The organism is Lactobacillus gigeriorum DSM 23908 = CRBIP 24.85, assembly GCF_000296855.1.
Lineage (GTDB): Bacteria > Bacillota > Bacilli > Lactobacillales > Lactobacillaceae > Lactobacillus > Lactobacillus gigeriorum.
The window spans coordinates 57,672-115,342 of record NZ_CAKC01000093.1; the positions used below are offsets into that span (position 1 = coordinate 57,672).

Consider the following 57,671-nt stretch of genomic DNA (forward strand, 5'->3'; position numbering starts at 1 on the left):
AATGCTTGATCTCGAATTCTGATTGCATCATCACTGGCAGTATCAGATAAATTAGTAATATTAATTACCATGTTAATTTTGTGCCGTCTAATTCGGTTCAAAATTTTATATGAATCCTGATGGATTTTTTCTACAACACCTGTGGTTATACCTGCTTCTGCTAAGACATTCGCTGTTCCTTCTGTGGCAATTAATTTAAATCCTAAACGATCAAACCGTCTTGCAAGTGAAATAATTTTATTTTTGTCTTCATCTCGAACAGAAATAAAAATAGTTCCGTAACTTGGAATATGAAGGTCACTTGCCTCATATCCTTTGTAAAGAGCTTTAGCTAATTGAGTATCTCTACCCATTACTGATCCAGATGACTTCATTTTAGAATCAAAGGTATTTTCACTATGATAATTGATAAATGAGAAGACCGGCATTTTAACATGGATATAGTCATTAGTTGGCCATAATTCTTCTTTGCAATTAAGTTCGGTTAATGATTTGCCAATAAGGACTTCAACAGTATAAGCAGTCAGATCATTTTTTAATGCTTTGGATAAAAAAGCTACGTTGTGTCCTGCATAAGGCTTAATTTGCAAAAGAAAGATTTTGTTTTCTACTTTTAAAAAGTGCAAATTGAAAATGCCTCTGGTATGAAGTTTTTTGATAAAAGTAATTGCACTGTTAGCTAACCGGTTTTGCCCTGTAATAGAAAGATTCTGTGGTCTGAAGACTGCGATTGAATCTGAAGCATGAGATCCTGTTTGTTCCAAGTGTTCAATAATTCCTGGGATAGTTACATTGGTACCATCAGAAATTGCAGTTACCTCATATTTTTGGCCTTCAATAAATCTAGATATGGTAATTTTCTCTGGATTATTTTCGTGTAGGTATTTCTTTACTGCAGGTAAATCATAAACGACAGCTGATTTTTGCTTTATATTATGATCGAATCCGCCAATTAAAATTGGAAAACCAAAGCGATCGGTAAATTCAATAATATCATCAATGTTTGTAGTAACTAATGAAGGTACTTTTTTGATAAACCCATTGTCATCTAATTCTTCATTGATTAGCGAGCTAATTCCAACAAAAGGATCAAAATCTTCACCGATTATGTCAATACCATGGTCACGCAATTTTTGACTTAGAGAATTGACTTTCTTACCAGAGAATTGGATAAGAACTTGGTTAATATGTTCTTTCTTTGTAATAGCTAGGATATTTTCAACTGTAATCGGATCAAAATATACACGATCAAGATCTTTATATCTTGAAGAAACTGATTCACTATTATTTGATAATAAAATAGTAGCATAATTATTGTTATGTAAAGTCTTAATTACGTGGCTTAACATATAATCAAATTCATTAGTAACCGAAACTTGTAGTGGTAACATACCGATTATCAAAATCTTTTTATCAGCTTGTAGCGGTTCAAGTTCATTTTCAACATCATAAGCTGAATAATAGGCATTAACATTAGGCCGATGAAAACCTGCAGAGCCATCAAGTTGAATATATGAAGGTCTAATATTGTATTTTTCAATTAATCGATCGATTTTTTGAACTGTTTCATTTCTTAAATTGGCAATTATTTCGTTGGTAAAACCATATCTTTTTGCATGTGATAAAAGATTAGCGTCAAGTTCAGTAGCGGATTTGATTTTTCGAGCATGATCAACAATATGTTTTAGCTTTTGATAATAGATTGGATGAAGGTGAATAGAATTTTGCAGTTCGGCATACCCTGCTCCTTTGGCAATGGCTGCTAGTGTCTTTATTAAGTGAAGATCATCTGGAGACTTCAATTCGTCGATAAGTTGAGCTTTATCTTTAAAAAGTGAAGTTCGCAGAACATACCAAGCTACATTCGAATTCATTGTAGAATCTAAAGCCTTTAGAAATGCTGATTCAAAATTACGGCCAATACCCAATGCTTCCCCACTTGCCTGCATTAAATTTCCTAAATGATAATGGTTTGTTCCTGTCTCGGTTAGTGACCAATATGGTGCCCTAATAGAAATCGTATCTAAAGTTGGCTCAATTGCTGCACATAACCCAGATGCTGGATCAGTTATTTCACTTAGTTGGTAACCAATCGCAATTTTAGCTACTACATAGCCTACACTATAAATTCCTGATCTTTGAATCCAAGCAGCACTTCTTGTCAATCGTGATTTAATGCTCAAAACTTTAGTTTGAATTTGTGTTCCATGATGCTTAATTGCAAAGTGAATGCTGGCTATTCCTACAATTTCCAGTTTATTAACTATCTTGCTGGAAATAGATCTTAATTCTTGAACCTGATCATTGTTAAGTGTCAAAGCGGGCATAATTGCTATTGAGTCACCAGAGTTAATACCAACAGATTCAAGTGAATCAATAAAGTTTATAAAAACCAAATTACCTAGTTGATCACGTATTACGTTAACAGTAATCTCTTTCCAAGATGATAGATCTTCTACAAGATGATAGTTTTTCCATGAGAAATCATCATTTTGATGCTCATTTTTAAAATAGTCTAGTAACTTAGAAGCGGTGTCAAAACGCAAATGCTCATTATGGACATACTTATGGTATTTGGTCACTTGAACTGGAAAAACCACACTGTCTTTTACTTGCTTTGCTAGATTAGCAATTTGATTGACTAGTAAACGATCATTCAGTTGCCATGATAAGTTTACGTTAACGCCTATTTCAGATAGAAACTTATTACGTTGTTTTTGATCATCCATTGCTAAAGCAAGATGATTAAGGGTTAACAATCTAATATGCATCTGCTGAAGAATACCATCCTGAAGTAATTTCTTAGCAACTTTTAAACTGGTAGTTGAACCAAAAGCGGTAATTATTGCATCTGGTTCTTCCATACGAAGAATTCGCTTGAAAAAGTCAAGTGTCATCGGTTCAAGATAAACCGTCACGCCTTCTCTTTTATCTGTAGAAACTGTTGCTGGGTTTGGGTTAACTAAAACTACATGGATGCCCTCTTCAACTAAAGCATCAATCGCATCATTAGCAAGTAAGTCCATTTCAGCAACGCTTCCAACAAGAGTTGGTCCAGAACCAATTATTAATACTTTATCAATATCGTTTTCTAATGGCATAAGCTTACTCCATCATATCTAAAAAAGCATCAAAAATTACATTAGCATCAAAACTACCAGGAGCTCCTTCCGGGTTAAAAGCAGTGGCAATAACCTGATCTTTTTTATTGCAATACCCAGCAAGAAGTTCGGTATGTAAATCATAATATTCGCGGTCCAGATGAGTTTTAACGCTATCTGGTAAAACAAGTTGATCAATATTCATCGCAGTTTGCCAAAGAATATTGCTGTTTTGCTCAATTACTGGGAAATTGATACCGTTAAACATTTGAGGCAAAGGAACTAATTCATAATCTAGGTAGAAGCTTAGGACTAAAAAGCCTAATCCAATACCCAAAATAGGATATTTCCGATAAAAAGTATCTAGAATCGGTTTTAACTTTGCTACAACTTCTTCGGGTTTACCTGGTCCATTCGAGATTACAATTGCGTCAGGGCGGATATTTTCAATATCAGAAACTGTAGTATTGTATGGTAAAACCGTAACATTGACTTTTCGCAAAGATAGTTCGCGTAATAAAGAATGTTTTAAGCCAAGATCAATAACTGCTACAGTTTTACCTACATTAGGTGCAGCATAGGCATTTTTAGTTGATACTAATGAAGAGCGATTCTTTGGTAAAACTAGTGCTCTAATTTGGTCAAAAGCATGTTCATCATCTGTATCCATGATCGATGCTTTGATTGTATTTTCTTGAACTAACTTATGAACTAGCGCCCTCGTATCGACATTACAAATACCAGGAATATTTTTTTCTTCTAAAAAAGTTTTTAAGTCTTGAAAAGCTGGATTGTTGGAAATACTTCGGGCAATATCAGACACGATAAGTCCTTTAATTGTAGGATCAATACTTTCATAATCAATTGCGTTGATTCCTGAGTTACCGATCATAGGAGTAGTAAACACAAGAATTTTACCCGCATTTGTCGGATCAGTTAATGCTTCTTGGTAACCATAATTTCCTGTCTGAATTGCTAATTCACCAGTTGAGATAATATTTGCTCCTATTCCCTCTCCAGAAAAGGAACTACCATCTTCTAGAATCAAGAATCTCTTCATAGTAAACCTCTTACATTCTTTTACGTAAAGTTTCTAAAGTATCATGAAAAATTGTTGGAACGGGGGTTGAAAATTCTAACCAGTCATTAGTAGTTGGTTGATTAAAGCCCAACACTTGCGCATGAAGAAATTGTCCGTTACCTTTCAATGTGTTTTTTAGTCCATACAATGGATCCCCAGCAACCGGATGACCAATATAAGAAAGGTGGACTCTGATTTGGTGAGTTCTACCCGTTTCAAGTTGGCATTGAATTAAACTAAAACCTTGATATTGTTCAAGAACTTTAAAATGAGTTACAGCATGTTTTCCATTTTCAACTACGGCCATTTTTTTGCGGTCAAGTGGATTTCTTCCAATTGGTGCATCGATTTTGCCAGCTTCCTCACCAAAATTACCATGAACAATTGCTAAGTAAAGACGTTTATTGATTTTATTAGCTAATTGATATTCAAGCGATTCTCTAGCAGTGGGAGTTTTAGCAATCATCAATAAACCAGATGTATCTTTATCAATTCGATGAACAATACCTGGCCTAAAACCTTCAGGGCTTGATGCTAAATCTTTAGTATGATAAAGCAAGGCATTAACTAGAGTATGATCTGGGTGACCAGCTGAAGGATGTACTACCATACCCTGAGGCTTATTTACTACAATTACATCGTCATCTTCATAGATAATATCTAAAGGGATGTTTTCAGGCTCTAAGCTTAGAGGCTTCAAAGCAGGTACATGAACTTTTACTTCATCATTTAAAATAACCTTATAAGAAGCTTTTTCTTTTTTATTGTTGACAGTAATTTCTCCGTCCTTGATCAATTCACCTACTCTTGTGCGAGATAAATCTTCAATTTGATCGGCAATATATTTGTCGAGACGAATACCAGCCTTGTCTACGGTTAAATTATAGTCGTTGGTCATTCTATTTTTCAGCCCCCTCTTTTTCATCAAAAAATAGTAAATAAATGAAGATAATAATTACGCCAACGGTAATTGCTGAATCGGCTAAGTTAAAAATATTGAAATTGACAAAATCCAATTGAAGCATATCAATTACGTATTTTAGGTGTAGTCGATCAATAAAGTTGCCAATGATACCGCCCAAAACAAATGCAAGACCGATATCAAAAAGTTTATTTGAGTATTTTCGACTAAATAAGAAATATAAACAAACTCCGATTGCTACCACACTAATGATGTAAAAAATAATCATTTGACCGGGTAGTACGTTCCAAGCAGCGCCGTTGTTTTGTAAATAGTTAAAGGATAAAATTCCAGGAATTACTTGATGAACTTCTCCAAGATGATAATTGCTAGCAATATATCCTTTAAGAATTTGATCTAAAACAACAATAATTCCACTTATTAGTAAATAAATTAGTTTCATTTGGTTTCACTATGCCTTACTTTAAATTTCTATCTAACAATTATAGCAAAAAATACTATTACTACGTTTTTTAATATTGAAATCATATATAATGTATTTAGGTGTAAAGAAAAGAGGTATTGATATGAAGATTGGTGTATTAACCGATAGTTCAGCGTATTTATCAAAAGAACAAATTAATCAGTTCAAAAATGTAAAAGTGGTCCCTATTCCCATTATTTGGAAAAATTCTACATACTATGATTTAGTAAATATTGGTTATGAAGAATTTTACGAAAAATTAGCACAAACTGACCAACTCCCTACCACATCACAACCATCACTCGGTGAATTAAAAGGAAAAGTTGATGAATTTGTTAATGAGGACTACACAGATTTAATTGTAATACCTATTTCTAGCGGGATTTCAAGTTTTTACTCTTCAATTGAATCATACGTCAAAGATGAAGAGCGAATAAAGATACATTTGTTTGATTCTAAAGTTACGTGTGCTGGTCTTGCTAACCTAGTAATGTTGGCGGCTAGAATTACTCAAGATAAAAATGTGGATCCAGTAACAGTTATTAAGTATTTGGAAAACTTAAGATCGACAATTCAAGTACGATTTATCGTTGATGACTTGAATTACTTGAAACGCACAGGACGTTTGTCAAATGCAGCGAGTTTTGTTGGTGGATTATTAAATATCAAACCTATCTTGGCAATGGACGTCCAAGGACAAGGAAAAATCTCGGCAATTGCTAAACAGCGTCAATATCATCGCGCATTTAATTATATTGAAAAGGATTTTGCTAAATTAACCGAAGCTGTAACTTACCCAATTTATAGTACAGTATTTGACGCATTGGATGAAAAGAGAAAGAGTGCATGGTTAGATGAATATCGCACTAAGTTTCCAAATATAACTTTTGCTAGTAGCATAATAGGACCAGTTGTCGGTGTTCATGTCGGGCAACACGCTATTGCAATGATTTGGCACCGTAATATTGCATCATATTTTGATGACAAAGGAAAATTATTGCTAATAGAATAAAAACTTATATGGCTTGGCTTGAATTATTGGTTCAATTCAAGCCTTAATTATTTTAAATAAAAAATATACCAAAGTTGTTATTGCAACAAATTTGGTATATATCTTGAAAATTTTCAAATCGAGTGCGAGTTATTCGGAACTTTTTTTTCCAATCGTAAGATCAGGTAAGACTTTACTTGGGGTATTTTTACTTGATAGATACTAAAAATACGCCAATGGTATAAAAGCTTGGGTTTTGCACTAATTTGCTTTCTTTTAGAATAAGGAAGTTTAAATCCATCCTTAGAATAATAAGACTGTGATATTGTGTATCCAAATAAAATAAAAAATATCACTAAAATTCCAATTGCTAACCAATTTATTTTGTCGGTACCCTCATAAGTTACAATTAGTCCAACGAACAAAACTATAAATAGCCAACTATAGTAGGATAACCCTTCTTTGCCCAAAAAAATAAAATATTTACGCTTATTCATAGTGTCCTTTTCTAATAGGTTATTTTCACTTGAAGATTACTATGATCGCTTGTATCATACAATGTCTTAAGATATATGCGATATTCAGGATGTTGCTTAATTAAAGTTTGATATTCTTGGGATGCATGAATATTATTTAGCTCCTGAGCCTTCAAATGATTATGCCCTGTATAAAAATTGTAGTTCATTTTGGCAAAGAGTTTGCCCATTTTTCTAATCAGATCAAGGTTGTTATGGTATTTTTTAAGATCTGATTGCATTAAATCAGCTGCGATCGTTCCTAACTGTAAATTTTCAAGATAGTTATCAAAGTGATCTAAAGTATAATTTTGCTTCTCCTCTTCAGTTAAGTATTTATGCATATTGAATTCTTTTCTTACATAAGTAATATGATGTGAGTGGATTCTTGTAACGCCATAGCCCTGATCATTAGAGCAAAAACTTGAAGTTACAATTTCAGTTGTTGGAGTCATGTCTTGTGGCCCCATAATATTTTGAGCATGAATATGTCCAGAATATGCCAATTTTACATTATATCTTGAACATAACCGTCGCAATTCAACAGCATCATCAAGAACATAGCCACGATTAACAGCCGGATTATGTGCATATAAATTATGATGCATAAAGATTATTGGACGTAAATTATTTTTGCTAGCGTATTTTAGACGCTCTTCAACCCATTTTAGTTGCTCTTTACCGATCGCTCCTCTAGTATGTGGTGTCTCAGTAGTTTCCTCTTTACCATAATAATTAGAATCTAGCATCAACAAATAATAAATCGGATTAAGTTGAACTGCATATGCGAGCGAATTGTAGTCAACGCTGTCAGCCAAAGCATAGCTTTTCTGAAAAATATTTTTCCAAAATCTAGGACTAATTTCTCCAGCGAAAAATTGCTTTTTTCCGCGAAATTCCCTAGCCCAGCCATCAAAAATATCGTGGTTTCCAGGAACTACCAATAATTTTGTGGTTGACAATTTAGTAAAGATTTTTGCAAATCTTTCAGCTGATACTCGTTCACCATTGAAAGTAACATCACCTGTGACTATAATCGCTGCGGGCTTTTTTATTTCAGCCATTCGGCAAAATGTACTAAGGGCAGTTTCTTGGTAATACAGATCTTTTCCTTGACTAGTCTTTTGCATACGTGAAAAAGCTTGTCCATTATCATGTAAACTGTCAGCTATTAAATGAGTATCGGAAATTACCCATATCTCAGTATTCAAATCAGAAGTTATCATCTTTTATTTACCCAGTATTGATAGAAGTCTACTCTTAGATTACCGTTAAATAGTTTCCGTTTCTTAGTTGCTTTGCGACCAAAGTATTTTTCAAACTCCGGAGCAGCAGTTAGATAATATTGGTTAAAACTAGTCATTGGACGGAAAATATTGCCCATTTCTTCATAAAGCTTGTTTGCTGATTCTTTATCTTTTAATCTTTTACCATATGGAGGATTGGCAATAATAATTCCATTTTCCAAATCAGTTGCGAAGTCCTTTACTGCGACTTGCTTGAAGCGAATATCTTGTAAAACTCCTGCATTGTGAGCATTAAGTTTAGCCACTTCTAGAATTGATTGATCAATATCACTAGCCCATATTGGAGCTTCGAGTATTTTTACTTTAGTCTTTGCTTCTTCTAATGCTAAATAATGAGCTTCTTGATCAAACCAATCAAAATTGTCAAAAGCAAATTTTCGCCAACTTCCTGGAGCAATATTTTTAGCAATTAATGCTGCTTCAATTGCTAATGTTCCGGAACCCGTCATTGGATCAATAATTGGATGACTGCCATCATAGGGAGTTAGGCGCAATAACCCAGCAGCAAAATTTTCTTTTAAAGGTGCCCCACCATGTTCAACACGATAACCACGCTTAAATAAGCTGTCACCTGTTGTATCTAGAGAAAGACGAACAACGTCCTTATAGATATGAACATCTAATGGATAATAGCTTCCAGTTTCGGGTAAAAAGCCTCTTCTATGATATTGGTCAATCATTTTATCAACGATTGCTTTTTTAGTTATTGACTGAACATCTGGTTCAGAATGAAGTTTAGATCTAACACTCCTTCCCTTTACCGGAAATTGTGCGTCTACAGGTAATAAAGTTGCCCAGGAATAGTCGTAAACTTGATCATAAAGCTCCTCAAAACTAGTAGCTTTGAATTCTATTAGCAGAATCTTAATTCGATCAGCAGTACGTAACCATAAATTGGTTTTAACGATATCACTTTGATCACCTTCAAAAAAGACCCGTCCATTTTCAGTCCTTGTCTGATAACCTAGACTTTGCAATTCTTTAGCAACTACGCTTTCAAAGCCTGCTCCCATAGTTGCATATAGAGTATACTTTTTCATAGATTTTCTACTTTCATAAAATTTAAAAAAGAGTTGAGCCTCAATAAGAAGCTCAACTCTGCCTTGTGAATTTCTATAAGCCACGTTTTGTTCCGATAATCTTGGCAAATTATCTTCTGCAGCCATCTATCTTTGTAAAAAACAATCTGATCTTTAGTTCATTTTCTTAGATCAAGACGCCCCCACCAAATTTGGGTTGCACGCTCGCAGGGTTTACCTCGTTCCACTAAAGTCGTTTCCAACTTTACTACGTCACTGTGGCACTTTTAAGGATAGTAATGCATGTTCTAAAAGAATTTAGCACGTTTTCCGCCGTGATTTAAATTAAATCCTCCAGCTTATTAGGCTGAATACGATCACTACAAGCATCTCAGCTTGTGCGTGCGTGGACTTTCCTCAGCTAACATAAAGCTAACCGCGACTGCACAAAATTCACACTATCAAACATTATAGCAAAGTTTATTGCTTTTGTAAGTGTATAAATCAAATTCCTATTGATTAATTTTCTGATCCGTATATCTTTTGTTCAAGATTATAAACTTTACGTTCCAAGGTTGAAATTCTTTGGATTATTGCCATATTAGTAGAAATTTCACCTTGATCAAAGCTACTTGAAAAATCAGTTACTGGATTAACGCGTCTTTTTGGCGTGTATGTTTTAATTTCTTCTTCTGCTGGTGTTTGATGGGCTTGAGCTTGTTTTGCCTTGTTGGCTTCCATTAACTTTCTTTGCAGATCACCAATTTGACCATAGAGATCTTCGATAATTTGCTGGAAAACTTCATAATCAGAAATGATTTGATCTAAATAAGTATCCACTTCTGTAGGATCATAACCCTTAACCTTATTTCTAAATGTTTTCTTTAAGATATCTTCTGAAGATAATTTAACATCACTTAAATCTGCCATATTGAAAAAACTCCTTTTTACACTTAACTTTTATTTTATCAAAAAGGTCCACAGCAATAAACAATGTATAACCACTTTAGAAAACATTTAATATTCAAAAGGATCTTTTCTTTGTGACTCTTCGTATTCTTGAGCAAGATCTTGTAGTTGGAAAAAGTCGATTAAGTTCAATTCATAATCATGATTTTGCTGATATTTATTGATTAATTCATAATCAAATTTAGGCTTACCGGGAAATTCGGGATCATAGATCATTAATGCACTATCCGTGTGTAGTAACATGAAATTTTGATAATTTCTAAGTTGAACTGGACTATGATAATCAGAATTAGAAGTCGAGGCATAAAAGTCTACTTGATCTTTTAAAGCTAGAAATTTATTTTGATTATCTTCATTCCAACGATGAGCAAAATTTTGATATGGGGTCATCATTGATACCTTTAAAGGATATTTCTTCCTTAATTCTAATCCGACCTCTATTGCATATTGTTCAACCCCTAAATTTGGGCCAGTAATCAGCCAGTCAAGTTCTGCGTCTTCTAGTAAATTGGTTAAAGTATTGGATAATGCGTATTTAATAACTGCTATTTTGGGATCCTTTTGACCGAATACATTTAGTTCATAATTTCTATATCCTGTAACCCATAAGCGTTTCATTAATACCACATGACTCCTTATTCAAAAAAATCTGCTTTATTGCTATAATGCTAACAGGAGTGATTATCATGGTCAAATATCCAAGCGGTAGTTTACCAATTTTTCAAAAAGATTTTAAACAGCCTAAAATCAGAAAAGCTTACCATCATAAAAAGGAAGTAAATTTTTCTGATCGTGGTATGACATTGGAACAACAAATTAATGAATCGAACCAATATTATCTGGAAAAGGGAATTGCGGTAGTTCATAAGAAACCTACTCCAATTCAAATTGTAAAAGTAGACTACCCACGCCGTTCTAAAGCTGTTATCAAAGAAGCATATTTTAGACAGGCTTCAACAACAGACTATAACGGCGTTTATCAAGGTTTTTATTTAGATTTTGAGGCTAAGGAAACACGGAATAAAACAAACTTTCCGTTAAAAAATTTCCATGAACATCAGATTTACCATTTAGATGCTTGCTTAAAGCAAGCAGGAATATGCTTTACAATTATTGGATTTACTAGTTTGAAAAGATATTTTGTAACTCCTGCAAGTTTCGTAATAAGTAAATGGCATGAAAAAAATAGTAGTTCAATGACTTTGGAGGAAATTGAGAACAATTCAATTGAGATTAAAAGTGGCTTTCATCCTACACTTCCATATTTGGAGGCAGTAGATCAGTTTATTGCAGATAGGAAAATGAATAATGGCAAATAATACAAATCGAAGAAGAGCTGTTCAAAAGAAAAGAAGGTCAAGCCAAACAGAAAAAAAGAGTAATATTTGGCTAAAAATTATAAAATGGATCTTTTTAGTTGCAGTAGTTATCGTTGTTTCTGGAATAGGTCTTTTTGCTTACTATGCCAAGGATGCTCCAAGTATTAGTCAAGCTCAATTGCAAAGTGGAGGCACTTCGAGTTTATATACTAATGATGGTAAGTTTCTGCTTTCACTTGGTACCGAAAAAAGAATTTATGTCAAAGATAGTCAAATTCCTCAACAATTGAAAGATGCCGTTGTATCAGTTGAGGATAAACGTTTCTATAAAGATACTCTTGGCGTTGATCCAATTCGAATTGTCGCTTCAATGATTGCCAATGCTAAAAGCAATGGCATTGCTGCTGGGGGTTCAACGATTACTCAGCAACTAGTTAAGCTAACGGTTTTCTCTACTGCTGCTTCTCAGAGAACTTTGAGAAGAAAAGCCCAAGAAGCATGGTTAGCGATGAAAGTGCAAAGAGAGTTTACCAAAGACCAAATTTTAGAGTTCTACATCAATAAAGTTTTCATGAATTATGGAAATTATGGTATGGGAACTGCAGCAAACTACTATTATGGTAAACCTTTAAAAAAATTGGATTTATCACAGACTGCAATTTTAGCAGGGATGCCGAATGCTCCAGTTAAGTATGATCCTTATGTTGCACCAGACAAAGTAAAATATCGTCGTGACATCGTTCTTCGTGCAATGCTAAATAACGATAAAATTACCAAGGCGCAATATGAACAAGCAATCAATGAAAAAGTTACCAAGGGTCTTAAAAAGCAAAAGAAGAATACCGAATCTAAGTTGCGTCAAATTGATGATCCATATATCAAAGAAGTGATTTCAGAAGTTCAGGATAAAGGCTTTGATCCCTACCGCGATAATTTGAAGATTACCATTAATATTGATCAAAAGGCACAAAACCAACTCTATCATTTAGCTAATGGTGGTGAAGTTCCTTTTACTGATAATAAAATGCAAGTTGGTGCAACTGTAGTTGATCCTAATAATGGACATGTTGTTGCCATTTTAGGTGGTCGTCACTTACCTTCAATTCAATTAGGATTGGATCGAGCAGTTCAAACTGGACGATCGACCGGATCATCAATTAAGCCTGTTTTAGATTATGCACCAGCTATTCAATATTTAAACTGGTCAACTGCTAAAATTCTTGATGACAATAAATATGTCTACCCTGGAACTAATATTCAATTGTACGATTGGGATAACAGATATATGGGAGCAATGACCATGCGTTATGCTCTAGAACAATCTCGTAATGTTCCTGCCGTTAAAACTTTAGCTGAAGTTGGAGTTTCAAAGGCATCAGTATTTGTTAAACGAATGGGTATTAACGTTCCTGCTAATTCTGGTTTATCAGTAGCTATCGGTGCAAACGCTTCTAGTTTACAAATGAGTGGTGCTTACGGTGCATTTGCAACAGGTGGAATTTACCATAAGCCACAATTTGTTTCCAAAATTGAAACACCTGATGGTTTAACTAGAAACTATGATTCTACTGGTGTAAGAGTTATGAAGAAATCGACTGCTTACATGATCACCGATATGTTAAAAGGCGTAATCAAATCAGGTTCAGGTACAAAGGCACAGATCCCTGATTTATATCAAGCAGGAAAAACAGGATCAGTAAAGTATTCAGATGAAGAATTGGCCAAATACCCTGCTTATGCAGCAACACCAAAAGATTCTTGGTTTGTTGGTTATACGAGAAGTTATGTAATAGGTATTTGGACTGGCTATGATAATTTAAAAGATGGTACGATTGCTGGAATTGGTCAGTATTCTGCTCAACTCTTGTATAAGAGTATGATGACGTATTTGATGGTTTCGAAGCCAAATACAAATTGGGTAAAACCAGATTCAGTTGTAAGAGCAAAGATTGTTAAGAATTCTAATCCACCTCAAGTTGCATATGGTCGTTCAGGAACATGGGAATTGTTTGTTAAAGGCCATACTCCTGCTGGTATAGTGGATGATGCTAGTTATGATGAAGATGATGAACAAACGGATACTAACAGTTCACAAGATACTTCTGTAAGTTCACAGTCAAGTTCATCTAGTCAGGCAAGCTCAAACAGTAGTTCAAGCAGTTCTAAGGAACGCCAATCATCAAGTACACAACAATCAGCTAATGAACATTCTGAGGCGAATTCCTCTAGTCAAGGTCAATCAAATAATAATGAAGAAAATCATTCTTCAAGTAGAAATTAGTAATAACTAAAAATAGCGCTAGATAGTTGTTTAACTAAAACAACTCTAGCGCTATTTCTTTGATTTCTTTGCTTTATATTTATTTTTTCGGTGGTAAATACGAATATGGATCTCCCTTAGCTCTTGCTGTCATGGTGTATCGTCCAAAATGGATCATGGCATGATGAGTATGGATCCATTCATCTTTAGGTAATAAAGCCTCTAACCTTTTTTCAATTTCGTGTGGCGTAGCCTTTTCTGGCACAATCCGGAACTTTTTAGAAATTCTTGAAACATGAGTATCAACAGCTATAGCTGGAATTCCAAATCCTTCTGCTAAAACCACATTTGCGGTTTTCTCACCTACCCCAGGAAGTGTCATTAAAAGCTTCTTATCTTTAGGGACTTCTCCCTGATATTCATCATTGAGAATTTTGGCTGTTTCCTTTAAGTGTTTTGCCTTGGAATGATATAAACCAATTATTGCAATATCATCTTCTATTTGTTTAATGCTTGCATCTGCTAATTCTTTAGGCGTAGGAAAATCTTCCATAAATTTGGGCATTACTCGATTAACCATTTTATCAGTTGTTTGAGCACTCATCATTACTGCACACAACAAGTGAAAAACAGTGTCCCACAATAATTCGCTTTGAGCTCCAGCATATAGCTGATTAATTCGATTAAGTACATCGAGAGCATCTTTATCTGCCAAAAGTTCCTTATCCATCATTTATTCCTTTGCAAATATGTTTGTATTTCTTCGACAGTTTTTAGGTTTCTACGTTGCCAATTTAACAAAATCCGGTCAACGTATTTTAAATTATACACTTGTGATAATACCGCTTCTCTCAACGCAAGTTCAATTATTTTATCTGAATAATGATCAACGTTAAGCCAAGCAGCTATTTCTTCTCTTTCAATTGGACTCAAATATCTTCCAAACTCAATTTCAAATTTTCGAGTTAAGCTGTTTAATGGATTGTTTTCGAGGTATGTTGAGGATCCAATATATTGTGAAGATGTAGTTGCTTGAGGAACAATTTCTTTTTCCAAAACCTTATCTAATTTACGATATAAAGGGGCAAGATTGTACTTGTTGCCGATTTTACCCTGACCATCTTGAGTTTGGTCAATTATAATCAAATCCTGATTGATGAGTTGTTGAATTACGCTAGCTACTTGATTAGCCGTCATATTTGTATTAGCAGCTATTTTTTCATTTGTAGGAAAATCTCCCCCCTTTTGTGAAAATGCTTCAAGTTGGATTAAAGTGATAAATCCTGGATCACTAATATTCAGTTTAGGATAGTATGCAATCAAACCATTTTGAAGAGTGGTAAATCCAAGGTGACGATAATCTTGAAATTCCATGGTTAGGTTACCCCTTTCTAGATAAAAAAAGCAGAGCTAAACGCTCGGGCTTAACTACTGCTTCTATATTGTAAATATTAATTATGGACGTAAACGGTTCATAGTTCTTGGGAATGGAATAGCTTCACGAACATGGTCAAGCTTACAAATCCAAGCAATAACTCTTTCAAATCCCATACCGAATCCTGAGTGAGGAACACTACCGTATTTACGCAAATCTAAGTACCAGCTGTAATCTTCAAGATTTAAGCCAGCAGCTTCAATTTGAGCTTTAAGAGTGTCATAATCGCTTTCACGTTCAGATCCACCCATAACTTCACCATATCCTTCTGGTGCTAATACATCAGCACAAAGGTATTCATTAGGATTTTCTGGGTCTTTCTTCATGTAGAATGGCTTAATTGAAGTAGGATAATTGATTAAGAATACTGGACGGTCGAATTGTTCAGAAATATAAGCTTCATCTGGAGCACCAAAGTCATCGCCCCACTTAAAGTCGCGACCTGCATCTTGAAGCATTTTAACTGCATCATCATACTTCAATCTAGTAAAGTTACCTTCAGTTGTTGGACGAAGCTTTTCAGGATCTCTTCCCAACATCTTTAATTCATATTGATTATTTTCAAGAACTTGTTTAGTGATATATGCTAAAAATCTTTCTTGTAAATCAAGTGATTCAGCATGATTCATCCAAGCCATTTCTGGTTCCATCATCCAAAATTCAGTCAAGTGACGACGAGTTTTAGATTCTTCAGCACGGAAAGTTGGTCCGAAAGTAAAAATCTTACCAAATGCTGCAGCCCCTACTTCACCGTACAATTGACCAGATTGTGAAAGATATGCATCATGATCGAAGTACTCAGTATGGAATAATTCAGTTGTTCCTTCAGGAGCTGAATGAACGAAGAATGGTGCGTCGAACTTAATAAAGCCTTCTTTTTCAAAGAAATCTACAGTTGCTTTAAAAAGAGTATTTCTAATTTGCATAATTGCAAATGGACGACGACTTCTTAACCACAAGTGACGGTGATCCATTAAGAAGTCAACACCGTGTTCTTTGTTACCAATTGGATAGCCTTCATTATTAGTTACTACTTGTAAATCAGTAATTTGAATTTCGTATCCAAAGTGTGAGCGTTCATCTTTGTTGATGATTCCTGTTAAATAAAAACTAGCTTCTTGATATAAAGATTTTGCAGTTGCAAATACTTCATCAGAAACATTTTCTTTTCTTACAACACCTTGGAAAAATGCACTACCATCCCTTAATTGTAGGAAAATAATTTTACCGCTTGAACGTTTATCTGTTAACCAAACATGCATTCTGACTTCTTCGCCAACATGCTTGGAAGAATCCTTAATTGAAATTAACTCTGTCATAAATTTACTATCCACCTTTTATTTTTACTGCCTATATGATACCAAAAAAATCATAAATTATCGACCTTATTTATTTCGGTTCCATTTTTAAAATTATACATTAAATAGCCGATTTTATCATTTGGATTTTTATAGGAAACCTCCCATACAGGAGCACCTTCATACCATCCTAAATTGATCATATTAATAGTCTTTTTAGGATAACTAGTTTTAAATTTATCAGTTATTTCCTTTTCAGTAAAGCCTTTTTTTGCTTCGTACAAAAATGCCTTCTTTCGTTTTGGTAAGTATATAAAGTAATAGTTGTTTTGCTTTTTATCTTTACCGGCTAACGCATAAGAATTTGTGCCACGATTCAAGTGATAGTACTTATTAATATTAGTAATAGGAGTTTGGTTAATAGCGACATTTTTCATCTGTTGGTCATTAGTACGAACAGTCTTACCAGAAAAATAGAAAATAGCAATACTTGCGAAGTAACAAACAATCACAATTGTTACTACCCAAATAATGAATTTAACTGTTTGACGTGTATCATCATTTATCATGTTTATCTATCTCATCCCTTAAATCTATTTTTGAAATTATTTTAGACGCAACAGGAATTGACTCTAGAAAGGCCTTACCATAGTCCATTGAAAGGATTCGATTATCCAAAACGATAAATGAACCATAGTCATTTTCTCCTCGAATCAATCGACCAATCCCCTGCCTAAAGCGAATAATAGCCCTAGGAAGCGTATCGTTTTCAAATACAGAAATCTGCTTACGTTCTAATAGTTGCTGTCTAAGTCGCACTTCTGGATAGTCTGGGGATTCAAATGGTAATTTGGCAACGATCACATCGTCAATACCACAGCCATGAAAGTCAATACCTTCCCAAAAACTGTCTGCTCCTAAGATAATAGCCTTTTGAGCAATTTCAAAGCGTTTAGCAATTTTATTGTTTGAACCGGTAATTCCTTGAGCTAAGATTTCGTAATCTTTAAAGGCTTCACTTTCAACAATTAATTCAAATAAGTTTCGAATCTGTTCTAGATTAGTCATTAATACTAAAACGTGATTTTGAGTTGAAAAATCAGAAATTAAAATTTGGGCTAACTCATGCGTAAAATCTGGATCGCTTGGTACTGGCATATCACTGATCACATAGCTCTGCAAGTGTTCTTTTAGATTAAAAGTACTATTTCCAATATATGTCAACGGAAAAAGTGGAGCTAACGCTAACTGATTGATTGCAAAATCGAAATTTTTATTATTAGTTAAAGTAGCACTGACAAAAAGCATATGATCAAAGCGTTGATATAACATTGTCAGTTCAGGGGTCACATTTAACATTAACCAATGTAAGTTAGCACTCAATGGATCTGCTTCATTGGTTATCTGAACTACAAACCCTTTTTCATCTAGATGATCAAAATCATTAATCATATCAGCTAACTGATAACTTTTTTCGGCATAAAAGTCTAGTTTATCAATCTGTTCTGAGATTTCATTCAGTAGTGCTTCATTAGTAAAAACAAAACTATTTCCTTCATGATAAAGACTAAATAACAGTGTACTAGTTGATTGTCGTACATCTTCTAAACTGTTTTGGAAATTTTGAAATAGCCCTCTAAATGAACTATTTTCAGGGAACAACACTTTTCCTAAGAAACTTAAATTATTGCTACCATTTGGAAGCTTAATCGTGTTGCTTGCATGATCTTTTTGATTGTACAAGTATTTTTGTAAGTCATTGATTCTATAAATTAAATCAAGAATCTTGCTATCTAATTTCTTCAATTCAAAATTGAAAGAAGCATTATCATTGAGCGCATTCTGTAAACTTTCATCTGAAAAAGTAAGAATATGTCTTAAGTGGCTAAGCGTTCCCCAGATTGCTTCGAATTGGAGATAATCATTACGTGAAGTGGTCATATTTTCCGCAAACCGATGTGCTTCATCAATAACTAAATACGGATTCTGACCCCAAATTGAATCAGTATAGTGGTTTGCTAAGTACGCATGGTTAGTGACAAGAATATCTGCAGCCTCTTCCCGCTGTCTTGCCAGATTCCAAAAGTCGACGCTAGCAAAATTAGTCCCTACCCGTGCATCTCCCGGATGTGATATCTGAGTGAATAGTGGATCATTGTAGCTTGTCAATTGCAGTTCATCAAGATCTCCGGTTTTTGTTTCTGTGAGCCAGACCAAGATTCTCATTTTCAATACCAAGGCAGGTTTATTATTCGTAGATTGAAAAATGCTTTGAACAAACCCATCTAAATCAATGTAATGACTACTCGACTTCACTTCTTCAGCAGTTAAGTCTAACTTGGTAACAGCTAACAACTGTGGAATTTCTTGCTTGATAACTTGCTCTTGTAAAATTTTCGTAGGGACTGCTATAACTAATTTACGACTTGAATAAAGTCGATAAGCATATGCAAAAAGATAAGAAAAAGTCTTTCCTGTTCCATTTGGTGCTTCGACCAACATCGCTCGTTGATTATCTTGTTCCAAAAATTGATTAATTTGGTTAATTAATTTAACTTGAGCTCTTCGATAATTAAGATGATCTTTAAATAATTTTTTCTTACTACCGTCGTTTTCAGGGAATTTGTCACCACTTGCAAAGCTTCTCCCTTTTGGCGTCTCTTGACGCTGCAAGATAATATTTCTTACTTGAATATAATTCTTTGCAAGAGGATATTTATGTTTGCGATAGTCATCGGCAATAGTTTTAAAAATCCAAGATGTATCTCTAACCAATCCTCCGGCTAATGAGCTTAGGGTATTAAGCGTGGCTTGTGGTAACTGTTGAAATTTCTTAATGATATTGATCAACAGCATTGCTGTGCCATAAGCATCGGAATCCGCTTTATGGGGATCAAGGTGCTTAATATTTAGAGCATGTGTAAGATCTCCCAATTTGTACGATGGCAATGTTGGAAAAGCAATTTTAGCTAGTTCAACGGTATCAATTGCCCGATTACTTAAAGTATCAAAACCATAGTTAGCTAGTTCATAATTTAAAAAAGGTAAGTCAAAATCAACATTGTGAGCAACGAAAGTTGCATCTTTAAGTATTTCAATGATTTTTGGAGCGTAATAAGAAAAGTCAGGTTGATCAGCAACATCTTCATTATGAATACCTGTTAGATTTTGCACGTCGATAGGAATTTCGCGGTGAGGATTGATCATAAAAGAATAAGTTTCAACTACTTCAAGTCCCTTAACAAGTGCGCAGCCAAACTGAATAATATGATTATCGTTTTCTCTTTGAGTTCCCGTAGTCTCTAAATCTACAACAGCAAATTTTTCGTCTGCAAAAATCTCTGCCATAAAAGTATAGCCCCTTCCTAATTAGTTTATTGCAACGATTTGCTTAGCATCCAAAAGAATTAAATATTTTGCTTTAACTTGTTTCTGGCTAAAGGAATTAATTGCTTGTTCGTAAAGTCGCAACTGTCCGCGGTATTTGTTTTGAATTTCTTCGATTGCTGAATCTAAATGTGATTTATCAACAAAGTCTGTTTTGTAGTCGAACAGAATAATGCCATCTTGATCGACAAAATAGCCGTCGATCGTTCCGTGAACTAATATCTTAGCCTGTGGATCACTAAAATTAGCAAACAGATTAGCAGCCGGCAATAAACTAGAAAAATCTACTTCTCGTTCTAATTGATCTGGATGTTCCCAGAACATTTTAGCAAAGCTAGAATGGACAAACCAGTCAATTTGATCAAGCTTAAGATATTGCACTATTGCTGGATCAAGTTTCTTATTGGCGACAAGTTGCTTAATTTCATCCCCCAATTGATTCTCGCTACGATCAGTATAGTCGTAATATTGCAAGATGAGGTGAGTTGCTGTTCCTATTTCAGCTCCAGTGTACTTATTTTCAAATAAGAATGCAGGACGCGTATTGATCGGTTGCAAGAAGCGATTGTTAGATTTAATCAAATGGGCATTTTCCAGTTCTTTTTTAATCGGGTCATTAAAAGCTTTTTTGATTTCGGATACTGCTTGATAAGCTGTGGTTTGACTAGCATCGCTAAAAGGATATGAAAAATCAAATAGTTTTTTACTTGTCTCTTGTAACAATCCTAGCTCTTGTTCTTGCTCACTTTCTTTATTATCGTTAGCTATTGATATTTCATAATTGTCAGGTGAAAAATCCAAATAAAGCATTGTTGCGTTTCGTTCGAGTTCAGGAATAACATCTGAAATCTTTTGACTAAGATGTTGCTCCAGATTTAATGTTGGACCAATAAATGAAAGCGGAGAACTTGCTCCTAATTTGTCAGTTTCTGGAAGCTTGCCCTTAATAAGCTTCTTTTGCCACTTTTCTACTTGATCGTCATAGTTTTCGATATCAGTTACTAAAATTAATTTCTGTTTTGCTCTAGTTAAAGCAACATAAAGAATCCGACTTTCCTCTTCCAGTATTTGACGTTTCTTTTTGATATTTCCAATGGCTTTAACTAACGTGTCTGCTCGATAATGCTCTTGACGTAGTGTAATACCGAGATATTCGCTAGTAATTACAAAATCGCTAGTAATATCCTTTTTTTGATAACGATGGTCTAGTCCTAAGTAGAAGACGATTGGAAATTCCAAACCTTTTGAACCATGAATAGTCATAAGTTTGATAGCATTGTCTGCTTCTTTGGACAAGAGTGGCTGCGCCAGATCTTTTTGGCTCTTTCTTATTCGTTCAATAAAATTGATAAATTGATACAAGCCTTTAAAGCCTGCGCTTTCATAAGAACTGGCACGCTCATAAAGGGTTTCTAAATTAACGCGACGCTGTTTACCATTTGGCATGGAAGTCATAATTTCTAGCAAACTGGTTTTTTCATAAATACTCCAAATCAATTCAGAAATACGGTGCACGGTTGAAAAATTTCTAAAGTCTTCCAATTGATTCAAAAACAACCTAATTCTTTCTGCCAATTCGTCTTTAACGGAACCGTATGCAGAAAGAGTATGGTAAAAGCTGGTATTTTTACTATGAATTCTGATCTTGGCAAAATCTTTTTCATTAAATGAAAAAATTGGAGATCTAAGAACGGTAGCCAAAGGAATATCTTGATCAGGATTATCAATTATTTTTAGATAATTCATGATAATCGTTAATTCAAAAGTTTGGAAGTAATTAGCAGCATCGCTGACAAACAAAGGAATATTGTTCTTAGCAAATTCTTGCATTATCTCCAAATTACTGGAGCGACTACGAGTCAGTATGGCAATATCACTATACTTAAAAGGTCTTAATTTACCTAAATGGGCATCGTAGACTTGTACCTTCTCCTGTTCCAACTGTTTAATCCGTTGGATTACCATTTGAATCTCTGAAAAGTCTAGATTATCATCAGCAACTTCTACTGCTTTGTTTTTACGCGCCTTTTTGTGGTAAATAATCTCAGCTGCTTGTTCAAGCTCCGTAGGATAATAAGTTGCTCCGTACTTGAGTTGCCCTTCTGCTTCGTAATCAATCCCGCCAAAATCATCGGTCATGATGGGATTGAACACCTGATTGACGAGATTTACAACTGGCTGACTGGAACGAAAATTATCCGCAAGTACGATTCGTTTTTGCTGTTCATTAGTATTTTCGCCAAAAAGGTGATATTTTTTCAAAAATAAACTTGGCTCAGCCTGTCTGAAACCATAGATAGATTGTTTGACATCCCCTACCATAAATAAATGGTTAAATTCATCATTTTTAAGCAGTTGTATGATCCGTTCTTGTAGCTCATTAATGTCCTGGTATTCATCGACCAAAATTTCTTTGAATTTTTTTTGGTAGAATTCCTGGGCTAATTTTGCATTGGAGGTATCTTGACTCAGAATTTGATAAGCTAATTGCTCCATATCGCTATAGTCCAATAGATTTTGTTCACATTTAAGTTGATTAAATCTTTGAATTAATTCCAACTCTGCTTTTGAAATTGCAGTCACAATATTATGACCTTGATTTAAAAGCTCGCTTTGTTCTGTTTCATCATTGATGAATAAAGCCGTAAAAGTTTCAAAAACTTGATCTTTAGCTTCAGTTTTTAGATCTTGGATTCTTTCATAAAATTCAAGTTCGACCTCGTCCCATTTCTTAGATTTACGAAATGAAGGGAAAATACATGCTCTTAATGCTTCACGAAGTTCATTATATGAAGCATTGTTTTTAAGCAGGTCGATAAAGGTTAATAGATTTTTTTCGAAATATTTAAAACTATCGTTTACTTTTGCTAAATTTGTATCCTCTATTAAAGGATTATCCAGTACCTGATCCAACTTTTGCTTTAAGTTGGTAAAAATTGATAAGAGATATGGCTTAATTTGGTCCTGCCAGATTGGCATGGTCACGATTGTGTCTGTTAATTCATATGGATTTGCTAAATTTTTTAACCAAGTTTGATAATCGGGTTTGGCCATAGCAAAATTGTACAAATCAAGCAATAGATTTCTCGGACTTTCAGCATCGCGATCGCCAGCAAAATTATCATAAAAAGCCAAAAAATCAGGATCATTAATTTCAAAAAAATGATTTTCTACGTCTTTCAAAGCTTTTTCTTTCAATAATGCAGCCTGAGTTTCATCTGTTAATATGCTGAAGCTAGGATCAAGATTAACTGCATAATAAAAACGATGGATTATATCTAAACAAAATGCGTCAATAGTTGAAATATTTGCAGTATCGACGTTGCTTAATTGCGTTCTTAGATATTGGCGATTACCAGTATTTGAACGCAAAGCTTTGATTAGTTCTTGCTTAATACGTTCTTTCATTTCTGTAGCTGCAGCTTTGGTAAAAGTAACAATTAATAATTGATCTACGCCTGTGCCTGATAATATCTCTTTTAGGACTCTTTGAACGAGGACAGTGGTTTTACCCGATCCAGCTGAAGCTGAAACTAAAATATCATGCCCGCGATCATTAATTGCTAGTTCTTGTGCCTTGGTAAATGGCATTATTGTTCTTCCTTTTTATTCAAGCGTTCTTTTATCTTGGTTAGTAGCGTTGACTTATCAAGATTTTCAATTTCATGGTAGCGATTTTGACGTAGCATAGCATCAAAGAAGAATACATCGCGATAGTCTGAATACGTTAAAGCAGTGCTATTTTTACCATATTTATACGGATTTAGTTTGATTTTCCCTGAGAGAATCTCTTTAGATGCTTCTTTAATCAAAAATTCGTCATATTCAAGCAATAGTTGCATTTCATCTTCACTAAAGCTAGATTCCTTACTTAAGCTAAATTTGTCCTTACTAGTAATGGAAAATCCAGAATAAAGTTTCTTACTATTATCATGATCCTTAATCAAAAGCGGTTCAGCTTGGGCTAAAATTTCTGGATCATTGGAAATAATGCCCGTGTATTCCAGTTTTGCTTTACCATCCATTGATTGAGGTTTGATTGTAAAATCAGCCCCGACTGAGCTCTTAGAATTTAGTTTTTCTAATTTACGAGTAACAGTCTGATAAAATGCTCCAAGCAACGACATCTGTTTATCGTCGACAAAGAAACTTTGATTTTTGGTTAGGACATCAAGATATGAAATCATCTGAAGCGATATGCCTTGATAAAACATTCCTAGATTAAAAGTTTTTGCAGATGACTTGTAGTCGATAACCTGGCCTAACATTTTATCGGCATTATCATAAGGAGCTAAATCTACTCGGTCAATCTTACCTCTAAGTTCAACTTGGTGATTGCCTTCTAGTTCTGAAAGTGGCAATTTGATTCCAGCTAATTTAGCTCCAGCACCAAAGGGCAATTCTGAGTATTTAGGTCTAAAAGGCGTTCGTTTTAATGTTCTTGCCCAGTTATAAGCAACATTTGAAGTCGTATGGTCTAAACATTTGAAAAGATACTGATTAAAAGGATCTTCCATTAACTGAGCATATTGCCCTTCATCTTTCATTGCATCGCGAACCTGGTGTAGCTTTTGTTCTAATTCAAGTTCTGATAGGGATGCTAAATCAATTTTTTCTTGATGTAACAACTTGACCAACTTATCAAATGTTTCGTGAAAATAATTTCCAGCCTGAATTACATCAAATTCGTTTTCTGCTCTACGTCTTAACTTTAAGCCATAATTTAAGAAATATTCGTATGAATTTTGATAGTAGGTTTCTAATTGGGAAACTGAAGAACTCAAGTTAGTACCGTACAGTTCTTGAGCCAGTTCTTGTCCGATCGATTGTGGCGTATTATCAAATTGACTTGCTGCGATAATCGCATCGGTCTTTTTAGGCAAATACTTTTTAACGATAGCTAACAACTGTTTGATCTTCTTAGATGAATCAACTGAAGATAAATACGTTAAGTACCCTAAACTTGCATCGGGATTGGTTAAAAATGATAGCAATTCTGATATATCTTCTGGCAAGTCATGTTGCTCAAATTCAGAGGCATTGGCTTGCTTTAATCGTTGATAAAAAATTGAAGGTTCTAATTGTTCATTGGCCGCATTGATTACTGGATATGTAAGATATACACGATCTTCTGCTAGACTTAAAGCTAAGCCAAACTGATATTCCTGATCAAGATTGTTAAGCTGCTGACGATCCTCAAGATAAGCATCATCATCAAAATTAGAACTTAGTTGAGCAATATTTTCTGAACTCAAAAAGCCAGGTGTTTTATTGATGCTTGGCAAATTGTTACTTGTAGCACCAATGATAAAAACCTGTTTGTAGCCACTTTCTTGAACCATTCCGATTTCCGAAATGTTAACTGCATCAAGCGTGGAAGGAATTTGCGAAAAAGTAGCTTCTCTAAATGCAGAAATGAGCATTTCCATAAAGCTAGTGTGATCAAATTCAGTAGGATTAATCAACAAATAGTCCTGTAATAGCGTAATTAATAAATCCCACAACTGCTCAGGTTGTTCTGCTTGTTGCAAGTCTCCCCTTTCGTTATCTTGATCACGCCAGGTTTCAAGCCGTTTACTAATGCCACTATTGACTAAGAATTCAAAGAAATTTCGAATAGCAGTTTTACTGTCAGTTTCTTCAGTTATTTCTTTACAAAAAGAAGTAATCTTTTTAACAATGTATGTTCTCAACTTTTCAAGTCGAGCAATATCTTGTGGCTGACCATCTAAGCGAATTACTTTGCTATTGATAAATTTTTCAAGAGGACGACGCCAAAGATAACGATTAATCCCATGAGCTAATACAAAATTTTCTAATTCGTCAACATCATGAAGGTAAGATTCATCATCTGTATACCAATCAGGAATTAATAGCTTAGTTTTTAAAATTGCAATAATATTATTAGTCTGCAACTGATTATTGATTAGTTCGGAAAGACTTTCAATCAATATAACCAAAGGATGATACTTCATTTCTTGTTGCAAATCGTTAAAATACGGAATCTTATTTTGGCGCAAAATTGGCAATAAATAGGTTTCGTATTCACTTAGATTTGGCGCAAGAATCAAAAAATCTTTAAAACGATAGTGATTAAGGGCAACTTGTTGATAAATAGTACGCGCTACAAAGTAAGCCTCTGCATATCTCGAATCGGCCTTAACTAATTGAACTTGCTTTAATTCTTGACTAGCTTCTGAAAGACCAATCCAAATGCTGTTGAGTTTTTCTTTGTTTGACGGTTTAACTGCAACTGGAAGTTCTTCAAGTTTGTAAGTCAAATTTCTTTGATTGATAAAGTTAATCAGGCGTTGAATAGTAGTTTGAATTACATAATCGTATTCACCTGGTTCGGGATTAAAATCTAGTGCTCCGACTTTAGTCTTAAATCCAAGATTTACCTGTTTGGCTTTAAGCATCAATAGCTTAATAGTTAACGTTTCTTGTAATGAAAAATGGGAAAAATCAGTAAAATAAAAACTTGTTTTACTTAGATCAAGCTTAGCCAAAACTTCATTCAACTGTAACTGGACCTCGTTCTTGGTTGCAAATTTGCCAGCAATCTTCTCAATAAAATCTTGATAAATAATGTTGAGATCATGAATCTTATTTTTGGTTTCCAAGTCGAGCTTTTCTTCATCAAAGTTGGTTAAATCAATATTGCCTTCATAAACTTGCAGAATTGTATCATAAATCTGTTTTACCATTCCAGAATTGATACTTAAATCTTGGAATAAAAGCAATTCATGTTGATGTTCTGCAATAATCTTGCTTAGTAACATAGCTGCTGCAGCATCATCAAGTTGGGCAGGAAGTCCCTGCTCTTGATCTTTTAAGAAAAACCAAGCCAACCGAGAAAACGAAAGAATTTGAAGGTTTTTTACAGAAGTGTGGGCTTCTTTCTTGATATTTGCAAGTTTAGAAATAGTCTTCACTTCTGTGGTAAACTTAATATGGTTTGGCACGATTATAAAAGTTTCTTCTTCTGGATGCTGAATGTAATTTTCAATTGCTTCATTCAGAATTTTTTCTTGTAATGGATCAGTTTGTCGACCAGTTAAAATGTTTATCATTATTTGTAGCTCCTTGCATTTTATTTTAGCATAGAGAATTTATCTTTTTTATAACTTTAACTAAGGATGACGAATTATATGAAAAGCTCTTTTTTAGCTCACGGCAAAGTAATTTTGATTGGTGAACACTCGGTTGTTTATGGCTACGATGCAATTGCTCTACCAATAAAAGCTTTGAATATTAGAACCACAGTTGAAGCATCAACTATCATGTGGATGGATACCAAGCAATATCATGGTCCATTGGCAGATGCACCAAGTTCGTATGATGGCTTAAAGTACGTGGTGGCTACCTTATGCCAAAAAGCAGAAGCAAATGAACAATTAAAAATCATCTATACTGGTGAAATTCCAATTGAGCGTGGTCTCGGATCAAGTGCTACAGTGGCACTAGGAACTGCTGAGGCATTAAATGAATATTTCCAATTAAAATTAACACATGCCGAAATCATGGCAATTACAAATCATGCGGAAATGATCAATCATGGAAAAGCTTCTGGATTGGATGCTGCTACTGTTAGTTCAGATAATTTGGTTTATTTCAATACCAAGGATGGCGCACAGAAATTGGATAATAAATTGGGAGCTACCTTATTGATTATGGACACAGGACAGTTGGGCAATACTAAAGAAGCAGTAACGATGGTTCGAAATGAATATGATCAATCTGCCAAAGTCAAAAATGATATTGCTCGTTTAGGAGAATTAACCAAATTGGTAAAAACTGCTTGGTTGAAGAAGGATGCACCAGCAACAGGAAGCTATTTTGATGAAGCTCAAGTAATTTTAGCTAGCTTAGGTCTATCAACGGATCGCATTAATCAGTTGCAAAAAATAGCGCAGGCTAATGGCGCACTGGGCTTTAAATTATCTGGCGGAGGGTTAGGCGGTGTAGTAATTGCCTTATGTACAAATCAAAAGGTTGCAGAAAAAATAGCGCATGAAAGTCAAGCTTTGATTGATAATTATTGGATCGAACAAATATAAAATATTTCCCTTGAATTGACAGCAAAAAGCAGTTATTCAAGGGTTTTTCAATATATGATCGGTAATAATGTATTGACCGTATTCATAGGTTTGATAAACTATTAATGGTTATAAATACGAACAATTATCAATTATAAGGTTGAGGAAAATTAATGAACACAGCTATAGCACACACCAACATTGCATTAATCAAGTATTGGGGGAAACAAGATGAGCAGCTTCGCCTTCCATTGATGTCAAGTCTCTCGATGACTTTGGATGCTTTTTATACGGATACTTCAATTGAATTTGCTGACGAAGACAAATTTTATTTAAACGGTACTTTGCAAACAGATGCAAGTGCTCAACGAGTTTTCACTTATATTCATAAATTACAAGCATTACTTAATTTGAGACCTGAATCAGTCGTAATCAAATCAGTCAATCATGTACCGACAGCAGCCGGCCTTGCTTCTTCAAGCTCGGCCTTTGCAGCTTTAGCTGGCGCATTTAATCGCTTGTATAAGCTAGACCTTAATCATAAACAATTATCGATTTTAGCCAGAATTGGTTCTGGTTCGGCTAGTCGATCGATCTTTGGTGGCTTTAGTATATGGAAAAAGGGAGTTACTAGCGATGATTCATTTGCCTATCCCATTGATGAAAACCCAACAATGGATCTACACTTACTAGCAATTGAACTTGATACTAAGCCCAAATCATTATCTTCAACTGAAGGGATGAAATTAGCTAAGACTTCCCCATTTTTCAATCATTGGCTTGAAGCTAATGATTCTGAACTAGATGCAATGATTTCTGCAATTAATAATAATGATTTTACTGCTTTAGGCGAGCTTGCAGAATATAATGCCAACGAGATGCACGCAATTAATTTGTCTGCGAAACCTGGTTTTACCTATTTTGTACCTGAGACTTTGAAAGCCATCGAATTAATTCACACACTTCGAAAAAACGGAATTGAGTGTTATTACACAATCGATGCTGGTCCAAATGTAAAAGTATTGTGTCAATTAAAAAATGTCAAAGATATTCAAAAATACTTTGTGTCAGAATTTAATAATGTTAAGATAGTGAGTGCAAGTTTTGGTCCAGGTATTTCCTACTTGGATTAACTATTGGAGCTTAAATTAGATTAGAGGATGAATTTCTTTGATAACAGAAAAGGCACCTGGAAAGTTATACATTGCTGGTGAGTATGCAGTCTTAGAACAAGACTGCCCTGCTATTTTGGTAGCCGTTAACCAATTTGTACGTGTAAGTATTTCTGAAAGTACTACTGGAACGGGCTTAATTCACTCTAAGCAATATTCACAAGATTCGATTCACTGGGTTAGAAAAGGATCACAAATGGTGATCGACAATCGTGATAATCCGTTTGAATACATTCTTTCAGCTATTTCTTTTACAGAGCAATATTGTTTAGAACAAAATATCGATCTTACTGTTTACGATTTGCATGTTAACTCTGACCTTGACTCTTCGGATGGTAAAAAATTTGGATTAGGCTCAAGTGCAGCTGTTACTGTTGCTACGGTAAAAGCAATTTTGAAGTTCTACGGAGTTCAAGCAGATAACGAATTGATATACAAATTGTCAGCTATCTCCCACTACCATGTTCAAGGAAATGGATCAGCCGGAGATATCGCAGCTAGTGTTTATGGTGGTTGGATTGCTTATCAAACCTTCAATAAGGCATGGCTACAATATCAACTCGCCCATAAGAGCTTGTCTGAAGTAATAAATAGTGCATGGCCTGGATTGAGAATTGAATTATTAACACCCCCAGCAGGGATGAAGTTAATGATTGGATGGAGTCAAAAACCAGCCTCTACTTCACGCTTAGTAGATGAGACCAACGCTAACAAAAATACTTTAATTGACGAATATGCGGACTTTTTAAGCCAATCACGGGCATGCGTATTAAAAATGATTGATGGTTTTGAAACAAATAACATTGCATTAATTCAACAACAAATCAGAGTAAATCGTGCGTTGTTACAGCATTTTGCAAAAATCAATCATATTGCAATTGAAATACCTAGATTAACTAAGTTAATTACCATTGCCGAAAAATTTGGTGGTGCAGCCAAAACCTCAGGAGCTGGAAATGGTGATTGTGGAATTGTAATTGCTGATCAAAATACTAATGTCGCTGTACTTGAACAAGAATGGAGAAAGAATAATATTCTACCTTTAGATTTTCGAGTTCATCAAGTTATATATTCACATTAGCAGAGGTTAAAATGTCAATTAGATCCAAAAGAAAAGAGGAACATCTGGCATTAGCTCAGATGTTTTTTGATAAAAATAAAATAAACAGCTTCGATCAAATGCATTTGTTGCGCCCTACTTTACCAGAGAGCATCGTTGATCGTAATTCAATTTCGACAACTATGTTCAATAAAACAGTTGCTGCCCCTTTTTTTATCAATGCGATGACTGGTGGCTCGGGGAAGTCTAAGCAAATAAATCGCGCTTTAGCTCACATTGCCCAAAAATATAATATTGCTATGGCTTTAGGATCTGCCAGTATTTTAGAAAAAGAACCAGATCAACTGCCTTCTTTTTTCATTGCTAGAGAGAACAATCCTGAGGGAATTATCATTGCCAATGTAAATCCCCTTACGTCATCTGAAGCAACAGCAAAAATCGTTAAAGAGATTCAAGCTGATGCTCTTCAAATTCATTTAAACGTTGTTCAAGAAGCAGCAATGCCTGAAGGAGATCGAAATTTTAAGTGGTTGGACAAAATTATTGAAATACGGCAAGCCGTAGATGTTCCAATCATCATTAAAGAAGTAGGGTTTGGCTTTGATGATGCATCAATCAAACTTTTACAAAAGAATGATTTTTCTTTGATCGACATTGCTGGAAGCGGTGGTACTAATTTTGCTCAAATCGAAAATTCTAGGAATAATCATGACGTATCATTCTTAGAAGATTTAGGATTACCAACTGTAGTATCTGCTTTGATGGCAGAAAAAACCGACATCGACTTTATTGTTTCAGGTGGCGTTCGCAATCCACTCGATGTAATTAAAGGTTTGGCCTTAGGTGCCAAATATGTAGGAGTTTCTAACTTCTTTTTACAAACATATTTGGAAAATGGAGAAACCGGTTTATCCGAAACGATCAATAATTGGATTAATGATATTGCATTGTTAATGGCAGTTTATGGAGCTAAAAGCATTCCTGATCTACAAAAAGTAAAGCGATATTATGATTTAAACTTAAAGAATAAACTTGATCAATTGTTATAAGATATAAAAAAGACTAATTCGTCTTATTCAGCTGTATTTAGCTGTTTATCCGAATTAGTCTTTTTGATTGGCATTAAGAAGTTTGATGATTTCTTTTTGAACTGCACTGTCATTACTTGAGCCAATTACTTGATCAACTATTTTTCTAGTGCCTTCAAGAGCAGCACTCGTTGCATAGCTAAGCCCTACATATTCAAGCATGGCATTATCATTTTCTCCATCTCCAAAAGCTACCATTTCTTCTGGATTGATATTTAAACTCTGACTGAGATATCTTAGTCCAACAGCTTTGCTCATTCCTTTAGCTTGAACATCGACTGAATCCTGCCCGCCTGCTACAACTTCAAATTGAGGATAGTTTTGACGAATTTTTTGAATTAGTCCAGCTAATTCATTAACGTTAGTATCAAAAGATATTTTAAAAATATCATCCTTAATCTCGTCAAAACTGTTAACGACAGTGATATGCTTGAAGTACTTTTCCATTTCTTTGTGATAAGCAGCACCATCTTTAGTGCGAACATAGGCACTCCTCAATCCAGCTACGACAACCGGATTTTTGATTTCTTCAGTAATCTGAATCATTGTTCTAAATTCTTCATCACTAATGTGATTAACATGCAAGATTTGATTGCCCTTAGCAACCAAAGCCCCATTTTCAGCAATAAAGTAAAGCTTATCAACTACTTTAGGAAATCTAGTTTTTAGATTTTCATATTGATTTCCACTTGCAATTACAAATTTGATGTCCTGCTTTTCGACTTGCTCTAAGATTTGGTCAAATAATGCTTGATCGTAGGTTTTATTGTCATTTAACCAAGTACCATCCATATCTGTTGCAATAAGTTTTATCATCTTGTCCCTACTTTCTTAAACCTTTCGGATAAAAATTCTTCAATTGCTTATTACCAGTCATTTTACCAAAAGAAAAGATCTTCTGCTGGAATGAAACTAACACAAATCCATTTAGTTTATTTGAAATTTGCAAAGTCTCGCCATGCAAGTAACTATCATATTGCTTTTTATCGATCAATTCTACAGTCTCAGTTTGTGGCAAATTACTTAATACCGCGGCTAATTGATGCCCAGGTTCAAATCGTCTTTTCTTCATAATCCCAAGTTCAAGCCCATTATTTATGATTTTTAACCCTTTTAATCGCTTAGGATCAAGTGCTGGGATAAAAATATGATCATTGCTATTAAGCGCCAGCGTTTTCCATGATGACAATTGTTCAGGCAAATTAAATTTTTCAATTACTTTTGATACATAATCAATTTCTTCTTTGCTTAACTTACCTTTTCCCACATTATTACGCTTGCGTTGTTGCTTTTTAGGACTAACGAGCACAGTGTCTTCTTGCTTGCGCTGATCTTTTAAAACGGCTAAGAATTGTCCTTCTCCCAGGTTATTTTGAGGCCAGAATCTAAGCGTATTTTGCAAGTCCGATAATTTTTGCTCTGTCCATTCAGGATGGCCATAACTAATACCAGTGGTATTTTCTAATGGAAGCTTTTGAATTTGTAAATTATACTTAGCTACTAACCATGCCACTATTTGCTCGTCTTCTTCAGGTGAGAATGTACAAGTTGAATAGACTAATTTCCCACCTGGTTTAAGCATTTTCATGGCCTCTTGGAGAATTTCTTTCTGCCGTGCTTGACAAGTCATAACATAGTCTTGACTCCAGTAGTTAACGGCATCTTCGCTCTTTCTGAACATTCCTTCACCACTACATGGAGCATCGACTAATATTGTGTCAAAAAATTCAGGAAAAACTTTAGCTAAAGCAAATGAATCATTATTTGTTACTACAGCATTGTCAATACCCCAGCGTTCCAGATTTTCTCTTAATGCTTTCACTCTCGTAGCTGAGATTTCGTTTGCCACTAATAATCCTTTACCTGCTAAGCTTTCTCCTAATTTGGTAGTTTTTCCACCAGGCGCTGCACATAAATCTAAAACCTTTTCTCCTGGTTGTACATTTGCAAGTGTGGCTGGAAACATAGCTGAAGGGTCCTGAGAATATACGGATCCACCCACCCACTCTGGATCAGTTCCATCTATCTCACCATAATATGAAGCAGTTAAATTAGGGATTGGCTTTGACTGATCATAAGAGATATTAGTATCAATTTTTAATTGATTAATGCGATAGGCTTTTCTTTCAGGTAAGTTTAAAGCCGAAAATAAGCGTTCACTTTCTTCTTGTCCAAGCAAATGCGTGTACTTATTTTTAAATTCTTCTGGTAACTTAACCACGTTTAATTCCCTTCCGACTTAGGTAAAGATATGTTAAAACATAGCTTACCATAAATAGAATAAATTCAAATAATGATAAGATTGCGAAATGACCAGGATAACTGTAGAAAGCTCGCCAGCTTAATAAAATATAAACGCCAACGGCTAACAAAACTTCAAATAGAATATATCTAATACTCCGATTCATAATCCAATTACGTAACAGATCATCTCGCAAATGGGTACTCTTGCCTTGTCGCCAATAGATAGCGGCAACTAGTATATTTGCAACGATACCAATTAAAACCATCAAAGCAATAAGAACAATTTCTTTAATGGTTGAAAACCGATTATTACGATGGGTAGTAACAAATTTAGGTACATACATCTGCGTATGATAGTGCTTAGCAACATGACGAATAATATGTTCAGGAGCATCGATTATAATACGATAATCTTTTAATTTTCCCGTCGCCGTAGGTTGATTAATCCCGGTAGTAAGATAATAACTATCTTGCTCAATTTGATGGTAATTTTTAAATTCGCCAATAACTGTATAATAACGGTCATCTAGCTTTAGATACCTGTTTCCTTGTACTTCAGTAATATTAGCAGTACTATCTGGACCAAGGACTACAACTGGAACTTGACCAGCAAAATCATCGATTGAAAAATATCGTCCATTTTCGGTAGGCTGAGTAACAATATTGTTGTTTGCCCATACCAAAACCTGATCAGCTTCATATTTGTTGTCAAAATGAATCTGAATAGTTGCCTTTTCATATCGATTATCTAAATATGTTAAGAAATCCTTGATTTGTCTATTGCTATTAATATCGAAATATCTGGTATTATTGCTAAGGCCATAGGTTTCTAGTAGTTGATCAGCTTCTTTTGATTGAATTTTTGACAAAATGGTACCTGATCCAATAAGCGATAAAATAATTATTAGCGTTAAAAAAACTTTACGTATATTCATTGTTTAACCTGAAAGATCTGTTCATCGATAAAATCGAATGATTTAAAAGTGTCGTTTATTCTTGTAATTGCTGCTGAATGACTAAAAAGTTGTTTGTGCCAAAAATCAGGCGAATTTGTTGCTCCATCCTTTTCTCCAACAAATAATAATGTAGCATGAGGATTGTATTTTTGCCAATTTTGCACGACATTTAAATCATCTTTGGTAAAATTGGGAGCCCAAGAACATAAAATTAGATCCGCTTGCGTAAAACGTCTTATTGCGGAAATAGCATCATAGTCAAAAACTGGTATGAATGGTGAACTTCCAGTCTGTGAAGTTTTTGCCCATTCATTGCTATCAGTTGCAATGGTATCAATACCTAAAGTTTTAAAGCCCAATGACCAGTATGCATTTCCTGCCATAATTTCAAGTACTTGTTTGGGATGAAATTCATCCTGAATTTGTTGGATCGTAGCTAAATTAGGTACAGACCAAATGCCATATCTTAAAGATAAAAATTGTCGAAGACTATTTAAGAGCTTATTTGTAATCTTTAATTGTTGACTTTTTTCAGTCCCAATGTCTTCAAGAATTTGTTCGTATTGATCTGGCAATAGACCTAACGGAACAGGAGCTTTTTTTAGTAGTTCCCTGGCTGATATTGCGTTTACTATTTGATTGATTTCTTTTACTTGAGTTGTAACTTGTGGATGTGATATTTGCTTATTTAAAAGAGCCAATTTTGAAAGATAATCTGTCATTTAAATAATCCTTTTTTGATATATTAATATTTTACACCAAATCTTTATTACCTTTTTACCTATTAATTCTCGCAAATAGGCTATAATATTAATTAGTACGAAAGAGGAGTTGATTCTATGGCTAAAAAAGCCAACAATGCTGAAGAAGAAAGTCTAGGGAAATTTCTGCTAGACGTTGTTGTGATGATGGTGATCATGGGTGGAATTTTATATGCTCTGTTTACATTCGTCCTATCTAACGAAACGGTTTCTGGTCCATCAATGCAACCTACTTTTGAAAATGGTGATCGCATTATTGCTGTCAGACATTTCTCGCTGAAAAGAAATGACATCGTCATTTTAAAAGCACCGGACCAAAAAGGAGCACTTTATATTAAGCGAGTTATTGGTCTTCCAGGAGATATGGTAACATCTAAGAATGATAAACTTTACATCAACGGTAAGCAAGTAGCTGAACCATATCTTAACAACAAATTTAAGAAAGCAGCTAACGCTGCTGGGCAACCCTATACTAATAACTTTACATTGACACGCCGCGTTCCCAAAAATAGTTATTTTGTAATGGGTGATCACCGCGATGTATCGAAAGATTCAAGATATTTTGGTTTTGTTAAACGAGATGCGATTACTGGTAAAGTAGTATTTAGATATTGGCCACTTACCCACTGGCAAACCTTCTAAGTTACCAAGAATTACCTTGCAAAAATAGTTGTGTTAAAATTGTAATGTAAGGAGATCTTAAAATGAATGGATTAGAAGAATTATCGGATGCAATTATTGACTTTCAAGTTAAGAATCATATGACAGATACAGATATGGCGTTCGCTAGTAATCTGTCAGTGGAAAAGATCCACGCGATGAAAATTGGTAGTGGAAGTTTTACTCCAGAAGAAATCAATCAAGTTTATGATTACATTCAGTCTTATTAGTTTTAGCGCTCTGTTGAGCGCTATTTATTTTGTTTTATAATGATTTAGTAACAACGTGTTTAAAACATACCACAATAAAAAAACAGGCATATTTTGCCCGTCTCCTACAAACTAATTTTTTGGTTCAAAATATTTATTGATCATTATCCAATCAAGAATAGCTAGGATAATATCTTCAATAAATATTTCTAAATTGCTCTCTCCTATTGTATAAGTAATAAAGTTTGGCCCGATATTCGGTTTTGCGATCACAAGTTTGTAGTAATATTTTTCAAAATTGATATTAGCTTGATAAAACAGATAAATACCGATAATAGCCAAAACCAACATGATTATCCATCGAAGTATCTTCGTGTTTTTAACAGGTAAAGTTTCTGCAATAACACTTCCGAAAAAATTACAAAAGTCAACAAACAGAAAAATCCCTAAAACTAGTAATACCAACATTAACAAGCTTTGAATTATAGTGCTGAAGTTGAATGAAAAGTACCCTTTTACTATCGATATTTCAATTGTATCAGTCATAGTTTTCACTGCTATCCAGCCAATCAAGAAAATGCTTGCCATTTGTACTATAAAAATATAGGCACATTCCAGCAAACTACTGATCAGGTTTCCAAGATACAATTTAGAGCTTGAAACTGGTACTAAATGCCAAGTTTGACTTAAATTAATACGTTGATTTTGCCAACATAGTACACCGCAGAAAAACATGTCAATGATAGCAGACGTCATAAAAAACAATTGAAATATTATGTTAGAAAATGGGCCCTTATCAGTCACGATCCAATGATTGTCGATCATAAAACTAAAATTATCAAATTGACCTACAATTAAGAAAAAGATAATCGCAAATAATTGTATAATCAAAGCATAGTACACATAGGTCCTCTTTTGTATAAATAATTGTATAATCAATTGCCTAAGTGATACTTTTTCGGCATTCATAAATCAATCCTTGCCCTTTCTATTTTTGTTTTGCTTCGATAAATCTATCAAAAAGCACTAGGTTTAGTATTAACAAGACTGCATCTAAAAGCGATATCAAGACAATTTGATTAACTAAAGGAGTAGAATCATTAATCCGCATAATTACTCCTAAAAAGTGACCTTCACTTAACATATCAATCGACTTGGCGGAAATGTAGAAAAATACAATCAACAACATTAATTTCACTGTTGCTGAAATGAATTTATTTGCAAAAGGCAAAAAATCGATCATTGTTCTGCTTAGAAAATGGTAAGTGCCTACAATTAAGTACCAAAAGATGTTGGTAAGAATAATTAAACACACTGATAAGAGCATGGTAGTTATCACACTGTTTAGATCAGATTGACTTATGTGTCCCAAGGAGAAGTGTGCTCCCTTTCTCAAATCTGGTGACAGTACAAGTCCAAGCCCTAAACTTATTAAAGCTACAATAATTTGTAAAAAACTGTAATAAACTAAACTCAAAAATGAGGTCAAAATATTAGCAATATAAAACTTATTATCACTAATTGCGGCCAATCTCCAAGTTGAACTACGATTAATTTTTTCCGTAATATACACACTTGCAATGAAATAAATCATTTCTCCCAGAACAAAAATCGTGATCGTAATAATGAAAAAGCTCATGAAGAAAGTACCAAATATATCTAGCCTTCTAACACCGAACCCCTCACTAAACATGTTTGAATGGCCAGTCTGAACTGAAACAGTTGTCCAAACTGAAATCACAGCGGAGGCTATCATTCCGAGTACTAAGAAGAGATAACTAAGCTTGTTTTTTCTCTTTAGTAGTGGCCGCATTAATTGTCCAAAGGTCAACATCATTCTGCCTCCTCATCCGCATACAAACTTTCATAATAAGTTTCGATACTCTCATGTTGTTCGCGAATATCGTCTGCAGATTTATGTGCATATATCTTATGGTCCTTAACAATCACCACTTCATCAAGAAGAGATGAAATCTCGTTCACAAAGTGATCTGAAATTAAAATAGTAGATTTTTCATCTTTCCACAAAATAATGGAGTTGATGATTTTCTTACGTGCCATTGAATCAATTCCGCCAAATGGTTCATCTAGAAGATACAAATCAACTTTTCTTGCAAATGTTAAAGCAATAATCAGCTTTTCTTTCATCCCTTTTGATAGTTGGCTTAATCTCATTTCAGGATCTAATTTCATGAATTTACGCAATTCTTCGAATTCATTTTCATCAAAATCAGAAAATAAAATATTGTAGAACTTTACTACCTCTTTTATTTTAGTAGCATCGCTAAATCCAGATAAATTGTCTGTAAACGAAATATGAGCTTTTCTAAGAGCAGTCTCACTATCCCCTAGCACTTGCACCTCTCCTCGATAATTTTTGGCTAAGCCGGCAATAATACGCATTAATGTAGTTTTTCCAGCTCCATTTTCTCCTAACAAGGCTACAATTTTGCCTTGATCTAAATTCAAATTGACATCTTGTAAGATACTCTTTTGGTTCTTTCGGTATGTCAAATCCTTGATATTAAGAATTTCCGTCATCTTGATGATCCTCCAAATATTTATTCAAGGTACCTAATAATTCTCCCCTTGCAACACCTAAAATTTCCATGTTGTGAATAAACTCCGTTAACTCACTGTCAATAAGCTCTTTTCTAGAAGCCTTGATCAATTCCGTATCTTCTGTTACGAAATTCCCTTCTCCACGTTTAGTATAAAGAATTCCTTGATCATTCATCCTTTGAAGCGCTCTTTGTACAGTATTAACGTTTACAGTTAAATCAACCGCCAATTTTCTAACCGATGGAATCTTTTCTCCTGGCTTTAATTTGTTCATTGCAATTTGCCGATAGAGATATTGCTCTATCTGGATATAAATTGGAATATTATCTTTGAATTCCATTTTCTACCCTTCTATTCACTGTACTATTATTCTATTACACTATTTATGATAACTAATTTAATTCTTAATTTCAAGCAATTTATTTGTTTCACAAAACGAAGATTTTATTTGTGATTTATAAAAAAATAACTTACTTTTTGATATATTAGGATTTTTAAAGCTGATTATCGTCTCACATAGTCAAAGTGGATAATTTTTTGTTGATCAATCATCCCTTAGATCTCTGTTATTATAAGGATCTATTGTGTATTTAAAAAACAATGATTTTATCAAAAAGAGGCAAAATTGTTTCATTAAAAAGAGTGTGCAGTAGCTCTACACACTCTTTATAGTTTTTTAAATAGGGCAGAAATAGGGCACACTTTTATCGACTATTGGAACCTTATAGAATCCTATAGAATTTTTTCACGCTGTGAATTTATTTTGAGCGTTCTGCCAAAAGCTTTGTCATAGTAAGCATTACGTCGACTGCCTTATACATTGACTCTAATACAGTATATTCATAGCGACCGTGCATATTCTCTTCCCCCGCGAAAAGATTTGGACATGGTAAGCCCATGTAGGTCAATTGTGAGCCATCAGTTCCACCACGTACTGGATCTTCGTTAATTTCTAGGCCTTCAGCCTTGTATGCATCTCTAGCTAAGTCGACAATGTCCATGTGCTTCTTTAATTCATCGGCCATGTTATAATATTGGTCCCACATCTTTAATTGCAACCGATCAGTACCAAGTTCTTGGTTCATCTTAGCAACTAAATCTTTAACAACTTGTTTTCTTGCTTCGAGTCCATCACGTTCAAAATCACGAATAATGTAATCAAGGTGCGCATGATCAACTGTACCCTCAAAGTTCATCAAGTGGTAGAAGCCTTCTCTACCTTCAGTCTTTTCAGGCACTTCATCTTGTGGTAATTGACTTTGGAAATCAATTGCTAATTGAATCGCATTGATCATCTGTCCTTTAGCAACTGCCGGGTGAACGTTAACCCCTTGAATATCGAGACCAAATTGAGCTGCTGAGAATGTGCCCCAGTCAAGTTTTCCAGGCGCCTCACCATCAACAGTAAAGGCAAAATCAGCTGCAAAGTCTTCCACATCAAAATGACCTGCACCGGTGCCAATTTCTTCGTCGGGAGTAAAGCCCAAACGAATTCGACCATGCTTGATTTCTGGATGAGCTAATAAGTATTCTGCAAATGTTACTAATTCAGATACACCACACTTATCATCCCCTCCCAGCAAAGTATCGCCAGAAGCAGTAATAATAGTTTGTCCCTTGTATTTCTTCATATTTGGAAATACTTCAGGATCCAAATAAAATTCTGAATCGCCAAGTTGAATTTTTGAAACACCATCATAATTTTCATTGATTTGTGGTTTTACATTTTCTGAATTGAAATCAGCAGTATCACAGTGAGCAAGGAAACCCATAACTGGTACTTCATAATCAACATTAGAAGGAATTTCAGCAATTACACAACCAGCTTTTTGGTTATAGTGAATATCTGACAAGCCTAATTCTTCTAGGTCCTTCATAATCACTTCTTTTTGGAATTTTTCTTCTCTCTCAGTTGAAGGGAATCGATTTGAATGCTCATCTGAACGAGAATTTACTTTAACATACTTCAAAAATCTTGGTAATAGTGTTGGATACTCCATATTTAAACCTCACTTCTAAAATAAATCTTGGAATGGATTAGTTGATACCTCTGAGACAAGTATTTCTAATTGCCAATCTTCATTGGTATTCATAGTTTGTAATAGGTCACGAACCTTGTACTTAAACAATGATTCAGTATAATGACCTGGATCTACTACAGTTAGGCCGGAAGAAATAATATCATGACCTACATGATAATAGATGTCGCCAGTAATAAAAGCATCAAGTTTATCCGCTAATGCTTGGTGCCAATATTTACCGCCATCGCCACAAATGAATCCAACTGTCTGAATTGGCTTTTGATTGTCTGCCGTTATCAATCTAGCCATTGGAATGCCCATCTTTTCTTTAACATAATAGGCAAAGTCATAAGCGGTCATGGTTTCTGGCAGTTTTCCCTTACGCCCAATGGCAATTCCATCAGTATCTAAGGCAAACGGCTCAACATTTTTCAATTCTAATTCTTCAGCTTGCCAATCTGATGAGCCGTTTTGAGCCTTATCAGAATTAGTATGAATTGAATAAACCGTTATTCCATGTTTGATGATATCTCCATACATCTTCAATTGTGGATCTGAAAAATCTAAGTTTCTCGCAGGTCTAAACATTACCGGGTGGTGACTGATAATTAAATCAACTCCTGCAGCAACAGCTTCATCAACGACTTCAGGGCGAACATCAAGGGTAGTCATAACTTTAGTTGCTTTGCTTTCAAGTGAACCAATTTGAATACCTACAGGATCCCCCTCACTTGCTATTTCTTCAGGAAAAATTTTTCTTAGTTGATTTACAACATCGATTACTTTTGTCATTTTTCTAATACCTCTTCAATCATGACGATTTGCTTTTCAAGTAAAGCAATTTTTGTCTCATCCTTATTTTGCGCTTTATTAAGGTTAATGACCAAATTACGATAATATTGTAATTGATTTTGCCATTTTTGTTGAAAAGCTTCATTGCGATTTTGCAAGATGTGTGGCCCAAATAAAATTTCTTTCTCAGTTAATTCAACTCGTTGAATCGCTTTTTTAGCTTTTATTAACTCATAGCTATGATCTGCTTCAAACAACAGGCCCTCATCAACAATTTGATAATTATGATCAACTAACCATTGTCTAACTCTTGGTTCACTAATGTTTGGTTCTAGAATCAAAGTTTCAAATTTCATATTTTGATCCCAGGCAGCCTGTAAAATCTGACACATCAACTTTCCGCCCATACCTGCAATCACTACTGTGTCAATCTGATCGCTGGGCTTAACAGTTGCTAACCCATTGCCTAAACGAGCCTCGATCTTATTTTGAAAACCTGCCTGACGAATATCTTCAATAGCATTTTCTAAAGGTCCCTGAGCTACATCGCTCGCAATTGCATAATCGATCACTTGATCAGCGACCAATTTTATTGGCAAATAGGCATGATCCGTACCAATATCGGCTACCCGACTGCCAGGATCTACCATTTTTGCTAAAGCATTTAAGCGTAAGTTCATCTACATCCCTCAATTCTTCATTTGTATTAATTCTAACATAGATTTTTTACAAACGTTTACTTTGTCCTATGTTAAGATAAATATATATCAAAAAAGAGAGTGAATTTATGGACAGAACTGAACCAACTACTTTAACGAACATGTGTATGCTTACAAATGATAACAGAATTTTAACTATCGACCGGATCGATCCTGGATGGCCAGGTATCACCTTTCCTGGTGGTCATGTTGAAACCCATGAATCGTTTCATGATGCTATGGTACGTGAATTTAAAGAAGAAACTGGCTTAACTCTCGAAAATCCCAAGTTGGTTGGGATCAAACAATTTTATGACGACGATGATCACCGCTATCTAGTCCTATTCTATCGGGCAAGTAAGTTTCATGGCCAACTCAATAGTTCTGAAGAAGGCGAACTAAAGTGGTTGACTAAAGACCAATTATTAAATTCAAAGCTAGCTTATAACTTCAATCATGATCTTCCTGTCTTCTTTAACGAAGAAATTACGGAACACTTCTTTTACCAAACAGATAATGAGTTATTTTAATTATGAAGAAAAAACTTTATCTTATAATCGGTTTTTGCTTGATTTTGCTTTTTGCAATTAGACCGATTTGGCATTATTCTGAACATTTTATTGATCAAACAAAAACTGTAAAACAGAGTAAAAAGAAACCTCAAATAAAAAAACATATCATAACTTGGGGTTACCCTTTTTCTCGACTTTATCAAAAACAGATAAAATTCAAAAGCGGACAAAAATATGGCAAAACCGATATCTTGCGTCGCCTTTATCCCACTAAAAGCTATTTTCATGATGGCTATGATTACGGCTTCTCCGAAGTAGGCCATTCCCCTGTTTTAGCCGTTCATGCCGGTACTGTCAAAAAGGTTCACTATCGTGCCGGAATGGGTTTATATATTTGGGTAATTAGTGATGATGGGTACGTTGAAGTCTATCAAGAAGGCTTTTTAAGCATTACTGACATTTATGTCAAGAAAGGTCAAAAAGTTAAGATTGGTCAAGAAATTGGTAAACTGACTGGGTCCCATATCCATTTAGGCATCACAAAAACTGACAAAGATTATATCGATAAGTATGGTGATCCTTGCAAAAATTGGTGGAAAAATAATGGGACTTGGCTTGATCCTATGAAAATCATTGAAACTGATCTTAGGGTAAAAAAATAGATGCGAGTTGCTCGCATCTATTTTTTCTTTTAATCCAAGAAATCCCTTAATTGGTTTGAACGACTAGGATGACGTAATTTACGTAAAGCCTTAGCCTCAATCTGTCTAATACGCTCACGAGTTACGCCAAATACTCGACCAACTTCTTCCAAAGTCCGAGTTCTACCATCATCAAGACCAAATCTTAGTCTTAAAACATTTTCTTCACGGTCAGTCAAAGTATCTAATGTTTGCTCCAATTGCTCCTTCAACATTTCATATGAAGCATGTTGTTCAGGACTAGTAGCATCTTTATCTTCAATAAAGTCGCCAAGATGTGAGTCATCTTCTTCACCGATTGGTGTTTCCAATGAAACTGGTTCTTGAGCAATCTTTAATATATCTCTTACTTTGTTAGTTGGCATATCCATTTCAGCCGCAATTTCTTCTGGAGTTGGTTCACGACCCAAATCCTGAAGCAATTGTCTTTGAATTCTGATTAATTTATTGATTGTTTCAACCATATGAACCGGAATTCTGATAGTTCTTGCTTGATCAGCTATAGCACGAGTAATGGCTTGTCTAATCCACCAAGTTGCATAAGTAGAGAATTTAAATCCTAAACGATAATCAAACTTATCAACTGCCTTCATTAGACCCATATTACCCTCTTGGATTAAATCCAAGAAAGACATACCACGACCGACATAACGCTTAGCGATTGATACAACCAAACGTAAATTAGCTTCAGCCAATTCTTGCTTTGCTTCTTCATCGTTATCTTCAATTCGCTTAGCGAGCTTGATTTCCTGATCGGCATTCAACAATGGAACTCGACCAATTTCCTTTAAGTACATTCTTACAGGATCATTCATCCGCACACTGGATGGTGCGCTCATGTCTTTTAATTCGGCTTTTTCAATATCCTTTTGCTTCTTTAAAGCTAATTCAGATGGGTCACCATTTTCATCAACAATACTAATACCATTATCTTCAAATTCTTGAACTAATTGATCAATTGCTTTTCCTTGCAAATTATATGGCTTAATCAATTGATCAGTAAAATCAGTTTCCTTAATAATCTTACTTGATTTTACCTCTTTAACAACTTCTTTGACTTTTTTATCCAAAGATAGCTTTTCTGTCTTAGTTCCGTTATCTACCACTAAAAAGCCTCCTTCTGACCTTGAGCTCTCTTTAATTCGAGAATCTTTTGAGTTATCTGTAGAATTTCTGACGCATCTTGTTTGCGCTGTGCATCCTGGATTTTACTTTGTAACTCTTTCAGTTGTGAATCGATCTTGCGCAAATTTATAGTATGAATTGTCTGTAGAATTTCTCGTTCAGAAAACTCAGCGGGCATCTCTGTCATCTCAGTATTTACTATTATACCTTGAAGTTCTTCTGGAATAAAATCCAAAAAACTATTTGTCGTTGGATTTTCATGCGTACTTATATATTTTAACCATAATTCTGCCAATTGAGCATATTTTTGATTTGGAAATAAAAATTTTTGTTGTAGAAGAAAATCTCGCGCTTCTTCAAAATTTATAAATAAATATAGCAATCGATCTAGGGCTGGATCATTCTGTTTACTTAATTCTGTTTCCGTAGTAACCGGACTAGGCTCTTCAGATAGATCATACGCTTGTTCAGTATGTCTACGAACTTGTTTTAACCTGCGAATTTCTCTCATTAGACTAGCTTTTAAAGAATCCAAGGAAACGCCCTGTTCTTCAGATACTTTTTTGATAAAGATATCCTGTTCCATTGGATTGGTTAAAGTGGCTATTTTTTTGATTGCTTCATCCAAGTATTGTAGTTTTTCCCGATCATTGTGGAGATTGTATTTCTGCTGCAATCTTCGGAGGAAAAAATCAGTTGGCGATAAAGCTGCCGCAACTTCTTCCTGATATTTGGCAACGCCATATTTTTTGACGTATTCATCTGGATCCAGTTTTTCCGGTAAGACTACTACACCAAGGTTAAAGCCGCCTACTCGTTGAAACATGTCGACTGCGCGTTCTTCAGCATGAATTCCCGGATCATCTCCATCATAGTTAATGATGATATTACTGGTAATTCTTCGCAATAGATATATCTGCTGATCAGTTAAACTGGTCCCCATTGAAGCAATTCCTGATTTTATTCCAGCTTTGTAAGCAGCAATTACGTCCATGTAGCCTTCATACAAAATCAAATGTTGTTCAGCCCTTGCCGCTTTTTTAGCTTCAGCAAAGTGAAAAAGCACTTTAGATTTAGTAAAAATCTTGGTTTCTGGACTATTCATGTATTTTGCTTGAGTGGCATCTTCTGATATTCGTCTTCCTGAAAAACCAATTATATGACCATTTTCATCATCTAAAGGAAACATCAAACGATCGCGAAATCGATCGAACAGCCTTCCATCTTTATTTTCAACGAATAAGCCTGATTCTGCTAGTGTAGCATCTTCATAACCCTTATCGTGTAAATATGTATACAAAATATTATCTTGCTTCGGTGCATAGCCAATTTTAAAATGTTCGATTATTTCCTTATCCAGTTGTCTAGAGTTCGCATATGATAATCCTCGAACTCCAACTTCTGTTGTAAGCAAAACTCGATGATAGAACTCTGCTACTTCTTCATGAAGTTTAATTAATGGATTACTAATTGGGGCACCCTTACCATAAGTTGCTGGCATTGGGATATGTGCAAACTCAGCAACACTAGCAACACTTTCAGGAAATGTCAAATTTTCCTTATCCATTAGGAATTTAAAAACATTTCCACCTTTTCCGCAGCCAAAACATTTAAAGAACTGTTTTTCTTCATTTACGGTAAATGAAGGAGTCTTTTCTTGATGAAAAGGGCAAAGACCTAAATAGTCTTTGCCTTTCTTTTCAAGTGAAACGTATTGGCTGATTACATCAACAATATTAACATTGCTTCGAACTTCGTTAATAAAATCTTCTGGTATGCGTCCAGCCATACTTAATCACCTTATTTCACTCTATTTAATTACCAATTTGCTCAAATCGCCTAAACGTTCAGCTAATTTACTGATATCTTGTAATTGCGTCAAACGATTGGCTTTAACAGCTTCATTATCAGCCATGATCATATTAGTATCAAAGTAACGATCAATGACTGGTTGTAATTGTACAAAACCATCATACAAACTAGACAAATCAGTTTCATCTGCCAAGTTTTGCATAGCAAGATATAGCTCTTTTTCACTATTATCTTCAAATAAATCTGCTTGGACTGCTGCTTGAGCAACGAACTTAGCCTTAGCCAAAATATTGTTGATTCTAACAAGACTTTCAACAACTGGTTTGAAGGCTTCATCATCATGATGCATTTGTAAAACTTTAGCAGCTGCTAAAATTTGACTAGGATCTTGTTGACTTGATGAAAGAACTGCATCAATTACATCATATTGATACTTATTCTTTTGGAGGTATTGCTTGATACGATCACGAATGAATAGAGCAATTTGTTCATCTTGTTCGTCTGATTTTGGTAATTTAGCAGGTGTTTGTCCATTAATTACTGCAACTACTTCAGGTAAAGCTGTATTAAATGGCAATGACCAACCTTTATCAAGCAAAATTCTAACAATTCCATAGGCATAACGTCTCAAAGCATATGGATCATTTGATGAGCTAGGGATCATCCCTGCACCAAAGAAAGTAATGATCGTATCTAACTTATCAGCAACTGAAAGTAAAGCTCCAACAGTAGTAGCTGGTAAATCACCTTCTGCAGTAGTAGGCATGTAATGTTCTTTGATAGCGTCGGCAACTTGGTCGTTTTCACCAGCCAACCGAGCATAGTGCATTCCCATAACACCTTGCAATTCAGCAAATTCACCAACCATTTGCGTTACTAAGTCAAACTTATAAAGTTCACTAGCACGATCGAAATCTTCAACTACCTGTTGGTCCAAATTCCAACGCTTAGCTAAGTAGTTACCTATTAACTTAACACGTAACATCTTTTCAGCCATTGAACCAATCTTGTCGTGGAATGAAACATCCTTCATCTTTTCAACGAAGTGGCTTAATGGATACTTGCGGTCTTCATCATAGAAGAATTGAGCATCATCAAGACGAGCAACCAAAACTTTTTCATTACCTGAAATAACGTTAGCTAAGAAATCTTTATTACCATTACGGATAGAAATAAAGTGATTCAATAATTTGCCAGATTCATCATATACTTCAAAGTAACGTTGGTTATCCTTCATTGAAGTAATCAATACTTCGTCAGGGATATTTAAGTATTTCTTATCAAATGAGCCAGCAAATACGGTTGGATATTCAACTAAGTTGGTTACTTCTTCTAATAGACTTGGATCTTCTTTGATCTTCCAATTATTTTTGTTTACTAGGTCTTCAATTTGCTTAGAAATCAAGGCTTTTCTTTCCTTGGCATCAGCAATAACAAATTGATCTTTTAAAGCTTCTTCGTAGTCATCAGCATTTGCTAAAACAACAGAATCACCCAAGAAGCGGTGGCCTTCAGTTTTGCGTCCAGCAGTAATGTTTAAAATCTTAACTGGAACGACTTCAGTGCCATAAAGTGATACTAACCAATGAATTGGACGAACAAATTCAAAGTCAAATGAACCCCATCTCATTTTGGTTGGGAAAGTCATAGCTTTGATAATATCACTCATGCCTAGTAAGATTTCAGTTGCCTTTTTACCTTCTTTTTGAAGGTGAAGATAAGCATATTCAGTACCCTTTAATTCTTCAAAATAAAGGTCATCTGTAGTCATACCTTGTCCACGAGCAAATCCTTGAGCTGCCTTGGTCCAATTGCCATTTTCATCTAAAGCAATTTTCTTTGCTGGTCCTTTTTTTACTTCATCAATATCAGCCTGCTTTTCAGCAAGATCTTCAACTAGAATAGTCAAACGACGTGGAGTTGAAAAAGTCTTAATATTACTGAAACTTAAACCATTTTCTTTTAAGAACTTCTTAGTTCTTTCAGCTAATTGATTTACGCTCTTCGTAACCACATGAGCAGGCATTTCTTCAGTGCCGATTTCAAATAAATAATCTTTAGTCATTTTCTACCCCCGCCTTCTTATCTTCTGCACTCTTTAACAATGGGAAGCCACGCTTTTCACGTTCTTCAACAAACTTGCTGGCAACTTCATGAGCAAGATTACGGATTCTTGCCAAATAGCCGGCACGTTCAGTAACTGAAACTGCACCTCTAGCATCCAATAAGTTAAAGGTATGTGAGCATTTCAAAATGTAATCATATGCTGGGTGAACCAAATTCTGATCAAGCAAGCGCTTAGCAGTAGCTTCATAAATATCGAAGAATTTAAGCAATTGTTCTTGGTTAGAATTTTCAAAAGCATACTTAGAGTGTTCGTATTCTGGTTGCTTGAAAATATCCCGGTATAAGATACCATTGCCCCATTCCAAATCAAAGACTGAGTTTACATCTTGGATATATGAAGCTAATCGTTCAACACCGTAAGTAATTTCACTCATTGTTGGCTTAACATCAAGTTCACCAACAACTTGGAAGTAAGTAAATTGACTAACTTCCATACCGTCGAGCCATACTTCCCAACCAACACCGGCACAACCCATTGATGGATTAGCCCAGTTATCTTCAACAAAGCGAATATCATGTTCTAATGGATCAATTCCCAGAACCTTTAAACTATCAAGGTAATATTGTTGAATGTCTTCAGGGGCTGGTTTAATAACTACTTGGAATTGATGGTGTTGGAACAAACGGTTAGGATTTTCGCCATAACGACCATCAGCAGGTCTTCTTGATGGTTCAACATAGCAAGCTGCCCAAGGTTCTGGACCAACTGCTCTTAAGAAGGTATATGGACTCATTGTTCCTGCACCCTTCTCAACATCGTATGAAGGCATGATCATACAGCCCTTGGAGGCCCAGAATTGTTCTAATTTAAAAATCATGCTTTGAACATTTAATTTTTCTTCTGTCATTATATATTCCTCCTGTGCTAGGCCAATAAAAAAAGCCTATGCAAAATTTGCATAGGGACGAAAATATTTCGCGGTTCCACCCTAATTCAGAAAGTATTCTTTCTGCTCTTAATTGACTTTGGCTAGAGGTGCCTTTTCCTAGGTGTCCTCCCATCAAACGACACTTGCTGTACTAGTACTTTTCTTAATCCTCATCATCGCCAACCTGCATAAAATTTTACCACAGCTAAGATAATATGACTAGCATCATTAATTAAAAAGCTTTAATTCATCTAAAAACTTTTTAGTTTTCAAATTTAAATCGAGCGTATGACTGTAAATACGATCGATGGCTTTTCGAGTAGCTTTAAGTGTTTCCTCTTTGATCGTTACGTTTCCTAAACGATTAATTGGTACCAATCCTAATGTTCTGAGAACTGCGGTTTCTTTAGGTTTAAGGCGCATGCGATCAGTAACTTGATAAAAATGATCGCTACAGATAATCCCGCCATACTTTAAAGAAAAATCAAAGTCACCGGTGGTCTTTCCACAAATGACGCATTGTTTTAATTGTGGCCCTACACCAAAGACTGGTAACAATTGTAATTGCACAATTTGCGTTACTACTTCAGGATCTGAGTTATGATTTATTCTTTCAACTGCTTGTTGGACTAAATCATATACTGCATTCAGTGGGGTATATTCAACAAATGCATGGTCTACTAAATCAAAAATGAATGATACATATGCGCTCTTAGTCAAATCATTGTACAGCACTTCATTTTGTTTAACTTCTTTGTATGTTCTCAATACGCTTAATCCATGACCAGAAGTCATAATCGTGTATTTCCCATAAGAAAAATTAAGAACAGCTGCATTTAATTTCGATTTTGGTCGCAATGCACCTTTAACCAACATAGTAATAATACCATCATCTTTGGTCATAATTTTTACAAGTAAATCTGCTTCGCGATATTTTTGGCGTTTAAAAATTATCCCTTGAACCTCTTTTTGTTCAAGCATTAAGATAATTCCTTCTTATCATAGCCAATCATCTTTAAGAAAGCTGGATCTGAGCGCCAATTCTTTTGCAGTTTAACCCAGAGTTGTAAGTTGACTTTCTCACCCAGCAAAGATTCAATTTGTTTTCTAGAATTAATGCCGATTTGCTTCAGCATCTTTCCAGATTTACCAATAATAATTCCTTTTTGCCCTGCACGCTCAACATAGATTGTAGCTTCAATTTGGAGCTTGCCATTTACACGTTGATTCATTCGTTCAACCGCTACTGCTGTTGCATGAGGTACTTCTTGACTGGTTAATTGCAAAATCTGTTCCCTAATCAATTCTGCAACGACAAAATATTCAGGTCGATCAGTAACTTCGTCAGAGCTATAGTATTGTGGACCAATTTCAAGAGTTTTGTGCAAACTTGCTAGCAAATCTTCAATCCCAATGCCTTCAGTTGCAGAAACCGGTAAAAATTCTGTAAAATCACCTAATTGACGGTAAGAATCGATTACTTCTAATAATTTATCGGGATAAACGCGATCTACCTTATTGATTAATAAAAATACGGGAACCTTAACTTTTTCCAGTAATTCAGCGATATAGCGATCGCCTTTTCCTGCAGGTTCTGGTTCTACCATAAATAATACGAGATCAACATCATTTAGACTTGATAAGCTGGCTCTATCCATATAATTATCTAATTCTGAATGAGGTTTAAAGATCCCAGGAGTATCAACAAACACAACTTGCATGTTATCTGAAGAATAAATCCCGGAAATACGATTTCTCGTTGTTTGTGGTTTATTTGATGTAATCGCAACTTTCTGTCCTACTAATCGATTCATTAATGTTGATTTACCAACATTTGGTCGACCTACTAAAGCTACGAAACCAGACTTAAATTCCTTATTTTCTGTCATTATTTACCTCTACCAACATCTAGTTGATCGGGATACAAAGGTAACCCGTACTCCTCAAGAACTTTTCCTTGAATACCAAACATTTCTTTAGCTTCATCAGGCTCAATATGATCATAGCCATTTAAGTGAAGAAAGCCATGAACAATGGTATAACCAAATTCACGATCGAAACCAGTACCATATTCCACACTATGCCGCTTAATGACACTTGGACACATAAAAAGATCGCCAATATCCTCTTGGAAATCTGGATCGTCAATAAAAGCAGCCATGTCTAAAGCATCTTCGCCATCTTCAATTGCAAATGAAATTACATCAGTTGGTCGATCTTTATCACGATACTTCAAATTTATTTCATGACTTCGTGCTTCATCGACAAAATTGATGCTCATTTCAAGATTATTGTCTTTATTGATGTGCTTTTTGGCCAGCAATAATAGCTGTTCGATCCAGGAACGCCAGTCACGTGTACTGTCATCTAAAAAACCTACTTCATCATTATAGGTGATCTCAATTGGATCCATGCTAATTACCTATCCCCTTTTTCTCATATGCATTAATTATCTTAGCTACTACTGGGTGTCTTACTACATCAGCCGATGTAAAATTAATAAACTTTATTTGGTCGATTCCTTTGAGTATTTCCTTAGCATCAAGCAACCCACTCTTTTGTCTCCCCGGCAAATCCACCTGTGTCATGTCTCCATTGACAATCATCTTGGAATTAAAGCCAAGTCTAGTCAAAAACATCTTCATTTGCGCATCAGTGGTATTCTGGGCTTCATCTAGAATAACAAAAGCATCATCTAAAGTTCTTCCACGCATGTATGCTAAAGGAGCAACCTCAATCGTTCCTCTCTCCATTAATCTATCTGTCGTATTAGTACCTAAAATAGCATAAAGCGAATCATAGATAGGTCGCAAATATGGATCAACTTTTTCCTTTAAATCACCAGGTAAAAACCCTAATGATTCTCCGGCTTCAACTGCTGGACGAGTTAACACAATTCGTGAAACTTCACCACGCTTAAAGGCCGCAATTGCGCATACAACAGCCAAAAAGGTCTTCCCTGTACCAGCTGGACCGATACCAAAAACCACATCTGACTTATTGATTGCTTCAACATAATTTTTCTGCCCCATATTCTTAACTCTAATCGGCTTGCCTTTAGCATCCCGAATTAAAATTTCTTTATACAGCTCAGAAAAATATTCAGTTGTGCCTTTATCTGCCATCTTCATTGCACTAACAATATCGGGCGCACTAATGTTAACACCAGTACTCACAACCTTGTCTAGTTCATGAAGGATCTCGTTTACTAATTTGACTTTGCTGTTATCTTCACCAGAAATAACAATTTCATTTCCAGTGTCAGTAATACTCAAGTCATAATTTTCAGCTAGAAGCTGCAAATTTTTATCGTTAACGCCAACAATTTTTTGGATATTTTCTGGATCTTTAGGAATAAAACTGGTTTTAACCAAATAAACCCACTCCTTTTATTCTACTTTAAATGCTCGCGCACAATAGTTGAAGTGACCTTTCCATCAGCTCTACCCTTGATCTTTGGCATCAAACCTTTCATTACCTTACCAAAATCAGCTTTTGTTTTTGCGTCTACTTCTTTAATAGTTTCAACCACAATTTGTTCAAGTTCTTCTTTAGAAAGCTGCTTAGGTAGATAAGATTCAACGATAGCTAATTCTTTTTTGGTTTCTTCAACTAAGTCGTCTCGTTTACCTTTAACAAAATCAGCAATTGATTCTTCTCTTTGCTTCTTTTCACGATTCAAGACTGTCAATTCATCATCTTTAGTAAGATCATGTCCTAACTTAATCTTTTCATTCATCAATGCCGATTTAATCATTCTTACCGTGTTTAAACGGATCTTATCTTTATTTTTCATAGCTTCTTTCATATCTGCCATGATTTGTTCTGATAAGTTCATTATTATTGCCTCTTCCTAATAACACTAACTATACTCAATTATAACAGAGTTCAAAACAATGAAATAGTTTTTTTACCCAACAAAAAAACTCTCGTCATCCGACGAGAGTTAATTCGTTAAAATTAATAATGTCTACGCTTGCGTGCAGCTTCTGACTTAAGCTTTCTACGAACACTTGGTTTTTCATAGAATTCGCGCTTACGGTATTCTTGTAAGGTACCACTTCTAGAAACGGAACGCTTGAAACGACGAAGAGCATCATCAATAGACTCGTTTTCATGAACGATAGTCTTAGCCATGTGTGATCCCTCCTTCCATTTCTTGGCGTTACGCCATACGTTTAATTAAATTATAGCAAACCATCTTTCTTGGTCAATAGAAAGTTGTAAATTTTTTCAATTTATTTTTCAAGAGATAAATTCCTGCATTTAAAGTGACTTAAGCGATTTCATTTAGCTAACAATTTGATATAATCATAGTGTAGAAAGAGGTGCTTACTCATGCCAGAAACCAACAACGATACGGCAAAGAAAGAAGTAAATATTATTATAATCTCAGATGCAGCTGGAGATACCGCATTTAATAATGCTACGGCAGCTGCTGCGGAATTCCCAGATGCCAAAGTAAATTATCGTAGATATCCTTTTATTACTGATTTAGATAAGCTAAACGAAACTTTCGAAGAAATTGAAAAATTCCCTAACTTAGTAATTATCTATAGTTTGGTAAAAGACGAAATGCAACTACCTGTGATTCGTTTTGCAAGAGAACACAACATTCAAAGCGTAGATATCTTTTCACCTGTTGTCGAAGCTTTACAAGCAACTACAGGAATGCGACCAATGCAAAAAATTGGTGCTCAGCACAATTTGAATCAAAAGTACTTTGACCGTATTTCCGCTATGGAATTTGCAGTTATGTATGATGATGGAAAGGATCCAAAAGGATTCCTCGAAGCTGATGTGGTTTTGTTGGGAGTTTCTAGAACTTCTAAAACCCCACTTTCACTTTTCCTTGCAAATAAGAACTTAAAAGTAGCCAACCTACCTTTAGTTCCCCAAACTCATATTCCAAAAGAAATTTACCAAGTCGATCCTAAAAAGATTATTGGTTTAACCAATGATCCTTCAGTATTAAATGAAATTAGACGTCAAAGAATGATTTCTTATGGACTTAATCCAGATACCACTTATTCAAGTATGGATTCAATTAACGAAGAGCTTGAATCAGCTAAGAAACTTTACCGTAAACTTGGCTGTTATGTAGTTAACGTTGCTCACCGCTCAATTGAAGAAACTGCCGCTTTGATCATGCATCATTTAGGCGTTGAGGATCAATAACAGATTAATAACAAATAAGGACTATCAATCTCAAAGTTAGATTGGTAGTCCTTTTATTCGTTATACAATTTCTTGCTCTTTGAATCGGCCATAAACTTTTTCTACTTCACTCACGCTCATAAAAGCATATGGATCCGCCTGCTTAACTATTTCTCTAATATCGTATAAGTCATAGCGATCAATTATCGTAAGCAAAACAGTTTTTTCGGTGTGGCCATATGCCCCTTCCGCATCATGTAAAATCGTTATTCCACGATGCATTTTGCCTTGTATACCATCAATGATTGCTTGCGCATGTTCTGTAATTATCATCACTTGCATTTTTTTATGTTGAGTATAGACGGCATCGATTACTCGACCATTGATAAAAATTGTAAGTGCGGAATACAGTGCTCGTGTCCAACCAAAAATAAAACCCGCAGCAGCAATAATTATCAAATTAACTAAGATATTGAATTTGCCATAACTTGTCCCAGTTTTTTGTCTGATCACAATCCCAATAATATCAAGTCCACCAGTAGAGATTCCATTCTTTAAAGCAAATCCGGTACCAATACCATTGATGGTTCCACCAAAAATAGCGCAGAGCAATGGATCCCAGTGAACCTCTAACGGCTGAATCACATGCATCATAACTGATCCTAAAACAACTGCGACAATTGTGAAAAATGTGAACTTATGGCCAATCTTTACCCACCCCAAAATAAACAGAGGCACATTTAGTGCAAAATACATAAATGAGGTTGAAATAGTAAAGGGAAAATATTTTTCAGTTACTGAATTTGTCAATTGGGCAAAACCTGTTATTCCTGACGAATACATGTGCCCTGGAGCCCAGAAAAAGTTCAGGGCAATTGCAACAGCAATTGAAAAGAAAAAGGCTGCTGATAATTTCGAAATGAAATTATATCTTCTATTAAATCTATCTAATTGATCCATAATGTCAATTCCTTTAGCAAATATGTCTTGATAACCTAGGACTTGTTACAAGTTTAGAGCAACTTGCTGATTTGCGAATCCTAGTCAAAATTTTAACATAAAATGGATCAAGTTATTAGTTAATCTATGATTTTAGTAATAAAATCTGCTATCAGCAAAATTCTCGTTAACGACATTAGGCACATTTTTTGCAAGAGCTTACGAAAATAGCTAAAATTGTTTCTAACAAGTTTTTAAATACTTTAGTATATTTAACTTAAGGAATCGAGGAAAATTATGGAAAACGAGCAAACAAAACTTGATACTGCTATTTTTGCTGGCGGATGCTTTTGGTGCATGGTTCAACCTTTCAATACCTTACCTGGTATCAAAAAAGTAATCAGCGGTTATACTGGTGGACACGTTGAAAATCCAACATATGAACAAGTATGTACTGGTACTACCGGTCATACAGAAGCAGTAGAAATCACCTTTGACCCGGAAGTTTTTCCTTATGAAAAACTAGTAGAAATCTATTGGCAAGTTGCAGATCCAACTGATGCGACTGGACAATTTCAGGATCGCGGTGATCAATATCGCCCAGTCATTTATTACAACTCGCCTGAACAAAAAGCTACTGCAGAAGCTTCAAAAGCTAAATTAGCAGCTAGTGGTTTATTCGACAAGCCAATTGTTACTCAAATCGAACCAGCGGCTCCATTTTATCCAGCAGAAGAATATCACCAAGACTTTTATCAGAAAAATCCTCTTCGCTATATGATGGAGGAAGCCGGCGGACGTGGCGAATATATCAAAAAGCATTACAAGCAAAATTATTAAGATAATACCCAAGACCTTCGTATGTACAATGATACGAGGTTTTTTATTTTTCAAAAATAAAAAAGATAGATCTCGAAAACTATCGAAATCTATCTAAATTTTAAAAGATTAAAAATTGCCAGTTTTGACATAGCGATTCCGATTAATTCGGAAATAACGCTTGCCATTAATGCTTATACTTGAACCATAAGTGTACAAAGTCCGGCCAGCGTAAAGCTTACCTTCAGCATAGACTCTCTGTCCCTGATTATTGTACACATATGCATTGTGAGTCAAAACCCGCTTACGTCCATCAATATTTGATAAGTTAGCGTATTGGTTATCACCAATCTTGTAATATTGCTTGCCATTAATAACTACCATGCCACCTAAAACAGTAACTTGGTTATATGCTCCAATTGAAGAGTTACCTACTCGATTACCATCTTTATCATAAATGTATGCCTTGTGCATTACTGTTTTAACGGTTTTCACTTCTGTACTTGAATTAGTGGTTACAGTATTATTCTCAGGCTTAGCTTGTTCAGCAACTTGTTGTGTATTAGTTACTGGTGCTTGGGTAGTCGAACTATTATATGATAAAGGAAGCAAGGTGATGTTACCATCAACGCTTAAACCACGCCAATTATCAGTAAACTGCCAAATCGCGATTCCATCCATTGATGGGAAATAATTGAAATCAGGCGTATCAATTCGCCCTAAAGTAGCGTACGATGCAACCCATAGCGAATTTGGATATGAGTTCAAAATTACGCTCGTATCGATGTTATTCCGCAATAAATATGCGCCAGAATACAGTAATGGCTTATACCCTGAAGCACTGATTTGATTCATAAAAGCCAAGATCGCATTGGCACTAGCCGTTTTCCCAGCGTTAATTGTATTGCCTTGACCAGATTCCCAGTCACAAGCAATATAAGAACCACTTGGTAAACCAACTGCTTGAGCTGACGCAACAGCAAAATTAGCTTCTGCTACCGCTGATGCACTATCAGCACCAAAAGTAGCAAAATGGTACGCCATCGGCATCATATTGTTATTAATCGCACTCGCTACTTGTGCACTTGCTTTAGGATTTTGATAAGATATTCCTTCACTTACTTTAACAATGGCAAATTGAGCCCCTGCTTGAGCATCAGCTGTAACATTGCTACTTTGATAACTTGCCACGTCAACTCCATAAGATCTTGCCGCAACTGAGTCAGTAGCTGCTTTTACAGTTACGGATTTTGATATGGGTGAAGTCTGAGTTGCTAACCC

Annotated in this window: 51 protein-coding genes and 1 other RNA gene (2 of these 52 cut by a window edge); 13 read left to right on the top strand and 39 right to left on the bottom strand. The window is 35.1% G+C overall.

The genetic code is table 11. The annotated features are described in order from the left end of the window. The 4 genes in view from BN52_RS08630 to lspA are tightly spaced (at most 10 nt apart) and all read right to left on the bottom strand, a layout consistent with a single transcriptional unit that may run on beyond the window. A protein-coding gene (locus BN52_RS08630) for a carbamoyl phosphate synthase large subunit (protein ID WP_008474152.1) crosses the window boundary here: on the bottom strand, nucleotides 1-3,101 show its 5' portion. The gene continues 94 nt to the left of window position 1, outside the view; 3,101 of the gene's 3,195 nt are visible here — the first part of the coding sequence; it begins with the start codon at nucleotides 3,099-3,101; its stop codon lies off the left edge, out of view. Nucleotides 3,102-3,105: 4 nt separating this feature from the next. Next, nucleotides 3,106-4,161, bottom strand: coding sequence for a carbamoyl phosphate synthase small subunit (locus BN52_RS08635; protein ID WP_008474153.1), 1,056 nt, complete (start codon nucleotides 4,159-4,161; stop codon nucleotides 3,106-3,108). Nucleotides 4,162-4,171: 10 nt separating this feature from the next. Continuing rightward, nucleotides 4,172-5,080 (bottom strand): RluA family pseudouridine synthase, encoded by a 909-nt coding sequence (locus BN52_RS08640; protein WP_040473522.1) that lies wholly within the window; start codon nucleotides 5,078-5,080, stop codon nucleotides 4,172-4,174. 1 nt (nucleotide 5,081) lies between these two features. Next, nucleotides 5,082-5,546: a signal peptidase II gene (lspA, locus tag BN52_RS08645; protein WP_008474155.1), complete on the bottom strand. Its 465-nt coding sequence runs from the start codon at nucleotides 5,544-5,546 to the stop codon at nucleotides 5,082-5,084. 124 nt (nucleotides 5,547-5,670) lie between these two features. On the opposite strand from lspA, the gene BN52_RS08650 reads away from it, so the two are divergent. Next, on the top strand, nucleotides 5,671-6,579 hold the full coding sequence (locus BN52_RS08650) for a DegV family protein (protein ID WP_008474156.1): 909 nt from the start codon (nucleotides 5,671-5,673) through the stop codon (nucleotides 6,577-6,579). A 487-nt stretch (nucleotides 6,580-7,066) separates the two neighbouring features. Here the strand turns inward: BN52_RS08650 and BN52_RS08660 are convergent, their stop codons facing one another. The 5 genes from BN52_RS08660 to BN52_RS08675 all read right to left on the bottom strand — a co-directional run bounded on the left by BN52_RS08660 (nucleotide 7,067) and on the right by BN52_RS08675 (nucleotide 10,986). Then, entirely contained in the window at nucleotides 7,067-8,299 is a 1,233-nt protein-coding gene (locus BN52_RS08660) for a metallophosphoesterase (protein ID WP_008474157.1), read from the bottom strand. Then, nucleotides 8,296-9,420, bottom strand: a complete 1,125-nt coding sequence (locus BN52_RS08665) for a THUMP domain-containing class I SAM-dependent RNA methyltransferase (RefSeq protein ID WP_040473531.1) — start codon at nucleotides 9,418-9,420, stop codon at nucleotides 8,296-8,298. The genes BN52_RS08660 and BN52_RS08665 overlap by 4 nt, the downstream gene beginning before the upstream one ends. 71 nt (nucleotides 9,421-9,491) lie before the next feature. Continuing rightward, nucleotides 9,492-9,853: RNase P RNA component class B (gene rnpB / locus BN52_RS09985), an RNA gene on the bottom strand. Nucleotides 9,854-9,918: 65 nt separating this feature from the next. Continuing rightward, nucleotides 9,919-10,329: a DivIVA domain-containing protein gene (locus BN52_RS08670; RefSeq protein WP_008474160.1), complete on the bottom strand. Its 411-nt coding sequence runs from the start codon at nucleotides 10,327-10,329 to the stop codon at nucleotides 9,919-9,921. A gap of 87 nt (nucleotides 10,330-10,416) precedes the next feature. Further along, entirely contained in the window at nucleotides 10,417-10,986 is a 570-nt protein-coding gene (locus BN52_RS08675) for an SLOG family protein (protein ID WP_008474161.1), read from the bottom strand. A gap of 68 nt (nucleotides 10,987-11,054) precedes the next feature. Here BN52_RS08675 and recU point away from each other — a divergent pair, with 68 nt between their 5' ends. Next, nucleotides 11,055-11,687, top strand: a complete 633-nt coding sequence (recU, locus tag BN52_RS08680) for a Holliday junction resolvase RecU (protein WP_008474162.1) — start codon at nucleotides 11,055-11,057, stop codon at nucleotides 11,685-11,687. Beyond that, a complete protein-coding gene (locus BN52_RS08685) occupies nucleotides 11,677-13,968 on the top strand; it encodes a transglycosylase domain-containing protein (protein ID WP_008474163.1) in 2,292 nt (763 codons plus the stop codon). Before recU ends, BN52_RS08685 begins: the two co-directional genes overlap by 11 nt. A 79-nt stretch (nucleotides 13,969-14,047) precedes the next feature. On the opposite strand, the gene BN52_RS08690 is transcribed toward BN52_RS08685, so the two are convergent. From BN52_RS08690 to BN52_RS08720, 7 genes are all read right to left on the bottom strand, one after another. Then, complete coding sequence (locus BN52_RS08690; RefSeq protein WP_040473523.1) at nucleotides 14,048-14,677, bottom strand: endonuclease III domain-containing protein; 630 nt, start codon at nucleotides 14,675-14,677, stop codon at nucleotides 14,048-14,050. Next, on the bottom strand, nucleotides 14,677-15,321 hold the full coding sequence (locus tag BN52_RS08695; protein WP_008474165.1) for a DnaD domain-containing protein: 645 nt from the start codon (nucleotides 15,319-15,321) through the stop codon (nucleotides 14,677-14,679). Before BN52_RS08695 ends, BN52_RS08690 begins: the two co-directional genes overlap by 1 nt. An 81-nt stretch (nucleotides 15,322-15,402) precedes the next feature. Beyond that, a complete protein-coding gene (gene asnS, locus BN52_RS08700; RefSeq protein WP_008474166.1) occupies nucleotides 15,403-16,701 on the bottom strand; it encodes an asparagine--tRNA ligase in 1,299 nt (432 codons plus the stop codon). A gap of 50 nt (nucleotides 16,702-16,751) precedes the next feature. Further along, complete coding sequence (locus tag BN52_RS08705; RefSeq protein ID WP_008474167.1) at nucleotides 16,752-17,249, bottom strand: hypothetical protein; 498 nt, start codon at nucleotides 17,247-17,249, stop codon at nucleotides 16,752-16,754. Further along, the gene (locus tag BN52_RS08710) at nucleotides 17,239-20,028 is read right to left on the bottom strand and encodes a helicase C-terminal domain-containing protein (RefSeq protein ID WP_008474168.1); all 2,790 of its coding nucleotides are present in this window, start codon (nucleotides 20,026-20,028) and stop codon (nucleotides 17,239-17,241) included. Before BN52_RS08710 ends, BN52_RS08705 begins: the two co-directional genes overlap by 11 nt. 21 nt (nucleotides 20,029-20,049) lie before the next feature. Continuing rightward, nucleotides 20,050-23,658 (bottom strand): helicase-exonuclease AddAB subunit AddA, encoded by a 3,609-nt coding sequence (gene addA, locus BN52_RS08715; RefSeq protein ID WP_008474169.1) that lies wholly within the window; start codon nucleotides 23,656-23,658, stop codon nucleotides 20,050-20,052. Further along, the gene (locus BN52_RS08720) at nucleotides 23,658-27,140 is read right to left on the bottom strand and encodes a PD-(D/E)XK nuclease family protein (protein WP_008474171.1); all 3,483 of its coding nucleotides are present in this window, start codon (nucleotides 27,138-27,140) and stop codon (nucleotides 23,658-23,660) included. The genes addA and BN52_RS08720 overlap by 1 nt, the downstream gene beginning before the upstream one ends. 78 nt (nucleotides 27,141-27,218) lie before the next feature. Here BN52_RS08720 and mvk point away from each other — a divergent pair, with 78 nt between their 5' ends. From mvk to fni, 4 genes are all read left to right on the top strand, one after another. Continuing rightward, the gene (gene mvk / locus BN52_RS08725) at nucleotides 27,219-28,127 is read left to right on the top strand and encodes a mevalonate kinase (RefSeq protein ID WP_008474172.1); all 909 of its coding nucleotides are present in this window, start codon (nucleotides 27,219-27,221) and stop codon (nucleotides 28,125-28,127) included. Between the two features lie 152 nt (nucleotides 28,128-28,279). Continuing rightward, complete coding sequence (mvaD, locus tag BN52_RS08730) at nucleotides 28,280-29,239, top strand: diphosphomevalonate decarboxylase (RefSeq protein WP_008474173.1); 960 nt, start codon at nucleotides 28,280-28,282, stop codon at nucleotides 29,237-29,239. 37 nt (nucleotides 29,240-29,276) lie between these two features. After that, nucleotides 29,277-30,359 carry a phosphomevalonate kinase gene (locus tag BN52_RS08735; protein WP_008474174.1) on the top strand — a complete coding sequence of 361 codons (1,083 nt, stop codon included), beginning with the start codon at nucleotides 29,277-29,279 and terminating at the stop codon, nucleotides 30,357-30,359. Nucleotides 30,360-30,370: 11 nt separating this feature from the next. Next, nucleotides 30,371-31,387: a type 2 isopentenyl-diphosphate Delta-isomerase gene (gene fni, locus BN52_RS08740; RefSeq protein WP_008474175.1), complete on the top strand. Its 1,017-nt coding sequence runs from the start codon at nucleotides 30,371-30,373 to the stop codon at nucleotides 31,385-31,387. Between the two features lie 54 nt (nucleotides 31,388-31,441). Here fni and BN52_RS08745 read toward each other — a convergent pair whose 3' ends face one another. The 4 genes from BN52_RS08745 to BN52_RS08760 all read right to left on the bottom strand — a co-directional run bounded on the left by BN52_RS08745 (nucleotide 31,442) and on the right by BN52_RS08760 (nucleotide 35,348). After that, a complete protein-coding gene (locus BN52_RS08745) occupies nucleotides 31,442-32,242 on the bottom strand; it encodes an HAD family hydrolase (protein WP_008474176.1) in 801 nt (266 codons plus the stop codon). 7 nt (nucleotides 32,243-32,249) lie between these two features. Further along, on the bottom strand, nucleotides 32,250-33,647 hold the full coding sequence (locus BN52_RS08750) for an RsmB/NOP family class I SAM-dependent RNA methyltransferase (protein ID WP_008474177.1): 1,398 nt from the start codon (nucleotides 33,645-33,647) through the stop codon (nucleotides 32,250-32,252). Beyond that, nucleotides 33,640-34,539, bottom strand: coding sequence for a hypothetical protein (locus BN52_RS08755; protein WP_236698441.1), 900 nt, complete (start codon nucleotides 34,537-34,539; stop codon nucleotides 33,640-33,642). Before BN52_RS08755 ends, BN52_RS08750 begins: the two co-directional genes overlap by 8 nt. Nucleotides 34,540-34,601: 62 nt before the next feature. Continuing rightward, nucleotides 34,602-35,348 (bottom strand): hypothetical protein, encoded by a 747-nt coding sequence (locus tag BN52_RS08760; protein ID WP_008474181.1) that lies wholly within the window; start codon nucleotides 35,346-35,348, stop codon nucleotides 34,602-34,604. A 117-nt stretch (nucleotides 35,349-35,465) separates the two neighbouring features. On the opposite strand from BN52_RS08760, the gene lepB reads away from it, so the two are divergent. Both lepB and BN52_RS08770 read left to right on the top strand, forming a co-directional pair. Then, entirely contained in the window at nucleotides 35,466-36,029 is a 564-nt protein-coding gene (lepB, locus tag BN52_RS08765) for a signal peptidase I (protein WP_008474183.1), read from the top strand. Nucleotides 36,030-36,091: 62 nt separating this feature from the next. After that, entirely contained in the window at nucleotides 36,092-36,277 is a 186-nt protein-coding gene (locus tag BN52_RS08770; protein ID WP_008474184.1) for an LBP_cg2779 family protein, read from the top strand. Nucleotides 36,278-36,388: 111 nt separating this feature from the next. Here BN52_RS08770 and BN52_RS08775 read toward each other — a convergent pair whose 3' ends face one another. The 7 genes from BN52_RS08775 to BN52_RS08805 form a co-directional block, all read right to left on the bottom strand. Then, nucleotides 36,389-37,225 (bottom strand): hypothetical protein, encoded by an 837-nt coding sequence (locus tag BN52_RS08775; RefSeq protein WP_040473524.1) that lies wholly within the window; start codon nucleotides 37,223-37,225, stop codon nucleotides 36,389-36,391. Nucleotides 37,226-37,244: 19 nt separating this feature from the next. Continuing rightward, entirely contained in the window at nucleotides 37,245-38,090 is an 846-nt protein-coding gene (locus BN52_RS08780) for a hypothetical protein (RefSeq protein ID WP_040473525.1), read from the bottom strand. Beyond that, a complete protein-coding gene (locus BN52_RS08785) occupies nucleotides 38,090-38,797 on the bottom strand; it encodes an ABC transporter ATP-binding protein (protein WP_008474187.1) in 708 nt (235 codons plus the stop codon). Before BN52_RS08785 ends, BN52_RS08780 begins: the two co-directional genes overlap by 1 nt. Beyond that, on the bottom strand, nucleotides 38,781-39,158 hold the full coding sequence (locus BN52_RS08790; protein WP_008474188.1) for a GntR family transcriptional regulator: 378 nt from the start codon (nucleotides 39,156-39,158) through the stop codon (nucleotides 38,781-38,783). Before BN52_RS08790 ends, BN52_RS08785 begins: the two co-directional genes overlap by 17 nt. Before the next feature lie 418 nt (nucleotides 39,159-39,576). Then, entirely contained in the window at nucleotides 39,577-40,818 is a 1,242-nt protein-coding gene (gene pepT, locus BN52_RS08795; RefSeq protein WP_008474189.1) for a peptidase T, read from the bottom strand. A gap of 15 nt (nucleotides 40,819-40,833) precedes the next feature. After that, the gene (locus tag BN52_RS08800; protein WP_008474190.1) at nucleotides 40,834-41,631 is read right to left on the bottom strand and encodes a Nif3-like dinuclear metal center hexameric protein; all 798 of its coding nucleotides are present in this window, start codon (nucleotides 41,629-41,631) and stop codon (nucleotides 40,834-40,836) included. Then, nucleotides 41,628-42,311, bottom strand: a complete 684-nt coding sequence (locus tag BN52_RS08805) for a tRNA (adenine(22)-N(1))-methyltransferase (RefSeq protein ID WP_008474191.1) — start codon at nucleotides 42,309-42,311, stop codon at nucleotides 41,628-41,630. Before BN52_RS08805 ends, BN52_RS08800 begins: the two co-directional genes overlap by 4 nt. 107 nt (nucleotides 42,312-42,418) lie before the next feature. Between BN52_RS08805 and BN52_RS08810 the strand changes: the two genes are divergently transcribed. Continuing rightward, nucleotides 42,419-42,859, top strand: a complete 441-nt coding sequence (locus tag BN52_RS08810; RefSeq protein WP_008474193.1) for an 8-oxo-dGTP diphosphatase — start codon at nucleotides 42,419-42,421, stop codon at nucleotides 42,857-42,859. Nucleotides 42,860-42,861: 2 nt separating this feature from the next. Next, nucleotides 42,862-43,503, top strand: a complete 642-nt coding sequence (locus BN52_RS08815) for a M23 family metallopeptidase (protein WP_008474194.1) — start codon at nucleotides 42,862-42,864, stop codon at nucleotides 43,501-43,503. A 29-nt stretch (nucleotides 43,504-43,532) separates the two neighbouring features. Here BN52_RS08815 and rpoD read toward each other — a convergent pair whose 3' ends face one another. The 10 genes from rpoD to rpsU all read right to left on the bottom strand — a co-directional run bounded on the left by rpoD (nucleotide 43,533) and on the right by rpsU (nucleotide 53,612). Next, the gene (rpoD, locus tag BN52_RS08820; protein WP_008474195.1) at nucleotides 43,533-44,648 is read right to left on the bottom strand and encodes an RNA polymerase sigma factor RpoD; all 1,116 of its coding nucleotides are present in this window, start codon (nucleotides 44,646-44,648) and stop codon (nucleotides 43,533-43,535) included. Continuing rightward, nucleotides 44,648-46,456 (bottom strand): DNA primase, encoded by a 1,809-nt coding sequence (dnaG, locus tag BN52_RS08825; RefSeq protein WP_008474196.1) that lies wholly within the window; start codon nucleotides 46,454-46,456, stop codon nucleotides 44,648-44,650. The genes rpoD and dnaG overlap by 1 nt, the downstream gene beginning before the upstream one ends. A 21-nt stretch (nucleotides 46,457-46,477) precedes the next feature. Beyond that, nucleotides 46,478-48,544, bottom strand: a complete 2,067-nt coding sequence (gene glyS / locus BN52_RS08830) for a glycine--tRNA ligase subunit beta (protein ID WP_008474197.1) — start codon at nucleotides 48,542-48,544, stop codon at nucleotides 46,478-46,480. Beyond that, nucleotides 48,537-49,454 (bottom strand): glycine--tRNA ligase subunit alpha, encoded by a 918-nt coding sequence (gene glyQ / locus BN52_RS08835; RefSeq protein ID WP_008474199.1) that lies wholly within the window; start codon nucleotides 49,452-49,454, stop codon nucleotides 48,537-48,539. The genes glyS and glyQ overlap by 8 nt, the downstream gene beginning before the upstream one ends. Before the next feature lie 249 nt (nucleotides 49,455-49,703). Beyond that, entirely contained in the window at nucleotides 49,704-50,456 is a 753-nt protein-coding gene (recO, locus tag BN52_RS08840) for a DNA repair protein RecO (RefSeq protein ID WP_008474200.1), read from the bottom strand. Then, on the bottom strand, nucleotides 50,456-51,364 hold the full coding sequence (gene era / locus BN52_RS08845; protein WP_008474201.1) for a GTPase Era: 909 nt from the start codon (nucleotides 51,362-51,364) through the stop codon (nucleotides 50,456-50,458). The genes recO and era overlap by 1 nt, the downstream gene beginning before the upstream one ends. Continuing rightward, nucleotides 51,364-51,888: an rRNA maturation RNase YbeY gene (gene ybeY / locus BN52_RS08850; protein WP_008474202.1), complete on the bottom strand. Its 525-nt coding sequence runs from the start codon at nucleotides 51,886-51,888 to the stop codon at nucleotides 51,364-51,366. The genes era and ybeY overlap by 1 nt, the downstream gene beginning before the upstream one ends. Before the next feature lies 1 nt (nucleotide 51,889). Beyond that, the gene (locus BN52_RS08855; RefSeq protein ID WP_008474203.1) at nucleotides 51,890-52,849 is read right to left on the bottom strand and encodes a PhoH family protein; all 960 of its coding nucleotides are present in this window, start codon (nucleotides 52,847-52,849) and stop codon (nucleotides 51,890-51,892) included. A gap of 20 nt (nucleotides 52,850-52,869) precedes the next feature. Further along, nucleotides 52,870-53,313 (bottom strand): GatB/YqeY domain-containing protein, encoded by a 444-nt coding sequence (locus BN52_RS08860; RefSeq protein WP_008474204.1) that lies wholly within the window; start codon nucleotides 53,311-53,313, stop codon nucleotides 52,870-52,872. 122 nt (nucleotides 53,314-53,435) lie between these two features. Next, entirely contained in the window at nucleotides 53,436-53,612 is a 177-nt protein-coding gene (rpsU, locus tag BN52_RS08865; RefSeq protein WP_002880182.1) for a 30S ribosomal protein S21, read from the bottom strand. Nucleotides 53,613-53,813: 201 nt separating this feature from the next. Between rpsU and BN52_RS08870 the strand changes: the two genes are divergently transcribed. Then, complete coding sequence (locus BN52_RS08870) at nucleotides 53,814-54,653, top strand: pyruvate, water dikinase regulatory protein (protein WP_008474206.1); 840 nt, start codon at nucleotides 53,814-53,816, stop codon at nucleotides 54,651-54,653. Nucleotides 54,654-54,713: 60 nt separating this feature from the next. Here BN52_RS08870 and BN52_RS08875 read toward each other — a convergent pair whose 3' ends face one another. Next, on the bottom strand, nucleotides 54,714-55,592 hold the full coding sequence (locus BN52_RS08875) for a YitT family protein (protein WP_008474207.1): 879 nt from the start codon (nucleotides 55,590-55,592) through the stop codon (nucleotides 54,714-54,716). A 276-nt stretch (nucleotides 55,593-55,868) separates the two neighbouring features. Between BN52_RS08875 and msrA the strand changes: the two genes are divergently transcribed. After that, nucleotides 55,869-56,411, top strand: coding sequence for a peptide-methionine (S)-S-oxide reductase MsrA (gene msrA / locus BN52_RS08880; RefSeq protein ID WP_008474208.1), 543 nt, complete (start codon nucleotides 55,869-55,871; stop codon nucleotides 56,409-56,411). 108 nt (nucleotides 56,412-56,519) lie between these two features. Here msrA and BN52_RS08885 read toward each other — a convergent pair whose 3' ends face one another. After that, nucleotides 56,520-57,671, bottom strand: the 3' portion of a protein-coding gene (locus BN52_RS08885; protein WP_008474209.1) for an SLAP domain-containing protein. The gene runs 66 nt beyond the window's last position; the window shows 1,152 of its 1,218 coding nt (coding positions 67-1,218); its start codon lies beyond the right edge, outside the window; it ends in the stop codon at nucleotides 56,520-56,522.

Coding starts and splice junctions, on each gene's coding strand:
- BN52_RS08695 (WP_008474165.1), bottom strand. CDS start 15,321: ATGGAATTTCAAGATTATCGTCACCTTGGATTTACCACTCTTCAAAAT.
- BN52_RS08775 (WP_040473524.1), bottom strand. CDS start 37,225: ATGAATGCCGAAAAAGTATCACTTAGGCAATTGATTATACAATTATTT.
- BN52_RS08685 (WP_008474163.1), top strand. CDS start 11,677: ATGGCAAATAATACAAATCGAAGAAGAGCTGTTCAAAAGAAAAGAAGG.
- BN52_RS08860 (WP_008474204.1), bottom strand. CDS start 53,313: ATGAACTTATCAGAACAAATCATGGCAGATATGAAAGAAGCTATGAAA.
- BN52_RS08760 (WP_008474181.1), bottom strand. CDS start 35,348: ATGACAGATTATCTTTCAAAATTGGCTCTTTTAAATAAGCAAATATCA.
- rpsU (WP_002880182.1), bottom strand. CDS start 53,612: ATGGCTAAGACTATCGTTCATGAAAACGAGTCTATTGATGATGCTCTT.
- BN52_RS08785 (WP_008474187.1), bottom strand. CDS start 38,797: ATGACGGAAATTCTTAATATCAAGGATTTGACATACCGAAAGAACCAA.
- BN52_RS08720 (WP_008474171.1), bottom strand. CDS start 27,140: ATGATAAACATTTTAACTGGTCGACAAACTGATCCATTACAAGAAAAA.
- era (WP_008474201.1), bottom strand. CDS start 51,364: ATGACAGAAAATAAGGAATTTAAGTCTGGTTTCGTAGCTTTAGTAGGT.
- BN52_RS08770 (WP_008474184.1), top strand. CDS start 36,092: ATGAATGGATTAGAAGAATTATCGGATGCAATTATTGACTTTCAAGTT.
- BN52_RS08875 (WP_008474207.1), bottom strand. CDS start 55,592: ATGGATCAATTAGATAGATTTAATAGAAGATATAATTTCATTTCGAAA.
- BN52_RS08805 (WP_008474191.1), bottom strand. CDS start 42,311: ATGAACTTACGCTTAAATGCTTTAGCAAAAATGGTAGATCCTGGCAGT.
- BN52_RS08790 (WP_008474188.1), bottom strand. CDS start 39,158: ATGGAATTCAAAGATAATATTCCAATTTATATCCAGATAGAGCAATAT.
- BN52_RS08705 (WP_008474167.1), bottom strand. CDS start 17,249: ATGATAAATGATGATACACGTCAAACAGTTAAATTCATTATTTGGGTA.
- BN52_RS08660 (WP_008474157.1), bottom strand. CDS start 8,299: ATGATAACTTCTGATTTGAATACTGAGATATGGGTAATTTCCGATACT.
- dnaG (WP_008474196.1), bottom strand. CDS start 46,456: ATGGCTGGACGCATACCAGAAGATTTTATTAACGAAGTTCGAAGCAAT.
- glyS (WP_008474197.1), bottom strand. CDS start 48,544: ATGACTAAAGATTATTTATTTGAAATCGGCACTGAAGAAATGCCTGCT.
- asnS (WP_008474166.1), bottom strand. CDS start 16,701: ATGACAGAGTTAATTTCAATTAAGGATTCTTCCAAGCATGTTGGCGAA.
- mvk (WP_008474172.1), top strand. CDS start 27,219: ATGAAAAGCTCTTTTTTAGCTCACGGCAAAGTAATTTTGATTGGTGAA.
- BN52_RS08745 (WP_008474176.1), bottom strand. CDS start 32,242: ATGATAAAACTTATTGCAACAGATATGGATGGTACTTGGTTAAATGAC.
- BN52_RS08635 (WP_008474153.1), bottom strand. CDS start 4,161: ATGAAGAGATTCTTGATTCTAGAAGATGGTAGTTCCTTTTCTGGAGAG.
- BN52_RS08650 (WP_008474156.1), top strand. CDS start 5,671: ATGAAGATTGGTGTATTAACCGATAGTTCAGCGTATTTATCAAAAGAA.
- lspA (WP_008474155.1), bottom strand. CDS start 5,546: ATGAAACTAATTTATTTACTAATAAGTGGAATTATTGTTGTTTTAGAT.
- msrA (WP_008474208.1), top strand. CDS start 55,869: ATGGAAAACGAGCAAACAAAACTTGATACTGCTATTTTTGCTGGCGGA.
- BN52_RS08800 (WP_008474190.1), bottom strand. CDS start 41,631: ATGACAAAAGTAATCGATGTTGTAAATCAACTAAGAAAAATTTTTCCT.
- BN52_RS08670 (WP_008474160.1), bottom strand. CDS start 10,329: ATGGCAGATTTAAGTGATGTTAAATTATCTTCAGAAGATATCTTAAAG.
- recU (WP_008474162.1), top strand. CDS start 11,055: ATGGTCAAATATCCAAGCGGTAGTTTACCAATTTTTCAAAAAGATTTT.
- BN52_RS08665 (WP_040473531.1), bottom strand. CDS start 9,420: ATGAAAAAGTATACTCTATATGCAACTATGGGAGCAGGCTTTGAAAGC.
- pepT (WP_008474189.1), bottom strand. CDS start 40,818: ATGGAGTATCCAACACTATTACCAAGATTTTTGAAGTATGTTAAAGTA.
- BN52_RS08780 (WP_040473525.1), bottom strand. CDS start 38,090: ATGTTGACCTTTGGACAATTAATGCGGCCACTACTAAAGAGAAAAAAC.
- glyQ (WP_008474199.1), bottom strand. CDS start 49,454: ATGACAGAAGAAAAATTAAATGTTCAAAGCATGATTTTTAAATTAGAA.
- ybeY (WP_008474202.1), bottom strand. CDS start 51,888: ATGGATCCAATTGAGATCACCTATAATGATGAAGTAGGTTTTTTAGAT.
- recO (WP_008474200.1), bottom strand. CDS start 50,456: ATGCTTGAACAAAAAGAGGTTCAAGGGATAATTTTTAAACGCCAAAAA.
- addA (WP_008474169.1), bottom strand. CDS start 23,658: ATGCCATTTACCAAGGCACAAGAACTAGCAATTAATGATCGCGGGCAT.
- BN52_RS08870 (WP_008474206.1), top strand. CDS start 53,814: ATGCCAGAAACCAACAACGATACGGCAAAGAAAGAAGTAAATATTATT.
- lepB (WP_008474183.1), top strand. CDS start 35,466: ATGGCTAAAAAAGCCAACAATGCTGAAGAAGAAAGTCTAGGGAAATTT.
- BN52_RS08690 (WP_040473523.1), bottom strand. CDS start 14,677: ATGGATAAGGAACTTTTGGCAGATAAAGATGCTCTCGATGTACTTAAT.
- BN52_RS08810 (WP_008474193.1), top strand. CDS start 42,419: ATGGACAGAACTGAACCAACTACTTTAACGAACATGTGTATGCTTACA.
- BN52_RS08710 (WP_008474168.1), bottom strand. CDS start 20,028: ATGGCAGAGATTTTTGCAGACGAAAAATTTGCTGTTGTAGATTTAGAG.
- mvaD (WP_008474173.1), top strand. CDS start 28,280: ATGAACACAGCTATAGCACACACCAACATTGCATTAATCAAGTATTGG.
- BN52_RS08675 (WP_008474161.1), bottom strand. CDS start 10,986: ATGAAACGCTTATGGGTTACAGGATATAGAAATTATGAACTAAATGTA.
- fni (WP_008474175.1), top strand. CDS start 30,371: ATGTCAATTAGATCCAAAAGAAAAGAGGAACATCTGGCATTAGCTCAG.
- BN52_RS08815 (WP_008474194.1), top strand. CDS start 42,862: ATGAAGAAAAAACTTTATCTTATAATCGGTTTTTGCTTGATTTTGCTT.
- BN52_RS08640 (WP_040473522.1), bottom strand. CDS start 5,080: ATGACCAACGACTATAATTTAACCGTAGACAAGGCTGGTATTCGTCTC.